This is a genomic window from Segeticoccus rhizosphaerae (assembly GCF_005222685.1).
Classification (GTDB): Bacteria; Actinomycetota; Actinomycetes; order Actinomycetales; family Dermatophilaceae; genus Segeticoccus; species Segeticoccus rhizosphaerae.
Genome location: NZ_SWMA01000011.1, coordinates 57,368 through 105,534 on the forward strand (window position 1 = coordinate 57,368; position 48,167 = coordinate 105,534).

The 48,167-nt window shown below is 71.2% G+C and carries 42 protein-coding genes (1 of these 42 cut by a window edge); 31 read left to right on the forward strand and 11 right to left on the reverse strand.

Going from position 1 to position 48,167, the window contains the following annotated elements:
* On the forward strand, positions 1–126 hold the final stretch of the coding sequence (locus FCN22_RS09970; protein WP_137121392.1) for an acetoin utilization protein AcuC. 1,071 nt of this gene lie to the left of the window's left edge; only the last 126 of its 1,197 coding nucleotides appear in the window; the start codon falls outside the window, past its left edge; it ends in the stop codon at positions 124–126.
* A gap of 225 nt (positions 127–351) precedes the next feature.
* Positions 352–552 carry a helix-turn-helix domain-containing protein gene (locus FCN22_RS09975; RefSeq protein WP_137121393.1) on the forward strand — a complete coding sequence of 67 codons (201 nt, stop codon included), beginning with the start codon at positions 352–354 and terminating at the stop codon, positions 550–552.
* Positions 553–632: 80 nt separating this feature from the next.
* Here the strand turns inward: FCN22_RS09975 and FCN22_RS09980 are convergent, their stop codons facing one another.
* The 3 genes from FCN22_RS09980 to FCN22_RS09990 form a co-directional block, all read right to left on the reverse strand.
* A complete protein-coding gene (locus tag FCN22_RS09980; RefSeq protein ID WP_137121394.1) occupies positions 633–884 on the reverse strand; it encodes an SHOCT domain-containing protein in 252 nt (83 codons plus the stop codon).
* Between the two features lie 127 nt (positions 885–1,011).
* Entirely contained in the window at positions 1,012–1,692 is a 681-nt protein-coding gene (locus FCN22_RS09985; RefSeq protein ID WP_137121395.1) for a response regulator, read from the reverse strand.
* Positions 1,689–2,690: a sensor histidine kinase gene (locus tag FCN22_RS09990; protein WP_137121396.1), complete on the reverse strand. Its 1,002-nt coding sequence runs from the start codon at positions 2,688–2,690 to the stop codon at positions 1,689–1,691. The genes FCN22_RS09985 and FCN22_RS09990 overlap by 4 nt, the downstream gene beginning before the upstream one ends.
* A 221-nt stretch (positions 2,691–2,911) precedes the next feature.
* On the opposite strand from FCN22_RS09990, the gene FCN22_RS09995 reads away from it, so the two are divergent.
* The 4 genes from FCN22_RS09995 to FCN22_RS10010 all read left to right on the forward strand — a co-directional run bounded on the left by FCN22_RS09995 (position 2,912) and on the right by FCN22_RS10010 (position 7,074).
* Positions 2,912–3,010: a 30S ribosomal protein bS22 gene (locus FCN22_RS09995; protein WP_003792170.1), complete on the forward strand. Its 99-nt coding sequence runs from the start codon at positions 2,912–2,914 to the stop codon at positions 3,008–3,010.
* 191 nt (positions 3,011–3,201) lie between these two features.
* On the forward strand, positions 3,202–4,254 hold the full coding sequence (locus FCN22_RS10000; protein WP_238384654.1) for an NAD-dependent epimerase/dehydratase family protein: 1,053 nt from the start codon (positions 3,202–3,204) through the stop codon (positions 4,252–4,254).
* On the forward strand, positions 4,254–5,579 hold the full coding sequence (locus FCN22_RS10005) for a lysophospholipid acyltransferase family protein (RefSeq protein ID WP_137121397.1): 1,326 nt from the start codon (positions 4,254–4,256) through the stop codon (positions 5,577–5,579). Before FCN22_RS10000 ends, FCN22_RS10005 begins: the two co-directional genes overlap by 1 nt.
* Positions 5,580–5,583: 4 nt before the next feature.
* Positions 5,584–7,074 carry a lipase maturation factor family protein gene (locus tag FCN22_RS10010; RefSeq protein ID WP_338016645.1) on the forward strand — a complete coding sequence of 497 codons (1,491 nt, stop codon included), beginning with the start codon at positions 5,584–5,586 and terminating at the stop codon, positions 7,072–7,074.
* A 2-nt stretch (positions 7,075–7,076) separates the two neighbouring features.
* Here FCN22_RS10010 and FCN22_RS10015 read toward each other — a convergent pair whose 3' ends face one another.
* Positions 7,077–7,952, reverse strand: coding sequence for an HAD family hydrolase (locus FCN22_RS10015; RefSeq protein WP_137121398.1), 876 nt, complete (start codon positions 7,950–7,952; stop codon positions 7,077–7,079).
* A gap of 96 nt (positions 7,953–8,048) precedes the next feature.
* Here FCN22_RS10015 and FCN22_RS10020 point away from each other — a divergent pair, with 96 nt between their 5' ends.
* From FCN22_RS10020 to hemB, 6 genes are all read left to right on the forward strand, one after another.
* Positions 8,049–8,297, forward strand: a complete 249-nt coding sequence (locus FCN22_RS10020) for a glutaredoxin family protein (protein ID WP_137121399.1) — start codon at positions 8,049–8,051, stop codon at positions 8,295–8,297.
* Between the two features lie 190 nt (positions 8,298–8,487).
* Complete coding sequence (locus FCN22_RS10025; protein ID WP_238384655.1) at positions 8,488–9,165, forward strand: redox-sensing transcriptional repressor Rex; 678 nt, start codon at positions 8,488–8,490, stop codon at positions 9,163–9,165.
* Complete coding sequence (locus tag FCN22_RS10030; RefSeq protein WP_137121401.1) at positions 9,162–10,469, forward strand: glutamyl-tRNA reductase; 1,308 nt, start codon at positions 9,162–9,164, stop codon at positions 10,467–10,469. The genes FCN22_RS10025 and FCN22_RS10030 overlap by 4 nt, the downstream gene beginning before the upstream one ends.
* The gene (gene hemC / locus FCN22_RS10035) at positions 10,466–11,518 is read left to right on the forward strand and encodes a hydroxymethylbilane synthase (protein WP_137121402.1); all 1,053 of its coding nucleotides are present in this window, start codon (positions 10,466–10,468) and stop codon (positions 11,516–11,518) included. Before FCN22_RS10030 ends, hemC begins: the two co-directional genes overlap by 4 nt.
* Positions 11,519–11,568: 50 nt before the next feature.
* Entirely contained in the window at positions 11,569–13,173 is a 1,605-nt protein-coding gene (locus tag FCN22_RS10040; protein WP_137121440.1) for a bifunctional uroporphyrinogen-III C-methyltransferase/uroporphyrinogen-III synthase, read from the forward strand.
* Complete coding sequence (gene hemB, locus FCN22_RS10045; RefSeq protein WP_274381570.1) at positions 13,170–14,186, forward strand: porphobilinogen synthase; 1,017 nt, start codon at positions 13,170–13,172, stop codon at positions 14,184–14,186. Before FCN22_RS10040 ends, hemB begins: the two co-directional genes overlap by 4 nt.
* Before the next feature lie 42 nt (positions 14,187–14,228).
* On the opposite strand, the gene FCN22_RS21595 is transcribed toward hemB, so the two are convergent.
* On the reverse strand, positions 14,229–14,390 hold the full coding sequence (locus FCN22_RS21595; protein ID WP_162308180.1) for a hypothetical protein: 162 nt from the start codon (positions 14,388–14,390) through the stop codon (positions 14,229–14,231).
* 139 nt (positions 14,391–14,529) lie between these two features.
* Between FCN22_RS21595 and FCN22_RS10050 the strand changes: the two genes are divergently transcribed.
* On the forward strand, positions 14,530–15,078 hold the full coding sequence (locus FCN22_RS10050; RefSeq protein WP_162308181.1) for a DUF2306 domain-containing protein: 549 nt from the start codon (positions 14,530–14,532) through the stop codon (positions 15,076–15,078).
* On the opposite strand, the gene FCN22_RS10055 is transcribed toward FCN22_RS10050, so the two are convergent.
* Positions 15,027–15,890 carry a fructosamine kinase family protein gene (locus FCN22_RS10055; RefSeq protein ID WP_137121404.1) on the reverse strand — a complete coding sequence of 288 codons (864 nt, stop codon included), beginning with the start codon at positions 15,888–15,890 and terminating at the stop codon, positions 15,027–15,029. The genes FCN22_RS10050 and FCN22_RS10055 overlap by 52 nt on opposite strands.
* Before the next feature lie 121 nt (positions 15,891–16,011).
* On the opposite strand from FCN22_RS10055, the gene FCN22_RS10060 reads away from it, so the two are divergent.
* A complete protein-coding gene (locus FCN22_RS10060) occupies positions 16,012–16,764 on the forward strand; it encodes a hypothetical protein (RefSeq protein ID WP_137121405.1) in 753 nt (250 codons plus the stop codon).
* 186 nt (positions 16,765–16,950) lie between these two features.
* Here the strand turns inward: FCN22_RS10060 and FCN22_RS10065 are convergent, their stop codons facing one another.
* Complete coding sequence (locus tag FCN22_RS10065; RefSeq protein WP_137121406.1) at positions 16,951–17,496, reverse strand: YceI family protein; 546 nt, start codon at positions 17,494–17,496, stop codon at positions 16,951–16,953.
* A gap of 229 nt (positions 17,497–17,725) precedes the next feature.
* Between FCN22_RS10065 and FCN22_RS10070 the strand changes: the two genes are divergently transcribed.
* From FCN22_RS10070 to FCN22_RS10105, 8 genes are all read left to right on the forward strand, one after another.
* Positions 17,726–18,229 (forward strand): MarR family winged helix-turn-helix transcriptional regulator, encoded by a 504-nt coding sequence (locus FCN22_RS10070; protein ID WP_137121407.1) that lies wholly within the window; start codon positions 17,726–17,728, stop codon positions 18,227–18,229.
* Between the two features lie 65 nt (positions 18,230–18,294).
* Positions 18,295–19,629: a glutamate-1-semialdehyde 2,1-aminomutase gene (gene hemL / locus FCN22_RS10075; protein ID WP_137121408.1), complete on the forward strand. Its 1,335-nt coding sequence runs from the start codon at positions 18,295–18,297 to the stop codon at positions 19,627–19,629.
* A gap of 67 nt (positions 19,630–19,696) precedes the next feature.
* Positions 19,697–20,362: a histidine phosphatase family protein gene (locus FCN22_RS10080; RefSeq protein WP_137121409.1), complete on the forward strand. Its 666-nt coding sequence runs from the start codon at positions 19,697–19,699 to the stop codon at positions 20,360–20,362.
* Positions 20,363–20,684: 322 nt separating this feature from the next.
* Positions 20,685–21,275, forward strand: coding sequence for a TlpA family protein disulfide reductase (locus FCN22_RS10085; RefSeq protein WP_137121410.1), 591 nt, complete (start codon positions 20,685–20,687; stop codon positions 21,273–21,275).
* Entirely contained in the window at positions 21,262–22,068 is an 807-nt protein-coding gene (locus FCN22_RS10090) for a cytochrome c biogenesis CcdA family protein (RefSeq protein ID WP_338016646.1), read from the forward strand. Before FCN22_RS10085 ends, FCN22_RS10090 begins: the two co-directional genes overlap by 14 nt.
* Positions 22,069–23,745 (forward strand): cytochrome c biogenesis protein ResB, encoded by a 1,677-nt coding sequence (resB, locus tag FCN22_RS10095; protein ID WP_137121411.1) that lies wholly within the window; start codon positions 22,069–22,071, stop codon positions 23,743–23,745.
* Positions 23,742–24,734, forward strand: coding sequence for a c-type cytochrome biogenesis protein CcsB (gene ccsB, locus FCN22_RS10100; RefSeq protein WP_137121412.1), 993 nt, complete (start codon positions 23,742–23,744; stop codon positions 24,732–24,734). Before resB ends, ccsB begins: the two co-directional genes overlap by 4 nt.
* Positions 24,735–24,738: 4 nt before the next feature.
* A complete protein-coding gene (locus FCN22_RS10105; RefSeq protein WP_137121413.1) occupies positions 24,739–25,029 on the forward strand; it encodes a DUF4229 domain-containing protein in 291 nt (96 codons plus the stop codon).
* Between the two features lie 98 nt (positions 25,030–25,127).
* Here the strand turns inward: FCN22_RS10105 and FCN22_RS10110 are convergent, their stop codons facing one another.
* The 3 genes from FCN22_RS10110 to menE all read right to left on the reverse strand — a co-directional run bounded on the left by FCN22_RS10110 (position 25,128) and on the right by menE (position 27,615).
* Positions 25,128–26,006 (reverse strand): 1,4-dihydroxy-2-naphthoate polyprenyltransferase, encoded by an 879-nt coding sequence (locus tag FCN22_RS10110; protein ID WP_137121414.1) that lies wholly within the window; start codon positions 26,004–26,006, stop codon positions 25,128–25,130.
* A gap of 62 nt (positions 26,007–26,068) precedes the next feature.
* Positions 26,069–26,374 (reverse strand): PLD nuclease N-terminal domain-containing protein, encoded by a 306-nt coding sequence (locus tag FCN22_RS10115; RefSeq protein ID WP_137121415.1) that lies wholly within the window; start codon positions 26,372–26,374, stop codon positions 26,069–26,071.
* A 50-nt stretch (positions 26,375–26,424) separates the two neighbouring features.
* Positions 26,425–27,615: an o-succinylbenzoate--CoA ligase gene (gene menE / locus FCN22_RS10120; protein WP_137121416.1), complete on the reverse strand. Its 1,191-nt coding sequence runs from the start codon at positions 27,613–27,615 to the stop codon at positions 26,425–26,427.
* 80 nt (positions 27,616–27,695) lie between these two features.
* On the opposite strand from menE, the gene FCN22_RS10125 reads away from it, so the two are divergent.
* From FCN22_RS10125 to FCN22_RS10135, 3 genes are all read left to right on the forward strand, one after another.
* Complete coding sequence (locus FCN22_RS10125) at positions 27,696–28,673, forward strand: DUF389 domain-containing protein (protein ID WP_137121417.1); 978 nt, start codon at positions 27,696–27,698, stop codon at positions 28,671–28,673.
* A gap of 49 nt (positions 28,674–28,722) precedes the next feature.
* The gene (locus FCN22_RS10130) at positions 28,723–29,478 is read left to right on the forward strand and encodes an SDR family NAD(P)-dependent oxidoreductase (RefSeq protein ID WP_137121418.1); all 756 of its coding nucleotides are present in this window, start codon (positions 28,723–28,725) and stop codon (positions 29,476–29,478) included.
* 71 nt (positions 29,479–29,549) lie between these two features.
* The gene (locus tag FCN22_RS10135) at positions 29,550–30,875 is read left to right on the forward strand and encodes a hypothetical protein (RefSeq protein WP_137121419.1); all 1,326 of its coding nucleotides are present in this window, start codon (positions 29,550–29,552) and stop codon (positions 30,873–30,875) included.
* Here FCN22_RS10135 and FCN22_RS10140 read toward each other — a convergent pair.
* A complete protein-coding gene (locus FCN22_RS10140; protein WP_137121420.1) occupies positions 30,860–31,708 on the reverse strand; it encodes an NAD-dependent epimerase/dehydratase family protein in 849 nt (282 codons plus the stop codon). The two genes, FCN22_RS10135 and FCN22_RS10140, sit on opposite strands and share 16 nt — an antisense overlap.
* Before the next feature lie 826 nt (positions 31,709–32,534).
* On the opposite strand from FCN22_RS10140, the gene FCN22_RS10145 reads away from it, so the two are divergent.
* The 6 genes from FCN22_RS10145 (at position 32,535) to FCN22_RS10170 (ending at position 48,055) form a co-directional block, all read left to right on the forward strand.
* The gene (locus FCN22_RS10145) at positions 32,535–32,945 is read left to right on the forward strand and encodes a hypothetical protein (RefSeq protein WP_137121421.1); all 411 of its coding nucleotides are present in this window, start codon (positions 32,535–32,537) and stop codon (positions 32,943–32,945) included.
* Positions 32,930–39,346, forward strand: a complete 6,417-nt coding sequence (locus FCN22_RS10150) for a DNRLRE domain-containing protein (RefSeq protein ID WP_137121422.1) — start codon at positions 32,930–32,932, stop codon at positions 39,344–39,346. The genes FCN22_RS10145 and FCN22_RS10150 overlap by 16 nt, the downstream gene beginning before the upstream one ends.
* A gap of 578 nt (positions 39,347–39,924) precedes the next feature.
* Entirely contained in the window at positions 39,925–42,045 is a 2,121-nt protein-coding gene (locus tag FCN22_RS10155) for an RHS repeat-associated core domain-containing protein (RefSeq protein WP_137121423.1), read from the forward strand.
* A gap of 1,062 nt (positions 42,046–43,107) precedes the next feature.
* Complete coding sequence (gene mobF, locus FCN22_RS10160) at positions 43,108–46,821, forward strand: MobF family relaxase (RefSeq protein WP_162308182.1); 3,714 nt, start codon at positions 43,108–43,110, stop codon at positions 46,819–46,821.
* Positions 46,822–47,142: 321 nt separating this feature from the next.
* Complete coding sequence (locus FCN22_RS10165; RefSeq protein WP_137121425.1) at positions 47,143–47,394, forward strand: addiction module protein; 252 nt, start codon at positions 47,143–47,145, stop codon at positions 47,392–47,394.
* A 421-nt stretch (positions 47,395–47,815) separates the two neighbouring features.
* A complete protein-coding gene (locus tag FCN22_RS10170; RefSeq protein ID WP_162308183.1) occupies positions 47,816–48,055 on the forward strand; it encodes a ribbon-helix-helix domain-containing protein in 240 nt (79 codons plus the stop codon).
* Positions 48,056–48,167: the final 112 nt, after the last annotated feature.

The window sequence follows — 48,167 nt, forward strand, 5'->3', positions numbered from 1 at the left end:
GACGGCCGGGTCTGGTGGAAGGCGTGGGAGGTCGGCCACGACCCCGCGGACGCAGTGGACCAGGCGGTCATGGCGACCAGACACGCGGTCTTCCCGTTGCACGGACTGGATCTCTGGTTCGACTGAGGTCCACGGCTGACCTCGGTGACTCGTTTGACCTGTTGAACCTGGTTGAACCTGTTTTGACCGTTGCCTGCGGCGTGTCGGCTGGACATTGTCGAAGATTTATCCCCCACCTGCTTTCCCAACGGCCACTTCTGCCTCTATCGTGACCTCACACACCATCAGCGTGCGCAGTCAGTCGGAGGGGAAGCCGTGCTGCCTGCCACGTGGAGAGATCGAGGTAAGGCCATGGCAGACGAGCGCCAGCTCGGCGAGGTCAACTTCCTGACCGTCGCGGAGGTCGCCTCGATGATGCGGGTCTCCAAGATGACCGTCTATCGACTCGTGCACGCCGGTGACCTGCCGGCGATCCGCGTCGGACGGTCGTTCCGGGTTCCCGCAGACGCGGTGCACGACTACCTGCGGACCAGCTACATCGACACGGCCTGAGGTGCACCGGTCGCGGCGAAGCCGCGACCATCTTCGCGCGGGCGGGCGGGCCGAGGAGATCGGCCCGCCCGCCCGCGTGTTCACCGCCCCCTGGTCTCACGCAGGACCGCCAGCCTTGCGCGGTACTCCTGCTCGTCGATCTCGCCGTCCACGTAGCGCTTGCCCAGGGCGTCCTCGGCGGAGGACTGCCAGCGTCCTTGCCCGCGCCACCAGAACCGGCGCGCCACGAACCAGACGAACAGCCAGAACACCACGAACCATGCCAGGGGGATCAACGGGAACCACCAGTGGAACCCGGCGCCGTCGTGCCACATCGTCGTCAACATCGTCATGCCTCTTTCGTCGGTGAGCCGGTCCTTCGCGACCGGACACCTCGACGATGCCGACCCGGTTCCTGCGCCGTCGTCACCCCGCGGGAGGCACTCGTCCTACGTCCTGCACGGTCTGTTCGAGCAGGGCTCAGAGCCAGCCGGGGCGGATCAGGCCGCCCTCGTAGGCGAGCACCACCAGCTGCGCGCGGTCCCGGGCGCCCACCTTCACCATGGCCCGGCTGACATGGGTCTTCGCGGTGGCGGGCGACAGGAACAGCCGCCCGGCGATCTCCTCGTTGGACAACCCCTCGCCGACCAGGGCGACGACCTCGCGCTCGCGCTCGGTCAGCCGTTCCAGTGCGGCGATCCGCTCCGGGTCGGGCCGGGTGCCCGCGCGCTGTCCCACGTGGTTGATCAGCCGCCGCGTCACGCTCGGCGAGAGGGCGGCATCACCTGCGGCCACCGACCGGATGGCGGCGAGGAGGTCGACCGGCTCGGTGTCCTTGACGAGGAACCCACTGGCGCCGATCCGCATCGCCTCGAGAACGTATTCGTCCAGTTCGAAGGTCGTCAGGATGATGACGCGCACGTCGGCCAGCCCCGGGTCGGCGCAGATCTGTTCGGTGGCCTGCAGCCCGTCGGTGCCCGGCATCCGGATGTCCATGAGCACCACGTCGGGCCGCTCCTCGCGCACGAGGCGCACCGCCGCCTCCCCGTCGGACGCCTCGCCCACCACCTCCGTCGCCGGGTCGGAGTCGAGCAGCGCCCGGAGGCCGGCACGCAGCAGGGCCTGGTCGTCGGCGAGGACGACACGGACGGATGGACTCATGGTGCCTCCGAGGTGGTCTGGTCGGTGCTGCGCGGGAAGCGCGCCTCCACGGTGAAGCCGGTGGGGCGCGGCCCGGCGTCGAGCCGCCCGCCCAGGGCAGCCACGCGCTCGCGCATGCCGACGAGGCCCAACCCGATGGCAGCCCCGGGGTCGTCGGGCCGCCTAGCCTCCGGCCGGCCGTTGTCGGTGACGCGGACGCCGACGCCGCCCTCGTCATACGCGATCTCGATGCGGGCGCGCGTGGCGGACGAGTGGCGTCGCACGTTGGTCATGGCCTCCATCACCACCCGGTATGCCGCGGTGTCGACCGCGCTCGTGACGGCACCCCGCGAACCGGTCACCGCGAGGGTCCATGCGACCGGGCCCTGTTCGGTCTGCTCGACCAGGGCCGGCACGTCGAGCAGGGTGGGCGCGGGCGAGCGCGTGGCCGAGCCGGGGTCGCGCAGCGTGTCGAGCACGACGCGCACCTCCTCGAGCGCGTCGTGGCTGACCGACTTGATGGTCTGCAGGGCGGGCCGGGCGTGGTCCGGCTGCTCGTCGAGCAGGTGCAGCGCCACCCCTGCCTGGACGTTGATCAGGCTGAGTGAGTGGCCGATCACGTCGTGCAGGTCGCGGGCGATGGCGACGCGTTCGCGGGCGGCCTCCCGGTCGCGGGCCAGACCGGCCTCTCGCCGGGCAGCCGCCCAGCGCTCACGGCGACTGCGGATCACCTCCACGAGCAGCGCGGCGATCGGCGCGCCGAAGATCGGACCGACCGGCTGGCCCAGCGCGGCGTAGACGACGGCGGCGATGATCGCCACGCCGAGGGCGGCGAACCGCCAGCGGGCCAGCGCCACGATCGCCACCGGCCCGACGAGCAGCAGCGCATAGCCCCAGGGGTCGATGGACCCGCCGTGGAAGCGCGCGGCGCCGGTCGAGCCGCCCACCTGGAGGAAGCCCGCCAGCACGGCGAGCGCCCAGACCGGTGCGGCCGGGAGCGCGCGACGGTGACCTGGCATGGTGCGACGGTAGCCGTGCGGGCGCGTGAGCGGCGACCCTCCGGGGGCGTATGCCGTGTGCCTCCTCCGGGAGTAGCACCGGGTCCCGGCCACCCGCGGTTTGGGTGAGCACGGTCCGGACGGTACGCTGACGCGGAATGTTCGGCGTGGTGCCTCGTGCACGACCACTCGCGTCGGCACGCATCCTCGACACCGCACCACCAACGACAGGCAAGGAACTCATGGGCTCCGTCATCAAGAAGCGCCGCAAGCGCATGGCCAAGAAGAAGCACCGCAAGCTGCTGCGCAAGACGCGCCACCAGCGTCGCAACAAGAAGTAGCATCCGCGGTGTCCTGAGCCAGGCTCGGAGGCCCCACACCAGGTCCTCGTCCCGCGCGGGACGAGGACCTTCGTGTTCCGGGGCGGCTCGCTACGATTGGCGGGCCGGCCGGATCGGCCTGCACACGGCATACCGATCGCACGGCACGCAGGACCACGCAGGAGCACACGCCGACGGAAGCAGGTGAGGAAGTGGCGGGACGCGAACGCTGCATCCTCGTGACCGGTGTGTCCCGCTATCTCGGTGGCCGCTTCGCGCAGCTGCTGACGGTTCAGGCCGAGGTCGACCGGGTCATCGGGGTCGACGTGGTGCCGCCCCCGCACGACATCGGTGGCGCGGAGTTCGTGCGGGCCGACATCCGCAACCCCGTGATCGGCAAGATCATCGGCCAGTCCGAGGTCGACACGGTCGTGCACATGAACGTCATCGCCACGCCTCTCTCCGCCGGCGGCCGCACGTCGCAGAAGGAGATCAACGTCATCGGCACGATGCAGCTGCTCGCGGCGTGCCAGAAGGCCTCGAGCCTGCGCCGGCTCGTCGTGAAGTCGTCTGCCGCGGTCTACGGCTCGTCGCCCCGCGATCCGGCGATGTTCACCGAGGACATGGGCCCGAAGGTGTTGCCACGAGCGGGTTTCGGCAAGGACTCGGTCGAGGTCGAGGGGTATGTGAGGGGCCTGTCCCGACGCCGTCCCGACGTCGAGATCACCATGCTGCGGTTCGCCAACATCATCGGGCCGAAGATCCGCACCGCCCTGACCGACTACTTCTCGATGCCGGTCATCCCCACCCCGCTCGGCTACGACGCCCGCTTCCAGCTCGTCCACGAGGACGACGCGTTGCAGGGGCTGCTGCTGGCGACGCTCGGCCCGGACGCCGGCATCGTCAACGTCGCGGGTGACGGCGCGCTGTCGTTGCGGCAGGCGGCGCGTATGGCGGGTCGCCCCACGGTGCCGGTGCCCACCGTGGTCGGTGGTCCGGTCGGGCAGCTGACCAAGCGTGCCGGCCGCGCGGACTTCTCGTCTGACCAGGTGCAGTTCCTGTCGTTCGGCCGCGGGCTCGACACCACCCGGATGCGCGAGGTCCTGGGACTCGAGCCGGAGCACACCACGCGTTCGGCCTTCCTCGACTTCGTCGCGGGCTCTGGGCGGTCCCCGCTGGCGGCAGCCGGCTCCGCGCTCGAGGGGATCTCGCACGCGGCCGGCGCGGTGTTGTCCCGCGCGCTCGAGCAGGGAGGGCGCACCTGATGTCCGACTCCAACGTCGTCCCGCTCCCGCCGGGGCGGGGGTCCGGCCGGCCCACCGGCACGGGCGGACGGTCCGGTTCGCGGCGGACGCCATCGCCGGCGAAGCGGACCGGCGGGTCGGACGCCCTGGCGGCCGGTGCGGCGCGGGCCAGCAACGAGCGCTCGCGCCGGCGCAGCACGCCGTTGCTGAATCCCGACCGCGACCCGGCTACGGCAGCACGGGGAGACACGACGGGCCGGGCGGGGGAGTCGGGCGCGCGCGGCACTCCCCGCGCGCCTCGCACCCGCCCGAGGCGGCCGGCCCGTCCGGCCCGCACCGTCCTCGCGCGAGACACGTCCCCTCCCGGCCCGGCCCCCACGGCCGAGAAGGGCCACCACGTGGAGGCCACCTCTGCGCCCGGGGCCGCGACATCCACCGTCGAGTCCCTGGTCACCGCCGTTGTCAGGGTGCTGCGGGCGACGGCCAGCGCCTCGGGCCTGTCCGGTGACGAGGTCGAACAGCGGGTTGCCGAGACGCTGGCCTTCCTGCGGCGCCGGCTGACCGGTGACTACGTGGTCGACGAGTTCGGCTTCGACCGGGACCTGACCGACCACGCGTTCCTGCCGCTGCTGCGACCGCTCTACCGCAACTGGTTCCGGGTCGAGGTGCGGGGCATCGAGAACATCCCCGACACCGGCAGCGCCCTGGTGGTGGCCAACCACTCCGGCACCATCGCGCTCGACTCGCTGATGACACAGGTCGCGGTGCACGACGAGCACCCGAACGGTCGCTACCTGCGGATGCTCGGTGCCGATTTGGTCTTCCAGAGCCCCGTGATCGGGGAGGTGGCCCGCAAGAGCGGGTCGACCCTCGCCACGAACGCCGACGCCGAACGCCTGCTCGCGGCCGGCGAGCTGGTCGGTGTCTGGCCGGAAGGGTTCAAGGGCATCGGCAAGCCGTTCAGCGAGCGCTACAAGCTGCAGCGCTTCGGCCGTGGCGGTTTCGTGTCCGCCGCCCTGCGCACCGGGACCCCGATCATCCCGTGCTCGATCGTGGGCGCGGAGGAGATCTATCCGATCCTGGGCAACCTCAAGACCGTCGCCCGGCTGGTGGGCGCGCCCTACGCGCCGATCACGCCGACCTTTCCCTGGTTCGGTCTGCTGGGACTGGTCCCGTTGCCCAGCAAGTGGATCATCGAGTTCGGAGCCCCGCTCGACACCGCGGCTCTGGGGCCGACGGCCGCCGATGACCCGATGCTCGTCTTCGACCTCACCGACCAGGTCCGCGAGACCATCCAGCAGACGCTCTACTCCCTGCTGCTGCAACGCCGGTCGGTCTTCTTCTAGGGCGATGCCCCCGGTGATGGACAGCCTGTCCGCCGTCGAGCCGGGGTGGTTCGTCGGCGAGGGAGGGTGGACCGGGCGGTTCCTCGTCCAACGCGGCCTGGCCGCGATCTACCTCGTCGCCTTCCTGGTTGCGGCACGCCAGTTCCGGGCCCTGCTCGGCGACCGCGGGCTGCTCCCGATCCGCGACTTCCTGCGCGTCGTGCCGTTCCGGCGGGCACCGAGCCTGTTCCACTGGCACTACTCCGACCGGGCCTTCGCCGCGGTTGCCTGGTCGGGAGTGGTGCTGGCGGCGGTCACGGTCGTCGGGCTGACCGAGAGGGCCCCGCTGCCGGTCTGCATGGCGGTCTGGGCCGTTCTGTGGGCGCTCTACCTCTCGATCGTGAACGTGGGCCAGACCTGGTACGGGTTCGGTTGGGAATCCTTGCTGCTCGAGGCCGGCTTCCTCGCGATCTTCCTGGGTGACGCGGCCACGCCGCCACCGGTGCTCGTGCTGTGGCTGCTGCGCTGGGTGCTCTTCCGGCTCGAGTTCGGGGCCGGCCTGATCAAGCTGCGCGGCGACCCGTGCTGGCGGGACCTGACCTGCCTCGACTACCACCACGAGACCCAGCCCATGCCCGGCCCGCTGAGCTGGTGGTTCCACCACCTGCCCCGGCCGATGCACCGGGTCGAGGTCGCGGCCAACCACGTCACCCAGCTCGTGCTGCCCTTCGGGCTGTTCCTGCCCAAGCCCGTGTCGAGTGCGTGCGCCCTCGTCATGATCGTCACCCAGCTGTGGCTGGTGCTGAGCGGCAACTTCTCCTGGCTCAACTGGGTCGCGATCGTGCTGGCCGCCTCGGTCCTCGACGACCGGTTCGTCGGCCGCGCGCTCCATGTGGCGACGCGCGCCCCGGCGCCGAACACGGCATACGTCGTGGTGGTGGTGCTGGTCACCGCCCTGGTGGTGGGGCTCAGCTGGCGACCGGTGCGCAACCTGCTGTCCGGCAGCCAGGTGATGAACGCGAGCTTCGACCGGCTGCACCTGGTCAACACCTACGGCGCGTTCGGCAGCGTCACGCGACGCCGGTTCGAGATCGTCGTCGAGGGCACCGCCGATGCGGGGCCCGCCGAGGACGCCGTGTGGCGGGAGTACGAGTTCAAGGGCAAGCCGGGGGACCCGGGGCGCCTGCCGCGCCAGTTCGCGCCCTACCACCTGCGGCTCGACTGGCTGATGTGGTTCATCCCGCTGTCGCCGCGCTACGCCGACCCGTGGTTCGGCCGGATGCTGCGCAAGCTGCTCGAGGGCGACCGTGAACTACTGAAACTGTTGCGGCACAATCCGTTTCCCGACGAGCCGCCGGTCCGTGTGCGGGCCAGGGTCTATCGCTATCGCTTCACCACACGGCAGGAGCGGCGCGAGACGGGGGACTGGTGGCACCGCACCTATCTGCGCGATCTCGTCCCCCCGACCACCCGGCACGAGACGTGGACGCGTGCGTCGCCGCCGGCATGGTCCTGAGATCAGTGTCGGAGGCGGCGGGCTCCCGCCGAGGCCAGTGCGCCGCCGAGCGCGGTCAGCGCGAGCGCCTGCCCACCGAGCCGGGCGGCCCGGCGGCCGGTGCGGTAGTCGCGGATCCGCCACCCGTGCTTCACGGCGTGCGTCCGGAGGGCCGCGTCGGGGTTGACCGCGCACGGGTGCCCCACGAGCGAGAGCATCGGGATGTCGTTGGCGGAGTCGGAGTATGCCGAGCACTCGGCCAGGTCGAAGCCCTTTTCCGCGGCCAGCGCGGCGACCGCCGTGGCCTTGGCCGGTCCGTGCATCGGGTCGCCGACCAGACGCCCTGTGTAGACGCCGTCCACGCTCTCCGCGACCGTGCCGAGCGCTCCGGTGAGGCCGAGCCGGCGCGCGATGACCGCGGCCACCTCCACCGGCGTCGCGGTGACCAGCCACACCTCCTCGCCGGCGTCGAGGTGCATGGCGGTCAAGGCACGGGTGCCCGGCCAGATCTTGGCGGCCATCACCTCGTCGTAGACCTCCTCGCCGATGCCGGTGATCTCGGAGACCGAGTGCCCGGCGACGAAGGCGAGCGCCTGCTCCCGGATCTGGTGGACGTGCTTGAGGTTCTCCCCGCGCACGATGAAGCTCAGCTGCTTCCACGCCATGGCCCGCACGTCGCGCAGCGTGAAGAACTCGCGCTGCCACAGGCCCTTGGCCAGGAGGTAGATGCTCGCCCCCCGCAGGACCGTGTTGTCCACGTCGAAGAAGGCCGCGGCACGGGGGTTCGGTGGCACCGCCAGGGCGTCGTCCAGCTCCGGCGCCATCGTGGGCGAGACCTCGAGGGCCTCGGCGCCGGGCGCGACGACGCGCTCCCGCTGTTCCTGCGCCTCGCCCTGCATGGGGCTCAGCGTAGGTCAGGGCGAAGGCGTGCGGCCGATCACGGCATACGGGCACGGAGGTGGGCCCGGTGGCCGAGGCGACCTACGCTGAGGACCATGAGTGACGACGAGCCGCGCGTGACCCTCATCGGGAAGCCGGGGTGCCACCTGTGCGACCAGGCGCGGGAGGTGATCGAGCGGGTCGCCGTCGACCTGGGGGTCGGCTGGACCGAGCTGTCGATCCTCGACGACCCGGCGCTGCGGGAGCGCTATGCGGAGCAGATCCCGGTCACCCTGGTCGACGGCCGGCAGCACGACTACTGGCGGGTGGACGAGGACCGGCTGCGGTCGGCGCTGTCCGGCTGACACGCCCGCTCCAGCCGACCCGGGCCGTCGGCGTGTCGTGCGGGGCCCGGAGCCGCACCTATCAGAAGTGCCCGGGTTTGCGCGACTTTGTGCGCACGTTCACAAAGACCTACTCTGGGGGGGACCTCATTCCTCCGGTTCGGGCGTTTGGTATGGCGCCCTAAATCGACAGAGAGGAGCCGGTGCGCCAGTGACCGCCGACCCCGCCGCTCGTCGTGGGATACCCGACGCCACCGTGGCGCGTCTGCCCGAGTATCTCCGGGCGCTCAGCAGCCTCGCCGGGCAGGGTATCGGATCGGTCTCCTCCGAGGAGCTCGCGGCCGCCTCGGGCGTGCGCTCGGCCAAGCTGCGCAAGGACCTGTCCCACCTCGGTTCCTACGGCGTGCGTGGCGTCGGGTATGACGTGGACCTGCTCGCCGCGGAGATCTCCCGTGAGCTGGGGCTCACCCAGGACCGCTCGGTGGCCATCATCGGGATGGGCAACCTGGGCCGCGCCCTCGCGGCCTACTCCGGCTTCGTCACCAAGGGCTTCCGCATCGTGGCGCTCGTCGACGACGACCCCGCCGTGGTGGGGGACACCGTCGCCGGGATCACCGTCCGCGCGCTGGACGACCTCGACCGGCTCGCCGCCGAAGGTCTGTCCATCGGCGTCATCACGACCCCGGCGCACTCTGCGCAGCTGGTCTGTGACCGGCTGGTGACCGCCGGGGTGCACGCCATCCTGAACTTCGCGCCGTGCGTGCTCGCGGTGCCCGACGAGGTCGACGTGCGCAAGGTGGACCTGTCCACCGAGCTGCAGATCCTCGCGTTCCACGAACAGCGCAAGGCCCTCGCCTCTGGCCTCGGCCTGGAGGAGGTTGCCCCGTGAGTCTGCTGGTCCTCGGGCTGTCACACCGGTCGGCGCCCCTCGAGCTGCTCGAGCTGGTCGCGCTGTCGTCCGAGCGAGCCGCGCAACTGGCCGACACCGTGCACCGTGCCGAGAGCGTCGGCGAGGCCGTCGTGGTCGCCACCTGCAACCGGGTCGAGGTCTATGCCGACGCGGTGACCTTCCACGGTGCGGTGAGCGAGATCGGCGAGGCCCTGTCGCGTGCCACGTCGGTGCCGATGGAGCGGCTGCGTGAGCACCTCTACGTGCACTACGAGGACCGCGCGATCGCCCACCTCTTCTCGGTCGCCTGCGGCCTGGACTCGATGGCCGTCGGCGAGGGGCAGATCCTCGGCCAGCTGCGTGAGGCGCTGCGCAGTGCCCAGCGGCAGCAGAGCATCTCCTCCATCCTCGGCGACCTCTTCCAGCACGCCCTGCGGGTGGGCAAGCGCGCCCACGCCGAGACCGAGATCGACCGAGTGAGCGGGTCGCTCATCGAGGCGGGACTGGAGCGGGCGGGGACCACCCTCGGGCCGCTCTCGCAGCAGCGGGTGCTGGTCGTGGGGGCCGGGTCGATGAGCAGCCTGGCCGCGATGACGTTGTCCCGCCGGGGCGCTCGCGAGCTGGTCATCCTCAACCGCACCGCCGCCACCGCCGAGCGCCTCGCGACCGCGACCGGCGGGTCGGCCCGCCCCTGGGGCGCCCTGGCCGAGTCCCTGACCGACGCCGACCTGGTCATCTCGTGCACCGGGGCGGTCGGACACGTCATCGACGCGGCTTCGGTGACCGCGGCGCAGACCGCCCGCTCGGGCCGCCACCAGGTGTATGTCGACCTGGCCCTTCCGCGCGATGTCGACCCCGAGGTGGGTCACCTCGCGGGCATCACCCTCGTGGGCCTCCGCGAGGTCGGGCAGCTGCTCGACGACTCGAGCACCGCTCCCCCCGTGCAGGCCGTCGAGGACCTCGTCGTGGGGGAGGTCGGCGCCTTCCTGGCCGGCCGCCGGGCCAAGTCGGTCGCGCCGACCGTGGCGGCGCTGCGCTCCCGCGCCGCCGACGTCGTGGCCGCAGAGCTCGTCCGCCTCGAGCAGCGCGCACCATCGCTGTCGGAGGAGGAGCGCGCCGAGGTGCAGCTCACCGTGCACCGGGTCGTCGAGAAGTTGCTGCACGCGCCGAGTGTGCGGATGAAGGAGCTGGCCGTGTCCGGGGCCAGCGGCGACTACGCGCAGGCCCTGCGCGACCTGTTCGACCTCGATCCCCACGACGTCGCCACCGTCTCGGTGCCGCCCGAGCAGGGGGGCCTCGCATGACGATCCGGCTCGGCACCCGCCGCAGCGCGCTCGCGACCGCCCAGGCCACCTGGGTGGCCGACCGGCTGCGCCAGCTCGGCCACGACGTCGAGCTCACTCCGATCACCACCTTCGGCGACACCAGCTCCAGGCCGCTGTCCGAGATCGGTGGCACGGGCGTCTTCGCCACCGGCATCCGCCTCGCCCTGCACCGCGGGGAGATCGACGTGGCCGTGCACTCGCTCAAGGACCTGCCGGTGATCCCGGAGCCCGGACTGCACATCGCCGCGATCCCCGTCCGCGAGGACCCGCGTGACGCCCTCGTCGCCCGTGACGGACTCACTCTGGGTGAGCTGCCGTCGGGCTCCGTGGTCGGCACCGGCTCGCCGCGCCGCGCCGCCCAGCTGGCCGCGCTCGGCCTCGGACTGCAGGTGCGGTCGATCCGCGGCAACGTGGGCACCCGACTGGGACTCGTCGCAGACGGCACCTGTGACGCCATCGTGCTGGCCCGCGCGGGTCTCGCCCGGCTCGGGCAGCTCGACGTGGTCACCGAGGTCCTCGACCCGCTGCAGATGCTCAGTGCGCCGGGCCAGGGCGCCCTCGCCGTCGAGGTCCGAGCCGACGACCAGGCGATGGTGTCGGCGGTGGCCGTCCTCGACGACGACGACACGCGTGCCAGCGTGAACGCCGAGCGAGCCGTGCTCGCCGCGCTCGAGGCCAGTTGCACCGCCCCGATCGGGGTCCTCGCCGAGGTCTCCGAAGGGGACGCGGGGCAGACCGAGCTGTGGATCCGTGCCTTCGTCGGCGCGGAGGACGGCTCGGCGTCCCTGCGCCGCTCGACCTCCGGACCGACATCCCGTGCGCACGCCCTCGGCGAGCAACTGGCAGCCCAGCTGCTCGAGGACGGCGCCGACCAGATCACCGCGCTGCACGACGGGCCCCGTCCCGGCGACCCGCCGACCGAGCCACCGGGGGCGGGTGCCCGCAACCGGCCACCCGCCGCCTCCACCCCTGCCAGCCCGGCAACACCGACCCGTCCAGATCAACCTGCTCCGGAGCGTGCCCAGTGAGCCCCATCCGCTCAGCCGCAACAGGCAAGTCCACCGTCCGCAAGTCCAAGATGCCCGCCCGTGTCGCCTTCGTGGGCGCCGGTCCCGGCGACCCGGGCCTGCTCACCCTGCGGGCTGCCGAGTTCCTCGCCGCCGCAGACGTGGTGGTGATCGACCAGGTCAGCCGCGAGGACTTCGTGGCGCGACACGCCCCGGAGGGGGTCGAGGTCGTCGACGCCGGACACGGTGAGCACGGCCAGCCACTGACGCATGCGTCGCGCGCCAAGCTCCTCGTGCGCACGGCCAAGGCCGCCGGCACCAACGACGGCCACAGCGGGCTGGTCGTCCGGCTCATGGACGGCGATCCCGCGACCTTCAACGGCCTGGCCGAGGAGGCCCTCGCCTGCCAGAAGGCAGGGATCTCCTTCGAGGTCGTGCCCGGGGTCAGCGCCATCTCGGCCGTCCCGGCATATGCCGGGGTGCCCCTCACCGCGGCGAGCTCGCCGTCGCTGCACGTGGTGAGCGGCGGGGACACCAAGGTCGACTGGGCCCGGTCCACCGGCTCCAACGTCACGGTGGTGGTCCTCGGCACCCCCGAGAGCCTGGCCAAGGCCCTCGGTGACCTGCTCGATGCGGGTCGCGACGCGGCGACGCCGGTCGCCGTCACCGAGCGCGGCACGACCATCACCCAGGTCACCCACACGACGACGCTCGGCGAGGTCGCCGCGCTGATGAAGTCGGCCAAGGTGCAGTTCCCGTCCCTCGCCGTGGTCGGGTCGACGGTGGACCTGCGCGACCGGCTGTCCTGGTTCGAGACCAAGCCGCTCTTCGGGTGGAACGTGCTGGTGCCACGCACCAAGGACCAGGCCGGCAGCATGACCGCCCGGCTGGCCTCCTACGGCGCCACCAGCGACGTGGTCCCCACGATCAGCGTCGAGCCGCCCCGCACCCCGCAGCAGATGGAACGCGCGATCAAGGGGCTGGTCACCGGTCGCTACGAGTGGATCGGCTTCACCTCGGTCAACGCGGTCCGCGCGATCCGGGAGAAGTTCGTCGAGTTCGGCCTGGACGCACGGGCGTTCGCCGGGCTGAAGATCGCCGCGGTCGGCGGCGTCACGGCGCAGGCGCTGCGCGAGTGGGGCATCGAGCCTGACCTGGTCCCTCAGCACGACCAGTCGGCCAAGGGGCTGCTGGAGGCCTGGGCTCCCTACGACGACGTGCTCGACCCGATCAACCGGGTCTTCCTCCCCCGGGCGGACATCGCCACCGACACCCTGGTGGCGGGTCTGCAGGACATGGGCTGGGAGGTCGACGACGTCACGGCCTACCGGACCGTCCGGGCCGCCCCGCCGCCCGCACCGGTGCGCGAGGCGATCAAGTCCGGCAAGTTCGACGCCGTCTGCTTCACGTCCAGCTCGACCGTGCGCAACCTCGTGGGCATCGCCGGCAAGCCGCACGCCTCGACGGTCGTCGCGTGCATCGGCCCCGCCACGGCCAAGACCGCGGAGGAGCACGGTCTGCGGGTCGACGTCCTCGCCGCCGAGCCGTCCGCTGCGTCGCTCGTCGACGGTCTCGCCGACTACGGCCTTGGGCTCGCTCTTGCCGCGGCCGAGGCCGGCGAGAGCGTGGTGCGGCCGAGCGCTCGCAAGACGTCGTCGCGACGCCGCGCCAAGTGATCGACGACGGCGCCGTCCCCCGGGTCACACCGGCGGGCCTGCTGCACCGCCCGCGCCGGCTGCGCCAGACCGCGGCGATGCGCCGGCTCGTGGCCGAGCACCGCTTGCACCCGGCCGAGCTGGTGCTGCCTATGTTCGTCCGTGAGGGTGCGACCGAGCCGACGCAGATCACCTCCATGCCCGGCGTCGTGCAGCACACCACCGACTCGCTCGTCGCAGCGGCACGTGAGGCCGTCGCGGCGGGCGTGGGCGGGCTGATGCTCTTCGGCGTCCCCACCCACCGCGACGCCATCGGTTCGGGAGCAACCGATCCGGACGGCATACTCAACGTCGCGTTGCGCGCGGTGAGGGACGCCGTCGGTGACGACACGGTGCTCATGGCCGACCTGTGCCTCGACGAGTTCACCGACCACGGGCACTGCGGCGTCCTCGACGCGCAGGGGCGGGTCGACAACGACGCGACCCTGGGTCGGTATGCCGAGATGGCCCTCGCGCAGGTCGGTGCCGGCGCGCACGTGGTCGGCCTGTCGGGGATGATGGACGGTCAGGTCGGGTGGGTCCGGTCGGCTCTGGACGAGGCCGGTCTCACCGACGCCGTGGTGCTGGCCTACGCCGCGAAGTACGCCTCCGGTTTCTACGGCCCCTTCCGGGAGGCCGTCGAGTCGACACTGCAGGGCGATCGCGCGACCTACCAACAGGATCCGGCCAACGCCACCGAGGCGCTGCGCGAGCTGCGCCTCGACCTGGACGAGGGGGCCGACATCGTCATGGTCAAGCCCGGGCTGCCCTACCTGGACGTGCTGGCCGCAGTCGCCGCGGAGTCGGACGTGCCGGTCGCGGCCTACCAGGTCTCCGGCGAATACGCGATGATCGAGGCGGCTGCCGCCCACGGGTGGATCGACCGCGAGCGGGTGATGATGGAGGCGCTGACCTCGCTGCGGCGGGCCGGCGCGCAGATCATCCTGACCTACCACGCCGTCGAGGCGGCCCGCGCGTTGTCCCGGCCTGCCTGATCCGAGAGGACTGGTCGTGAGGTTTGAGCCGGGAAGCCCGCCTCAAACCTCACCACCCTTTCCAGCGGGCGGGCGGTAGGTGCCCCGCAGCCATACGTCGTGCGGCAGGTGCGCCTTGCCGGGCACCGGGAGCCGTTCCTCGACCACGTCCGTGAGCACCGCGGCCGCGCGTGGAGCGGGGTCTCCCAACGGCATACGGCTCATCCCGCGACCCTAGCCGGGCGCCGCCCCGGGCCGCTGCGCCGACGGGACGAGGCATTTGGGTAGTCACGCTATCCAACCACTGATATGTTGGATCTTGTCACTATCCAAACTGGTCGGGAACTTGGCCGAGGAGGTCGCCGTGCGAGATCCAGAACACGCGTGGTCGGTCCTGATCGCACTGCACGCCCTCGCCGCGAGCCTGGCGCTGGTCGTCGGTCCGGTGAACGTGCTGCGCCGTCCGCGGGGCGACCGCGCCCACCGGGTGGTCGGGCGGGTGTGGCTCGTCCTGATGTACTTCACCGCCGGGTCCTCCTACTGGATCCAGCAGCTGCGTCCGGGGAGCTTCAGCTGGATCCATGCGCTGTCCACCTTCACCCTGGTCACCCTGACGCTCGGTCTCTGGAACGCGCGACGGGGCCGCATCCGGGCCCACGCCGGCAACATGATCGGCACCTACCTCGGTCTCGTCGGTGCGCTGATCGGCGTCGTCGCGGTCCCGACCCGGCTGGTGCCGCAGGCCTTCCAGACGAACTGGCTCGCCATGCTGGGCCTCACCGTCGGCGTCGTCGCCGTCGGGCTCGCGGTGGTGGCCCTGATCGTCCGTGGGCTCGGGCGCGACCAGGACGGTCGCTCAGGTCACCCGGCACGCAGGGCCGACTCGGCCGCACGGACCGCCGCTGCGCCGTAGCTCCGGCCGAAGAGGGCGGCGTGCACCAGCAGTGGGTGCACCTGGTGCAGCGGCACCCGATCGCGCCAGCCCTCGGACAGCGGCCAGGCCCGGTCGTAGGCGGCGAGCACCAGCTCGAGGTGCGGGGCGCCGAACAGCTGCAGCATCGCCAGGTCGGTCTCGCGGTGGCCGCCCTGCGCGGCCGGATCGATGAGCAGCGCAGCACCGTCAGCGCCCCAGAGCAGGTTGCCCGTCCACAGGTCGCCGTGGATCCGCGAGGGAGGTTCCGGAGGCCCGGCCAACGTCGGCAGTCGCTGCACGAGCTGCTCGATCGTGGCGGTCTGGGCAGCGTCGAGGGCTCCGCGGTCGCGCGCGAGGCGGGCGAAGGGCTCGATCCGCTGGCTGGCGAAGAACTCCGGCCAGGTCGCGGCGCCGCCGGACGGAAGCGGCAACGTGCCGATGTATGCCGGCGGGTCCACCCCGAAGCGTTCCGCGCCGGCGCGGTGGGTGCGAGCCAGCACGTCGCCGAACCGTTCAGCCGCAACCGGCGTGGGCGATCCGGGCGCGACCCACTCCTCGATCAGGGCGTGCTCGTCGGCTCCCAGCACGCGGGGGACAGGCGCCCCGTGGGCGTCCCGCAACCAGCGCAGGCCGCGCGCCTCGGCCGCGAAGAAGCCAGGTGGAGCGTCGTCGAGCGCTTTCACGAAAACGGTTGTGCCATCGTCCAGTCGGACGCGGTGGGTCGCGCAGATGTCGCCACCTGGCACGCCGGTGACCTCGGCAGCGTCCTGGCCGAGGAGTCGCTCCACGGCGGCACGAGCTGGTGCGGACATGGTCCGACCCTACGGTCGGGCACGGTCCGCGCAGAGCGGGCCGCGGCATACCGGCACGCCCGTCGGAGCACCTCTGCGCGGCGCGTAGTCTGTGCCGGACATCTGCCCGGGAGGGAAACACATGTGGCTCAAGGCGAGCGTGCTGAGCGCTGCGCTGCTGCTGGCGGCGACGGCGTGCGGTTCGTCGAGCCCTGACGCGGCGGACACGCCGGCCCCAGGCAGGTCGAGCGGCGCCGCGACTGGAGAGACGACGACGAGCAGTGCCGGAGCCGAGCCCGACGCACCGAGCAGCGCAGCCGGTTCACCGGGCGCCGCGCCGACCGTCGGTGACCTGCCGCCGGTGTGCAGCCTGCTCACCTCGGCTGACCGCAAGCGCCTGGTCGGCAAGTCCGTCGACCGGGTCATCCCGGTCTCCGGCGTCGGCGAGGGCTACACCTGTCGTTGGGTGGAGGCCGACTCCCTCGCCCCGAGCACCCTGGTGCAGGTGACGGCGATGCCGTCCTCGACCTGGGCGCAGACCCTGCCGTCGGCCCTCGAGCAGATGGAGCAGCACAAGGACCAGTTCAGCGCGGCCGACCGCAAGGAGCTCGTGCAGGCGCAGAAGATGGTTTCCGGCGGGAGGCTCGATGCGAAACAGGCGTGCAGCCTGTTCACGACGCTCTCGGAGATCGGCGGAGCCCCCCAGGGTGCGGACCGGACGGTCAACCTGCTGCCGGTCGGCCAGAGCACCGGCGTCTCGGCCCAGACCTGCACGGCCGGCCGGTTCACCTCGGTGGTCTTCGCCAGGCCGGGGCTGCAACGGAGCGAGCAGCTGACGAACCTGGCCCTCGCGGTGCTGGCCAGGGCCCACCAGCGCTCCCAGCGCCTGCCCTGACCCGGCCGCGCCGGTGCTCGCCCGAGCGCCTTTCTGCGCCCCAAACCGGTTTCGACCGCCCGTTTCGGCCCCGCGAGCGGTCTGACCGACCGAAAGCCCACTGAGCCGGGCGCGGGGCGGATCACAGACAGGTATGCCGGCCGCCCCAGGTGGGCGGCCGGCATACCAGGTCGTGCTGGGTCGGCGTCAGCTGGCGTCGGCCTGCTGCTGCACGAGCTGGATGTCGAGGTTGAGCTTGATCTTCTCGGAGACGAGCATGTTGCCACCGTCGACGGCGACGTTCCAGGTCAGGCCGAAGTCCTTGCGGTTGACCTCGGCGGTCGCCTCGAACGCGGCGCGGGTGCCGCCCCACGGGTCAGGGGTGACGCCGTTGAAGTCGAGGTTGAAGACGACCTGCTGGGTGACGCCCTTGATGGTCAGGTCGCCGACCAGCTTGTCGGAGGACACCTGGGTCGAGGTGAAGGTCATCTCGGGGTTGTTCTCGACGTCGAAGAAGTCGGCCGAGCGCAGGTGGGCGTTGCGGTCGTCGCTGCGGGTGTCGACCGAGGCGAGCTGCACGGTGGCGGTGACCGAGGAGTCTTCGAAGGGCTCGGCGATGACGACGTCGGCGGAGAACTCCTCGAACGTGCCGCGTACCTTGGTGACCATCAGGTGACGGGCGATGAACCCGACCTCGCTGTGGGCGGCGTCGACGGTCCAGGTGCCGGGGGTGAGGTCCTGCAGGGTGCTCATGTGTGCTCCTTGAGTGGTTGTGGTCTGCGTTGTTGGCACCACCATACCGAAGAATGATTGAAAGTTCAACTAGATGTCGGTGGGCTCTCGACCCGAGACCGGTCGGAGGAGCTCACTCGGCCGGCCGCGCCGGGGATGACTCGCCGAAGCGGTGGCGGGTCGAGAGGGGGAAGTGGCAGTTCGTCCGAACCCCCCGGGGCCTCACCGTCCTACCCATAGACTTCCCGACATGCAGGGGACCCCGAGGGCACGATGGCTGGATGCCGAGCAACAACGCGACTGGCGCGCCTACCTGCGCGCCTCCAGGTTGCTCGAGACGGCGCTCGACCGCGACCTGCAGGAGCACGGCGTGCAGCTGTCGGAGTACGAGATCATCTCGATGCTCTCCGAGGCGCCGGGCCGGCACCTGCGGATGTCGGCGCTGGCTGACCTGGTCGTGCAGTCCCGAAGCCGCCTCACCCACACCGCGAACCGGCTCGAGCGGCGCGGCTGGGTGGAGCGACGCCCCTCGGCGGGTGACCGGCGCGGTATCGACCTGGTGCTGACGGCGGAGGGCCGGCGGGCCCTCGAGGGGATGGCGCCGGTGCACGTCGAGAGCGTGCGGCGCAACCTGCTGAACCACCTCAGCGCCGACGAGTTCCACGCCCTCGGCTCGGCCATGCGTTCCATCGCGGACGGCATCAGGTCGCAGGCTCCTGGCCACGACGTGGGCAAGGGGACCGACGCGATCTGACCGTCCCTGGCGGGGGCGCGCTGCCGTGGGGTGGATCACACCCGGCCGGCTGAGACAATGCCGCCATGACGGCAGACCCCTTCGATGCCCCCCAGTCACGTGCCCTGCTCGAGCGCGCCGCCCGGGTCACGCCCGGCGCGGTGAACAGCCCCGTGCGTGCCTTCGGCGCGGTGGGCGGCACGCCCCGCGTCATGGCCAGCGCGCGAGGCCCCTACCTGGTCGACGTGGACGGGCGCGAGTACGTCGACCTGATCGGCTCCTGGGGGCCGATGATCCTCGGGCACACACACCCCGACGTGCTCGCGGCGGTCAGCGAAGCCGCCTCGCGCGGCTTCTCCTTCGGCACGCCGAGCGAGAACGAGATCCTCCTGGCCGAGGAGATCGTGTCGCGCGTCGGCCCGGTGGAGCAGGTCCGGCTCGTGAGCAGCGGCACCGAGGCCACGATGAGCGCCCTCCGGCTGGCGCGCGGTTTCACCGGACGGTCCAAGGTGGTCAAGTTCGCAGGGTGCTACCACGGTCACGTGGATGCCCTGCTGGCCTCGGCCGGCAGCGGGGTAGCGACGTTCGCCCTGCCGGACTCCGCGGGGGTCCCGCCGTCGAGCGCCGGCGAGACGATCGTCCTGCCCTACAACGACCTGGCCGCCGTCGAGGCCGCCTTCGCCGAGCACGGCGACGAGATCGCCGCGGTCATCACGGAGGCCTCCCCCGGGAACATGGGGGTGGTCCCACCGCTGCCCGGCTTCACCGAGGGGCTGCGCCGGATCACCGCCGACCACGGCGCACTGCTCATCTCCGACGAGGTCATGACGGGGTTCCGCTGCAGCGCCGCCGGGTGGTACGGGCTCGAGGGTCCGTATGACGGGGGCGCGCCCGACCTGTTCACCCTCGGCAAGATCATGGGCGGCGGCTTCCCGGCCGCGGCCTTCGGTGGACGGGCCGAGATCATGGCCCGGCTGGCGCCGACCGGGCCGGTCTACCAGGCCGGCACGCTGTCGGGGAACCCCGTTGCCACGGCCGCCGGACTCGCGACCCTGCGCGGTTGCACGCCGGAGGTCTACGACCGGCTCGCCGTGGTCAGCCAGGCCATCGCCGGGGCGACCGGCGACGCCCTGTCCGCGGCCGGCATACCGCACGCGATCCAGTGGGCCGGGAGCATGTTCAGCGTCTTCTTCACCGAGGGCCCGGTGACCGACTACGACGGAGCCAAGGCGCAGAACACCGAGCTGTTCAAGGTCTTCTTCCACTCGATGCTCAGCCAGGGCGTGCACCTGCCGCCGAGCGCTTTCGAGTGCTGGTTCGTCAGCGCCGCGCACGACGACGACGCGGTGGACCGCGTGCTCGCGGCCCTCCCGGCGGCGGTCAGGGACGTCTCAGAGTCGTTTGCGACAATCGCGCTATGACGGCCCCCCACGAAGAGCACCCCACGAAGTCACTCGTGTCTCGCTCGCTACTTCGCGGGGACCCCGAATGACGAGCGCCAGCTGGCCCGCGCCGGCCGAACGGACCGCCGTGCACCTGCTGCGACACGGCGAGGTCGAGAACCCCACTGGTGTGCTCTACGGGCGGCTGCCGGACTTCCACCTGTCGCAGCTGGGACAGGAGATGGCCGAGCGGGTCGGCAAGCACCTGGCCGACCACGACATCACCGTCGTCGTGGCCTCCTCGCTGGAGCGCGCGCAGGAGACGGCGGCGCCGGTGGCGCAGGCGCACGGGATCAGCGTCACCACCGATGACCGGGTGATCGAGGCGGAGAACTACTTCCAGGGCATGACCTTCGGGAGGGGCGACGGGTCACTCTCCCGGCCCCAGCACTGGCGGCGCCTGGTCAACCCGTTCCGCCCCTCGTGGGGTGAGCCGTACGTCCAGCTGGCGCGGCGGATGCTGGCCGCGATCGACGACGTCCGCGAGAGCGCGCGGGGGCACGAGGCGGTGATCGTGTCGCACCAGCTGCCGATCTGGACCCTGCGCTGCCACCTGGAGGGCCGGCGCCTCTGGCACGACCCGCGCCGGCGGCAGTGCTCGCTCGCGTCCCTCACCACGTTGACCTACCGTGGCGACGAGCTCGAGTCGATCGCCTACAGCGAACCGGTGGCCGACCTGCTGCCCCGTGCCCGGAAGACGGCCGGAGCATGACCCACCCCACGAAGTTCTCCGCTTCGCTCCGATACTTCGCGGGGGCCCCGACACGCCACCCCACGAAGTTCTCCGCTTCGCTCCGATACTTCGCGGGGGCCCCGACACGCCACCCCACGAAGTTCTCCGCTTCGCTCCGATACTTCGCGGGGGCCCCGACACGCCACCCCACGAAGTTCTCCGCTTCGCTCCGATACTTCGCGGGGGCCCCGACACGCCACCCCACGAAGTTCTCCGCTTCGCTCCGATACTTCGCGGGGGCCCCGACACGCCACCCCACGAAGTTCTCCGCTTCGCTCCGATACTTCGCGGGGGCCCCAACATGAAGCGTGCTGCTGCTGCGGTGGTCGCGGTGGCGCTGTCACTGGGTCTGTCGGCGTGTTCCTCGGACTCGAACTCGATTGCCGCGCAGGCGAAGTCGGGCAGCGGTAAGAGCTTCATCTCCGGGGACGGCACGATCGAGCAGCTCCCGGTTGCAGACCGGGGCAAGCCGTTGACGCTCTCCGGCACCACGGTCACCGGCAAGAAGTGGTCGCTGTCGCAGGCCGCAGGCAAGGTGGTCGTGCTCAACACGTGGGGATCCTGGTGCCCGCCGTGCGTCGACGAGGCCCCGCACCTGCAGAAGGCGTGGACGAAGCTCTCGAAGCAGGACAAGCCGGTTGCCTTCATGGGGATCAACTACCGCGAGAGCGCGGAGACCGCTGAGGCCTTCCTCCGCTCTCGCAAGATCACCTACCCATCCCTCGCCGACGACGGGGGCCAGACGCTGCTCGCGCTGCGGGGCAAGGCGTCGGTGACGCCGACCACGCTGGTCCTCGACGAGAAGGGCCGCATCGCCGCCCGGGTCTCCGGCCCCGTGTCGACCGCCACGTTGACCGGCCTGGTCAACACCGTCCTGCGTGAGTCTGCGTAGTCACGGCGTGCACAGTTCCCTGCCCTGGTCGGCCTCCGTGCTCACGGATGCCGGTTCGACGGTCATCTCCGGCAGCCTGCCGCTGGCGCTGCTGCTGGCCCTGGCCGCCGGCGCCGTGTCGTTCGCGTCACCGTGCGTGCTGCCGCTCGTGCCGGGCTTCCTCGGCTACGTGACCGGGCTGTCCGGTGAGGGGCTCGAGCGACAGGGGAGAGGGCGGCTGGTCACCGGCGCCCTGCTCTTCGTCGTCGGCTTCAGCGCGGTCTTCATCTCGGTCGCGGTGACCGCCTCGGCGTTCGGGACCCTGCTGGTGGAGCACCGCGGCCTGCTCATGCGGCTCGGCGGCGTCATCGTCATCGTGATGGCGCTGCTGTTCCTCGGCTTCGGGCCCCAGCGCACCTTCTCGCCACGGTGGCGCCCTGCGGCCGGGCTCGCCGGGGCTCCGCTGCTCGGAGTCGTCTTCGGTCTGGGCATGTCGCCCTGTGTGGGACCGGTCTTCGGGGCGATCCTCACGCTGTCCAACACCCTGTCCGCCGACTCCGACCTGATCCGGCGCGGTCTGGTGCTCTCCGGCGCCTACTGCCTGGGGCTCGGCATACCCTTCCTGCTCATCGCCGGGGGGTATGCGCGGGCCGGCCGCGCCTCCCGGTGGCTGCGTGACCACCACCGCCCCGTGCAGGTTGCCGGCGGGGTGCTCCTGATCATCGTCGGGCTGCTCATGGTGACCGGCCTCTGGGAGAGCGTCGTCACCTCGCTCCAGACGCGGCTCGTCGACGGATTCAGGACGGTGCTCTAGATGGCGCGCAGGACCCGAGACGACCTCGTGGAGCGCCCGGGCCACGAGCTGGACACCCAGCCGCAGGAGTCGGAGGTGCTCCAGCCGAAGATCGGCTTCCTCGGGCTGCTGCGGTGGATGTGGCGTCAGCTGACCAGCATGCGCACCGCGCTGTTCCTCCTGCTGCTGCTGGCGATCGGCGCGATCCCCGGTTCGATCTGGCCACAGCGCAACATCGATGCCGGCCGGGTCTCCGACTACCTGTCGCAGCACACCGTGGTGGGTCCGTGGCTCGACCGGCTCGGCTTCTTCGACGTCTACTCCTCACCGTGGTTCGCCGCGATCTACCTGCTGCTGTTCGTCTCGCTCGTCGGCTGCATCATCCCGCGCTCCCGGCTGCACTGGAAGGCGATGAGAGCCCAGCCGCCGAAGGCCCCGCGCCGGCTGGAGCGACTCTCGGCCCACCAGGAGCGGGTCGTGGTGGGCGAGCCCGAGCAGGTCGTGGCGGCCGCGCGAGCGGTGCTGCGCCGCAAGCGTTACCGGCTCCGGCCGGCAGACCCGGTCGATCCCGCCTCGGCGGACACGGTCGCCGCCGAGAGCGGCTACCTGCGCGAGACCGGCAACCTGGTGTTCCACATCGCACTGGTGGTCGTCATCATCGCGGTGGCGCTCGGCCACCTGCTCGGCTGGCGCGGCGACGTGATCGTGCCCGAGGGGCAGACCTTCTCCAACACCGTGTCCTCCTACGACACGATCGACCCCGGCCCGTGGGTCAATCCCGAGTCGCTCAAGCCGTTCTCGGTCCGCGTGCAGAAGCTGGACGTGTCCTTCGAGGACCAGGCCGGCGGGGCGCAGTTCGGCCAGCCGCGCGGCTTCACCGCCCACACCCTGACCCGCGACGAGCCGGGTGCGCCGGTCAAGGAGCAGAAGCTCGAGGTCAACGGACCCCTGTCGCTCGGTGGCGCCTCGGTGTTCCTGCTCGGCAACGGCTACGCCCCGGTCATCACGGTCAGGGACGCCAAGGGGCGGGTCGTCTACAGCCAGGCGACCCCGTTCCTGCCGCAGGACAACAACTACCGGTCGGTCGGGGCGGTCAAGGTGCCCGGCGGCGACCCCGAGCAGCTCGGGTTCTTCGGCTTCTTCCTGCCGACACTGGAGTTCGACAAGGAGCAGGGACCCATCTCGTCCTTCCCCGACCTGGACAACCCGGCCCTGGTCCTCGGCGTCTACAAGGGCGACCTCTACCCCGGCGGACGGCCCCAGTCGGTCTACACGCTCGACACCGACGAGATGACCCAGGTCAAGGGCGCGGACGGGCAGCCGCTGCGACTGCTGATCAAACCGGGCCAGACGATCAAGCTGCCCGACGGGCTCGGCTCGATCACCCTGGACAAGGTGGTGCGCTTCGCGGGCATCTCCATCCGGCACGACCCCGGCAAGATGCTGGCCCTGTGGGGCTCGCTGATCGCGCTGGCCGGGCTGATCGCCTCGCTCACGATCCGCCGGCGGCGGGTCTTCGTCCGCGTCCGTCCCGCCGAGCCGGAGACCGCCGGCGCCGGACCAGATGGCTCGGCCCCGCCGGGGCCACGTACTCTGGTCTCGATCGGCGGCCTCGCCAAGGGCGAGGATCCACGGCTCGCGGACGCGCTCGACCACGTCCTCGACGCCATCGCAGAACGGACAGGCAGCACGTCATGACCAACGAGACCCTCGCGACCTACTCCAACTACGGCCTCTACTCGGCCATCGTCGTGTTCACCCTGGTGATGCTCATGTTCGCGATCGACCTGGCCAAGGCCGCGAGCTGGACCGCCAAGGTGCGGACGGAGGACCACGAACGGGCGCTCGTCGGTGCGCAGGTCTCGGGAGCCGCAGCGCAGCAGGAGCCGGAGACGTCGGAGTCGCCGGAGACGGCGGAGACGACCACAGAGGTCAGCCGTCCCCGACAGTTCGCCGGCATGGGCATGTCGTTGTCCTGGCTCGGCACGCTGCTGCTGATCGTGACCCTGGCGCTGCGCGGCCTCTCGGTCGACCGGCCGCCGCTCGGCAACATGTACGAGTTCGCCCTCGTCGGCACCACCTTCGCCATGCTGGTCTTCCTGGGCCTCAGCCTGCGCCGCGACGTGCGCTGGCTCGGTCTGTTCGTGACCGGCCCGGTGCTGCTCACCCTGGGTCTGGCGCTGACCGTGTTCTACACCCAGGCCAGCCAGCTGCTGCCGTCGCTGCACAGCTTCTGGCTGGTCATCCACGTCACCGTCGCCACCTTGTCAGTGGGCCTGTTCACGGTGGCGTTCAGCGTCACGATCCTGCAGCTGATCAAGTCGCACCGCGAGCAGCACCCGCCGGCCAAACCGACCTTCGTGGAGGCCATGCCGTCGGCAGCCTCCCTGGACCGGACGGCATACGGGCTGCACGTGATCGCCTTCCCGCTGTGGACGTTCACGCTCATCGCGGGCGCGATCTGGGCCGAGCAGGCTTGGGGCCACTATTGGAACTGGGACCCCAAGGAGGTGTGGACCTTCGTGATCTGGATCGTCTACGCCGCCTACCTGCACGCCCGCGCGACCACCGGCTGGTCGGACCGCAAGGCCTCCTTCCTCGCGCTCGCGGGCTACGCCTGCATCCTGGTCAACTACATGGTCGTCAACGTCTACTTCGTCGGCCAGCACTCCTACTCGGGCATGTGAGCTGATGGCTGTGCGATACACCGTCCTTCGGCTGCTGACCTTCTTCGGTTTCCTGGTCGCCCTCTGGCTGCTGCAGCTGCGCGGCATCTGGCTCGTGGTGGCCGCCGGGCTGATGTCGGCGATCACGTCCTACTTCCTGCTCCAGGGCCCCCGGGCCGAGCTCAGCCGCAAGATCGAGGCGCGCGTGGACCGCCGGGTCAAGCGGGTCGACGAGCACCGCACAGCGGAGGAGGAAGAGGACGACGAGGCGTATGACGAGCCGTCCCGTCCCGACGAGGGCGACACCCCCCGCTGACGCTGCCCCCTTCACCCCCCTCTCGTGAGGAATCTTCGTGAGGTCTGGTGCCCTGTGAGGGACCGAAACCTCACGAAGATTCCTCCGGGGGACGGGGGTCAGCGGGTGGCGAGCCAGAGGCCGAGGCCGAGCAGCACGCCGTAGACCAGCTGCAGCCGACCGGTGCCGACGAGCACCTCGACCAGGTCGCGGCCCTGCGCGCCCGAGCGCACGCGGCGCACGGGCGGCACGGCGAGGGCCGCCGCCAGCAGACCGATCCACGCCGTCGGGTGCGCGACCCCCGCGACGATCACGGCGGCGAAGGCGAGGACCAGCAGCACGACATACAGCAGCCGGGTGCGCTGGTCTCCCAGCCGCACGGCCATCGTCCGCTTGCCGGTCTCGCTGTCGCCGGGGATGTCGCGCAGGTTGTTGGCGACCAGCAGCGAGCAGGCGATCAGCCCCACCCCGACGGCGCCGGCCCAGCTGGCGAGGTCGAGCGCGTGGGTCTGGGTCCAGACCGTGCCGAGCACCGCCACGAGCCCGAAGAAGACGAAGACGAAGACCTCGCCGAACCCCGAGTAGCCGTAGGGGCGGGAGCCGCCGGTGTAGTACCACGCGGCCAGGATGGCGGCGCCGCCGACGACCAGCAGCCACCACGACTCGGACAGCGCGACCAGGGTCAGCCCGGCGAGCGCGGCGAAGAAGAACGCGCTGAACGCGGCGATCTTGACGTTGCCGGGGTCGGCGAGGTGCTGGCCGACGAGCCGCACGGGTCCGACGCGCTGCTGGTCGGTGCCGCGGATCCCGTCGGAGTAGTCGTTGGCGTAGTTGACGCCCACCTGCAGCAGCAGCGCCACCAACAGCGCGAGCAGTCCGTAGCCAGGGTTGCCGTGACCGAGGGCGTAGGCGGAGCCGGTACCGATGATGACGGGCGAGACGGCGGCGGGCAGGGTGCGCGGACGGGCGCCTTCGACCCACTGGGACAACGTGGCCATGGACTCAGATCTGGAGGTGGGCGGGCAGGACGGACGGGGGCGTGGACGCGCTCGGCACGAGGTCAGAGGCCGCGCAGGAAGTCGGGGTCGTCATCGGGGCCGCGCGGCGCCGATGGCCGGCCGCGACCGGTGGTGCCCGCTCCGGGACCGCCAGGGCCATGACCGCCGGGTCCGCCGCCGGGCAGGATGCTCTGCGGCCGGCCCGCAATGAGCCACGCGATGGCGCCGACCGGTGGCGCGATGACGATGAGCAGGATCCAGATGAGCTTGTGCAGGTTGCGCACCTGCGACTCCTCGGTCTGGATGCACTCCACGACGGCATAGACCGTCACGAGGATGATGAGGAGAGGAACCAGCAGACGGAGCACGGCGCCTCCTTGGTCTGTTCAACTCGTTCAACGCTGCTTCGTTCAACGCTCTACCCATGATCTTGCCAGTTTGCACCGTCAAACACGAACAGACCTCGGACTGCTGCCCGGTCGGGCTTGCCCGGCCCCCGCAACGGGATCGTGGCGACGGTCACCAGGCGCTGCGGGAGGGCGTGGTCAGGGAGTATGCCGCGCAGCCGGTCGCGCACGTCCCGCACCGTCGGGGCCGGTCCGTCCATGACGATCGCGGCGCTGACCGCCTCACCCCATTCCGGGTCGGGGCTGCCGACGACGACGGCCTCGAGCACGCCGCCCAGGTGGGCGACGAGCGCCTCCTCGACCAGCCGTGGCGCGACCTTGAGCCCGCCGCTGTTGATCAGGTCGTCGACCCGGCCCTCCACGTGCAAGCGCCCGTCGACCCACCGGCCGACGTCGTCGGTGCGGAACCACCGGGTGCCGTCCGCGCCGGTGTGGAAGGCGCGCTCGGTCAGGTCGGGGCGGCCGAGGTAGCACTCGGCGAGGGTGGCCCCGCCGAGGCTGATCCGCCCCTCCTCGTCGATCCGCACCCGGGTCGGTGTCAGAGGCCGCCCGTCGTAGACGCACCCGCCGGCGGTCTCGCTCATCCCGTAGGTGGTGAGCACCCGGACGCCGGCCTCGCCCGCCCGGCGCAGGAGCGCGGGGGGAGCGGCTGCGCCCCCGAGCAGGATGCCGTCGTAGCGGGCCAGCGCCGCCACTCCTGCCGGGTGGGCGAGCAGCCGGCCGAGCTGGGTGGGGACCAGCGCGGTGTAGAGGCGGGACGAGCGGTGGTCGCTGGTCATCGACGCCGTGGCAGCAGCGAATATCTCGGGACGGAAGCCCCCGGTGAGGTCGAGCACGACCGGGGCGGTGTCGGCGACGATCGACCTGATCAGCACCTGCAGTCCCGCGATGTGCTGGGCGGGCATTGCCAGCAGCCACCGGCCGGGACCCCCCAGGCGCTCATGAGTGGCGTCGGCCGACGCCGTGAGCGCGGCGGCAGTGAGCACGGCCCGCTTCGGTGTCCCCGTCGAGCCGGACGTGCCGACCACCAACGCCGTCCCGGGCCGGACGGTCTCCCCCGCGGTCGCCGGGGCGGGTGAGCCGGCGGCATACGGGGCGAGGGCGGGGCCGGTCCCCGCCAGGGCGGCGCGCAGCAGTGGCAGCACCTTCGCGACCGCCGGCCCCGAAGGCACCGCACAGGGCAGCAGGCCGGTCTCGTCCACGCCGTCAGCGTATGCCGTGCCCCGCGGCGTCCCGGGGCAGGTTTCCACCGCCGGTGGGGCTCACCGGCAATGATGGCCGGGTGCTGCACCTTCGACTGCGCGTGCCCGAAGACCTGGTCGACGACGTCGCCGGCCTGCTGGAGGGGGAGGGCGAGACGGCCGTCAACGTGGCCGTCCTGCCGGGCGCCTACCGACGGCCGGACGGCGATCTCGTCATGCTCGACCTGCCGCGAGAGGGCGCCCAGCGGCTGCTCGGCCAGCTGCACGAGATCGGCCTGGTCGAGCGCGGCTCGATCACCATCGTCGACGACGAGGTCGTGCTGAGCGCGGCAGCCTCGGAGGCGGAGCGTTCGACCCCCGGCGCCCCCGAGGACGGGGTGGTGTGGGACGTCGTGGAGGACCACGCGCGAGAGGACATGCGGCTGTCCTTCTCCTACGTCGTCTTCCTGGTGCTCGCGACCCTCATCGCCGGGGTCGGCCGGCTGCAGGACCAGCCGGTCCTCATCGTCGGAGCGATGGTGGTGGGCCCGGAGTTCGCCCCGATGGCGGCGATCTGCCTCGCCGTGGCCCGACCTCGGCTGGGCCTGTTGCCTGGCGCAGCGTTGACCCTGGTCGGCGGCTACGTCATCGCGGTGCTGGTCGGCACCGTGATCTGGTGGGTCGTCTACCTCCTCGGCGGCTTCGACCCCGCTCAGCTCCACCACGGCCCGCAGACCGACTTCATCATCCAGCCGAGCGTGTGGTCGCTGGTGATCGCCGTCCTGGCCGGCACCGCGGGGGTCCTGTCGCTCACGACCGACAAGTCCTCGACGCTCGTCGGCGTCTTCATCTCGGTCACCACGGTCCCGGCGGTGGCCGTGCTGTCGCTCGCCCTCGCCACCGGTGACGGCGGGGACGCCGTCCACGCCCTGGAGCAGCTGGGCATCAACGTGTTCGGCATCCTCGTCGCCGGCACGCTCACACTGCTGCTGCAGCGCGTGATCTGGTCGCACACCGCCGTGCCCACCCCGCGCCGCAGGTCACCGAAGTCGGGCTGGTTCGCCGCACCGCGTCCCTGACCCGAGGAGGTCAGCCGGTCGGTCGGCGGTGGCCCGCGATACTGGTGCCATGACGAGCGCAACGCGACGACTGGCAGTGGTGACCGGGGCGAGCAGCGGCATCGGGGCGGCAACGGCGCGCCGGCTGGCCAAGGACGGTTTCGAGGTGGTGTGCGCCGCGCGGCGGCGTGAGCGCATCGAGGCCCTCGCGCAGGAGGTCTCGGGCCGCGCGGTGGTCTGCGACGTCACCTCCGCGCAGGACGTCGCGGCGCTGGCGGACGCGGTCGGGCCACGGCTGGAGCTGTTGGTCAACAACGCGGGCGGCGCGATCGGTCTCGAGCCGGTGGCCGAGGCCGACCTGGACGACTGGCGCACCATGTTCGAGACCAACGTGCTCGGGGTGGTGGCGGTGACCAAGTCTCTGCTGCCCGCTCTGCTCGCGGCCGACGGGTCCGGACAGGTCGTCGTGCTCGGCTCGACCGCCGGCCAGACGGCATACGAGGGCGGTGGTGGCTACGTCGCGGCGAAGTTTGCCGTGCGGTCGGTCGTGGACATGCTGCGGCTGGAGCTGGTCGACCAACCGGTCCGCATCTGCGAGGTCGCGCCGGGAATGGTGCGTTCGGAGGGTTTCTCGCTCACCCGGTTCCGGGGCGACGAGAAGCGTGCGGAGGCCGTCTATGCCGGCGTGGCCGAACCGTTGACCTCCGAGGACGTCGCCGACTGCATCGCGTGGATCGCCTCTCGCCCGGCGCACGTCAACATCGACCGGCTGACCGTGCGACCGCGTGCCCAGGCAGCCAACCACAAGGTCCACCGGGAGACCTGACGGCCACGGCCCCGTCGGACGGCCGGCCCTGTCGGGTGCCACTGCCGCGGTGGCGTGGCAGCATCGGTGGAATGCACGCCTCGGTCGCCACCGTGCTCGACGAGATCGCCGTCGAACACGGCCGAGAGTATGCCGCGGCAGCCCGCCAGGCATGGGGTGAGCTCACCGACGACGGCGGCCCCGAGGACGTCAGCCAGTACTCGCTGCAGGTCTTCTGCTGGGCGGCGACCGTGCGGCGCCACGAGGATCCCGCCGACCGGGTGCGGTGGGTGCAGGCACTGTCGGAGCTGCTGCGGCGGCTCGGACTGCACCGCTACTCCGAGATCGCGTGGGGGCCGGGCACGCGCGAGCTGCTGGAGGCGGCCCGATCGGATGCCGATGGTGGCCGGTCGACCTACAACCGGCTGATGCGAGAGGCCGGCGTGCTCCCCGCCGACACCGAGATGCTGACGTGGGGCACCGCCCACGGGCCGGTGGAGGGGGGACTGATCCGCCGGGTCGCCGACACCATCGAGCTGGCCTCGGTGACCGGTGCGGTCCAGCCCGGCCGCCGCACCGCCGGACGCGACCGGCGCCAGGTGACGCGAGAGGTGCTGCTCGCGCCGTCCCCGGGCGAGCCGGGCGCCCCAGTCCTCGCCAAGGTGCTGGCCGAGCGCGCCGAGCTGTGGGCGGGGGCGGGGCGCTCGATGGCGCGGTCGTCGCTGCTCGCGCCGCTCATCGACCGGGTCGCCGTGGCTCGGCCGCTGATTGACGGCGTCGACCTGTCCGAGCGGTTGGCCCGGTTGTGGTGGCTGGTCGAACGGTGCAAGGAGCCGGAACCGCTCACCTCGGCGGGATACCTCAAGCCGGCCACGGTGCGTGACTTTGTCGGTGATGTCGGCGAACCGCACGGCTTCGGCCGGGGCAACAGGGAGTCGCAGCGGCCCGACCTGCGCTACACGCGGCAGGTGGCACAGGGCCTGTCCCTGGTGCGTCGGCACGCGGGCGAGTTGAGGACCACCAAGCAGGCGACGAGCACGAGCTCGCCCGCGGAGCTCGCGCCGCTGGTGGCGCGGCGCTGGCTGGACCGTGGGCCGTGGGACGTCGAGCAGCACGCGCGCGAGGCCGTCGTGGCGACGCTGCTGACCGGGCCGAGCACCACCGACGACCTCGTCGCGACCGTCATGGTCGTGCTCGGCGAGATGGGTTGGCGCGGCAGCGACGGGTCTCCGCTCACCGCCGAGGACACCTACTGGTTCGCCCTCGAGCCCTATCGCGAGCTGCACCACGTCGGGCTGCTCGCTGACCACGGCTACTCCGGTCAGGTCTCGCTGGCACCGGGTGCGGCGGAGCTGCTGCTGGAGTCTGTGCGGCAGTTCCTCGCCCACCGAGACCCGCGCGCCTACGCCCTGGCCTGACCCCGTGGCGGTCTCGCGGTAGGCGCGCCCTTCCAGCCGAGCACGCGGTGGGCCCTGGAGCAGTCGAAGCCACCGGCCCGGCCGGTCAGCGGAGCGCGCAGCTCGCTGCTGGGGGAGTGCTCGGCGACCAGCTGCTCGATCGGCCGCTGCGCCCGGATGTCCGGAGCCGTGATCAGCAGGCACTCGAAGGGGTTTCCTTCGCCCTCCCGGGTCAGCGAGAGCAGGCAGGCGCGGGCGGCGTCCTCGAGGTCGACGTAGCCCCACAGGTTGCGCGCGTCCTCGCGCTCCGACGTGGCGCCGTCGAGCGAGCGGAGCTCGTCACGGGTGAGGATCCACTGGAACCGCAGCGCTGTCACGGTCATGCCGCGCCGGGCATACATCTGCCCCATCCGTTCTAGGAAGTCCTTGGTGAGGGCATAGGGATCGACGTACTGCAGCGGGCTGTCCTCGTCGACCGGCAGATAGGGCTGGTCGAAGGGCTGGGTCGACCAGGCGGTGCCGTAGATTGCACCGCTGGAGGCCAGGACGGCCGTGCGGATGCCCGTGTTCCACGACTCCTCGAGGGCGTTGAACGTCGACACGGTGTTGGTCTGGACAAGGTCTGCCGGCTCGATGTCCTCGGGGCTCGGGATGCCGGCGCAGTGGATGATCGCGTCCGCACCGCGCACGGAGCGCGCTACCGCGTGCCGATCGAGCAGGTCGAGGACCTCGCCATCCCGGCCGTCAACGACCGGCCTCACATCCGCCTCGACCACCTCGTGCCCGGCCGCGGCGACCTGGCGGCACACCTCCGCGCCGAGCTTGCCCCGCGCTCCGCTCACCCACACCCGCATGCGCTCAGGCTAGGCGCTGGCCGGAGCGGGAGTGGACCAGCGGGACAGGTCAGAAGTACCAGGGGAACTTTCCCGCAGGGCTTTCGTGGTTGTCAATCATGGTTGACTCTCGATGGAACAGTAGGCCTGACCTGCATAAACGCGGAATCTGCGGGGTTGGACGTTGTCGGCTAGATCGGGTCACCGCCGGACTTCTTGCGGACTTTTTGCGGACTGCGCCGCCCCCACCAGCAGCCCGACGCGTGGGTGCTGTTACTCGTTGCGACGGCGGCGGACGTCGCGGCCTCGGGGCCAGATTGCACTGGGGTCTGCCCCGCAAACCCACCCGGTTCTCGGGAACATCACGCCGGAGGCTCTTCTTCCACGGGAGGAGATCCGCGTTGAGCGACCTAGCGTTGGTAACGATGCGGTGAAGGTACCGGTTTCGTTGGGTTGTGCTCTTGTCGTTGGTGATCGGGGCCGAGTACGTTCTGGCGACCATCGCGAAGCGAGTTTGTTCGGTGAGCGCTCTGGGGCCGCGCCCGGTGTGGGTGGTGGTACTGGGTTGCGCCGCCTTCGGGGGCGGGTGCCGGGGTGTCGAGGGGTCGTCGCGATGGGCGTGTTGTCTGCTGTTTTCGGGGTTCCGCGGTCGTGGCGTCCGGCGACGGGTGTGCTGGCGGGGGTGTTGGCGCTGTCGCTGGGGGTGATGGAGCTGCCGGCGGCGGCCGCGAGCGAACCGGCGGCGGCTTCGTCCGCGACATCCGCGTCGTCGGCTGCGGTGTCGCGGGTGTCGGCGTCTCGGGATGATCAGGGTGATTTGACCGCGCCGGGGGCGGTGGCGGCGAGTGTGAACGCGCGGTTGGCGGGTGAGCGCGTAGAGGACCTGTCGCAGCGGACGGAGACGTCCTCGACGTTCGCGTTGCCGGACGGGACGTGGCAGACGTCGTACGCGACGGGGCCGGTGTGGGTGCGTCGGGGCGGGGATGGCACGTCGCTGCAGGATTGGGCGGCGCAGGACTCGAGTCTGTCGGCGAACGGGGACGGTTCGTACTCCCCGGTGGCGCAGGCCGGTGGGGTGCGCCTGTCGGGCGCCCGGAGGGCTAGCGGCGGGGTGTCGGTGGTGGCTTCGTTGACCGACCCGGCTACCGGGGTGACCTCCCAGGTCACGTTCCCCGGTGACTTGCCCGCGCCGGAGGTGACCGGTTCCCGTGCGACCTACCCGGGCGTGCAGCCGGGGTGGACATGGTGGTGGATGTGACCGGCGCGGGGGTGGAGCAGTACTTCGTGGTCCGGGACCGGCCGGCCGATCCGCGGGGGTTGGACCTGGTGACCGGTTTGCAGGCTGCCGGGTCGAGCGCGCAGGGAGTGAGCGCGACAACCCCGGGGGAGGCGGCCAGGGGCGGTGATGTGGCCCGGCTGGTCACCAAGGATGGCGAGGTGGCGGCGGCGGTGGCGACCCCGTTGGTGTGGGACGCGACCTACGACGCCGCGCTGGCCAACCCGGTCACCGACCCGTTCGACCCGGACACTCAGCCGGGCCTGTGGGCCGGCACCACCGAGGGCGCGAAGGCGCGGGCCGGCACGCCGAGCGAGGCTGCCTCCGCGCCATCCGAGCCGTCCGCCTCGGCGAGCGTGGTCGACGCGCAGGATCTTGGCAATGTCGCGCCGGTGGCCACCGAGGTCACCACTGACGGCGGGTCGGCGGCGGTCGATCTGACCGCTGACGCGTCGACGTCGTCGGGTGCCCCGGCGGATGCGAGGTCGGTGGCGGACTTTCTGTCCGACCCGGCCACGAGGTTCCCGGTGGTGGTGGACCCGTCGGTGTCTTTGTCGTTCACGTTCGATGCGTATGTGCAGACGCGGACGACCACCGACCAGTCGAGCGACACGGAGCTGCGGGTGGGCACCTACGATGGCGGGACGACGCAGGCGCGGTCGTTCTTGACGATCTCGACGCCGCAGGTCAAGGGCAAGAAGGTGTTGTCGGCGACGATGAAGTTGTGGGAGTTCCATTCCTGGTCGTGCGCGGCGCGGGGGTGGGAGGTGTGGTCGCTGACGGCTCTGGCGACCAGCGCGACCCGGTGGTCGAACCAGCCGGGGCTGCGGTCCCGTTATGGCTCGTCGAGCCAGACCAAGGGCTTCTCGGCCGATTGTGCGGCGGGGTGGGTGTCGGTGGACGCGACGGATCTGGCTCAGGCGTTCGCCGACACCACCGCCACCTCGCAGGGGATCGGGATGCGCGCCACCTCGGAGACCGACTCGTACGGGTGGAAGCGGTTCAACTCGGGCAACGCGGCCAGCGGGAAGCCGACGTTCACGGTGACCTACAACTCGTATCCGGCGAAGGCGTCGGGCGGGTCGATCGGCCCGCACGTGTGGTACCCGGACTCCACCGGGGCGCTGATCGTCAAGACCCGCCGGCCGCAGGTGAAGGCGACCGTGTCCGATCCGGATGGTGGCAGCGTGTGGGCGCAGTTCTACCTGGAGGACCAGACCACCGGGAAGGTGGTGTGGAACTGGGTGAGCGGCTCCAAGGTCGCTTCCGGCAGTGTCTCGTCGTACACCCCGACGACCGACCTGCCCGAGGGGCACACCTACGCGTTGCAGGTTCGCGGCTGGGACGGCTCGCTGGCCTCCAAGAGCAGCTACCGGCCGTACGCGGTCGGTGGGGTGTTCACCGTGGATGCCCAGGCCCCTGCCGCCCCGACGGTGACCGCCTCGAGCTTCGCCAAGGGGCAGTGGAAGGACCCGGCCCCGGGCTCGAACACGTTCACGTTCACCGGCACCGACTCCGACGTGGTCTCCTTCCAGTATCTGCAGGACGACGCCACGACCTGGAAGACCGTCACCGTGTCGGGGACCACGCCGAAGGCGACGCTGTCGTGGAACCCGACCGGTTCGCACCAGCTGCAGGTCCGGGCGGTCGACAAGGCCGGCTGGGCCTCGGGCGTGTCGACGTTCACGTTCGGCGCCGGTGGGGCGGCGCTGACCAGCCCGGTGGGTGGGAGCAAGTCCACTGGCAAGTTCATCGCCCGCGCGTCCGGCCCGGCCGACGCGAACGGGCCGGCCACGGTCACCGCCTACTACCGGCTCGCCGGCGGCCCGGCAGCGTCCGGGGATTCGGCGGTGAACGGGTCGACCAGCGGGTGGACCGCGATCGACGGGTCGGCCACCACCGTGGCCCAGGACGCCCCGATCAGCTACGCCCACACCTTCGACGCGGCCGCGATCGCCGCGGCCAACGGCGCGGTCCGGGGCACCCTGCAGCTGCAGGTACAGGTGTGCGCCAAATACTCGACCGGCACGACCCGGTGCACCTGGAACGGTGCCGCCGCGGCGAAGAACAAGCCGACCGTCACCTACCTGCCCTCGGCCTTCGGGGGCGACTTCCCCACCGCCGACGCCGGCCCGGGACAGGTGGCCCTGTGGACCGGCGAGTACTCCCAGTCCGCCACCGACGTGTCGGTGCCCGGCTACGCCGGCGACATGAGCCTCGGACGGACCTACACCTCGCTGGACACCCCGGCCGAGGGGTCGGTGTTCGGACCCGGCTGGGCGGCCTCTTTCGACGGCACCGACCAAGGTGTCGCCGGCTGGGAGGTCGTCGACCACACCCGCATCGACGGCACCCTGGCGCTGTTGTCCGGGGACGGTGAGGTGCTGATCTACCGGCAGGACGCCACCACCCGCACCGCCCAGTGGGTCGGCGCCTACCTGCCGGCCGACCAAGACACCCGGCAGGTCGGCGCCACCGCCAAGGTCGTGGCCGGGTCGCCGAAGACGATGGTGTTCACCGACCCCGACGGGGTGGCCACCACCTTCGCCTACACCAGCGGCCAGTGGCGCGCGACCGCGGTGGCCGACCCGGCCGACCCGGGCGCGACCACCTTCACCCGCGACGCGGGCAGCGGCAACGTCACCCGGATCCTGGCCCCGTCCGCCGCCAGGATCGACTGCACCGGCACCCTGGCCCCGGGATGCCGCGCCCTGAACCTCGCCTACGCCACCGCCACGACGGCGACGAGCACCACGGATGGGGACGTCAAGGGTCAGGTCAAGCAGGTCAGCTACACCGCCTACGACCCGGCCACGGCCGCCATGGCCACGAAGGTGGTGGCCACCTACCGGTACAACGGTGCCGGGCAGCTGACCCAGGTCGTCGATCCCCGTACCGGTCAGACCACCAGCTACGGGTACGCCGGGACCTCCGACTCCGGCCAGCCACTGCTGACCAGCAGCGAAGACAGCGGCCGGGCCGGCTACACCCTGACCTACGGGGCCGTGCGCGGCGCTTCGCCCGATGGCACCGCCTCGGCCGCCACCACGGTCACCAAGGGCCTGCAAACCGTCAAGCAGGACAACGCGGACGGCAGCACGGGAAGCGTGCAGGTGGCCCGGTTCGTCTACTCGATCGACCCCACCAGCTACACCGCGAGCTCCAATCTGCCCGACCTGCGCGCCGCGGACGCCTCCGACCCCGGCGTCGGGGTCGGCCGCTGGGGACAGGCGGTCGCCCCCACCTACGGGGCGGGCGTGTTCGGGATGGACAAGGCCGTGGCCACCTCGACGGCGTCCTCGGTGAGCACCGCGAACTGGCCGTACGCGCACCTGCAGTACACCGGCGCCGACGGCCGGGTCATCGACACCGCGAGCTACGGGGCCGGGGACTGGCAGTACACCGCCACCGAGTACGACCAGAACGGTAACCCGGTCAGGGCTTGGGACGCCCGCGGCATCGCCGCGATCCTCGCGAACGGCGACGCCGCCGGCGCCGACTCCTACGCCACCCTGACCGCCTACAACGACGACCTGACCACCAGCGCCGCCGCCGACGGCCCCGCCGGGACCCAGTCGGTGCCGGCCGGGACCGTGATCGCGCCGGCCGGGACCTGGGTGACCGACACCTGGGGACCGGCCACCGACGCCACCGGTGGCGGTGACCCGGTCCGCGTGCACACCCACACCGACTACGACCAGGGCGCCCCCAACGCTGGCGTCAACCCCAAGACCGGTCTCGCGTTCGGGCTGGCCACCACGACCACCACCAGCCAGGTTCCTGCGCAGGTGTCCACCCCCGGGGCCGGCGAGACCATCCTGTCGCGGACCAGGACCGGGTACGCGCCCCAGGACGGGTCCGGGCTGACGTCGGCGACCTCGGGGTGGACCCTGGGGTCGGCGACCACGACCACGACGGTCACCGACTTCGCCGCCGGGACCGGGCCAACCACGAAGACGGTGTATGACGTGCAGGGCCGGGTGGTCAAGACGGTCGGGCCCAGGTCTGACGGCGCCGACGCAGGCACCCGGCTGACCAGCTACTACACCGTGGCCGCCAACCCCGACGCCCCGGGCTGCGGTGGCGCGGGCGTGGCGGCGTGGGCGGGGTTGGCCTGCCAGACCCGCACCGCCGAGACCACTCCCACGCTCCCGGTCACCACGATCACCGGCTACTCGTTCTACGGGGCGGTCCAGTCCAGCACCGAGACCACGGGCGCGGCGGTGCGCAGCACCCGGTCGTGGTTCGACGAGGCCGGCCGGGTCACCGGCGAGCAGACCACCGCCTCGGGCGTGGCCGGCTCGGCCCCGACCGACGCCACGCTCACCCACTACAACACCCAGGGGCTGGTGGACTACACCGCCGGCATCGACCCGGCCACCATCCCGGCCGGCCAGGCGCCTTCGGCGGGCACCGAGACCGGGCGGGTCTCCACGAGCTACGACGCCTGGGGCAGGGTCACCGGGTACACCGACGCCACCGGCACCCACACCGCCACCGGGTACGTGGCGGCCGGGCTGCCCGGTGCCGGGCAGGTCGCCACCATCAGTGGCCCGCAGTCGACGACCAGTTACAGCTACGACCAGACCACCGACGGCAAGGCCGAGCACCGGGGCCTGGTCACCACCCAGACCGTCACCGGCGCCACCACCAGCGGGCCGTTGACCTACCGCGCGGTCTACGACGCGGCCGGGGACCTGGTCAGCCAGTCCCTGCCGGCCGGGGTCACCCAGACGGCCAGCTACTCCCGGGACGGGCAACAGACCGCGCTGGCCTACGACGGGGTCGCCGCGGACGGGACCACCACTCCGCTGCTGGGCTGGGCCCTGACCGCCGACGCGCTGGGCCGCACCACGAGTGTGTCCACCAACGCCGGCACCGGGGATGCCGCGATCGGGCGCACCCTCGGCTACGGCTACGACCACGCCGGCCGCCTCACGACGGTGACCGACGCCCGCGGCGACGTGTGCCAGGCCCGCACCTATAGCTTCGACGCCGACAGCAACCGCACCGGCCAGACCGCCGCGACCAGCAACACCGGCGACTGCGCCGACACCCCCGACACCACCGTGGCCAAGGTCTGGGCTTACGACGCCGCCGACCGGGTGCAACACGGCGCCACCATCACCACCACGGTCACCGGCACCGACGAGGCCGGCGACCCCGTGACCTCCACCGACACCAGCACCGGCGCCGCCTACGGCTACGACGCCCTGGCCCGGATCACCACCCTGCCCGCCACCGACACCCCGGCCGGAACCAGTTCCCCGGGTGGTGTGGCCGTCGGATACTACGACACCGACGCCGCCCACACCCTCACCCAGGACGGCACCACCACCGCCTACACCCTCGACCCGTCCGGGCGGCGCGCCACCTCCACCCTGACCGGCCCGGACACCGACACGGTCACCACCACCCGGCACTACGGCAACGAGGCGGACAACCCGTCCTTCGCCGATCAGACCACCGGCACCGGCGACCCCGTGGTCAGCATCTACGGCACCTCCATCGGCGGCGACCTGGCCGTCACCATCACCGGCGGGACCGCGTCGCTGGCGCTGGCCGACCCGCACGGCGACACCATCACCACCCTCGACGTGCCCACCGACGGAACCGCCCCCCAGCTGTCCTCACCGGTGCTGTGCTACGACGAATACGGCAACCCCGCCACCGACCTGACCCCCACCGGCCTCGACGCTGACGGCAACCCCATCGACCCCGCCGGCACGGTCAGCCCACCGGCGACCGGCGCCATCGCCTACGGCCACCTCGGCGCCAAACAACGCGCCACCGACCCCACCGGCCTCCAACTCATGGGCGCCCGCCTCTACAACCCCGCCACCGGCCGCTTCACCAGCATCGACCCCATCGAAGGCGGCTCACCCAACCCGTATGCCTACCCGGTAGACCCCAACCAAACCGACCTCAACGGCCAATTCTGGGGATGGGCGAGAAGGACAGCGAGCTGGGTCAGGAGGAACCGTGGTCTGGTCGCAACGGGGATCGCCACCGGGGGCTGCTTGGTTCCCGCCGTTGGATGGGCAGCCTGCGGAGGGCTGCAGACGGCGGCCTGGTCCGTACGGAGCCAACAAACCGTCGCGGCGCGCGGCTGGCGCAGGAGTTGGCGATCGGTGACAGGGGACGCGTTGCTGACTTCCGTTGGCGTCGGCGGAACCAGCACCTACAGGTACCTCCAGTACGGGCGCATGGGACGACCCTGGCGCAGTGGACTCAAAGGGGGACTTAAGAATTCCTCCTATTCTTGGCAGAAGACGTCGCGGTTCTTTAGGGGGCACGCCGCGGCTAGCACGCAGGTGACCTCGATGCATGATGCTTATGTGTATAGCCGCAAGAAGCAGATCAACCGATACCGGCGCTGGTGAGATGGATAGGAAGACCTTTAGATCCAGAACGTGGGGTGTCTACACGACCCTATTGCAACTGGCGTCTGCTTTTGCTTTCGGAATAATGCCACTTGCTCCTGGACCGCTGGGCGAAAATATTGCCTTCACGCTCATCGCCTTGGTGTCGCTCGCTGGAGCAGTTCGTTCGTCACTGATGCGTGTCGTCGTGAGTGGAAACCGGGTGACAATACACGGCTATCTGGGGAATCAACAGTTAGAGATGCTCGCCGTTAGCCCTGAGATCATAGACGACAAGGTGCTGGCATCCGTTTGGGCACCCGTCGTAACTACATCTGAGGGAGAGCAGGAGAGCTTATCTCTCCTCTCAGGGTATGGGCGCTCCCAAACTCCGAACAAACGAGTGGCTCGTGTCTGCGCCGAGATGAACCGGATGGCGCAGGAAGCCCAAAGCCGGTGAACGCTACTCGCTCGGAGCAGAATCGGCATACGATGATCCTCATCGAAGTGGGCAGCGGTGTTGGCGTCGTCGAACGTCGTTCTCACTGCGCCGTGGCAGGCGTCGCAGTAGACGCGCCCGTTCGACTGTCCATCGCGAGATGCGGGCGGCCGAGGGCGTGACCGCCGCCACCGGTAGCGGCGAGCCGGTCCGCGTCCACACCGACTACGACCAGGGAGCCCTGAACGCCGGGGTGAACCCCAAGACCGGGCTGGCGTTCGGGCTGGCCACCACGACCACCACCCAGGTTCCCGCCGAGGTGTCCAGTCCCGGCAGCGGCGAGGGGCTGGTGGACTACACCGCGGCCATCGACCCGGCCACCATCCCGGCCGGCAAGACCCCAGCGGCGGGCAACGAGACCGGCCGCGCCTCGACTAGCTACGACGCCTGGGGCAAGGTCACCGGGTACACCGACGCCACCGGCACCCACACCGCCACCAGCTACGTGGCGGCCGGGCTGCCCGGTGCCGGGCAGGTCGCCACCATCAGCGACCCGCAGTCCACCACCAGCTACAGCTACGACGAAACCTCGGGCGGGAGGGCGGAGCACCGGGGCCTGGTCACCACCCAGACCGTCACCGGCGCCACCACCGGCGGGCCGTTGACCTACCGCGCGAGCTACGACGCGGCCGGGGATCTGGTCAGCCAGGCCCTGCCGGCCGGGATCACCCAGACCATCGCCTACTCCCGCGACGGGCAGCAAACTGCCCTGTCCTACGAGGGGACCGCCGCGGACGGGACCAGCACACCGCTGCTGGGCTGGGGGTTGACCGCCGACGCGCTGGGCCGCACCACCGCGGTGTCCACCAACGCCGGCACCGGCCAGGACGCCATCGGCCGCACCCTCGCCTACGGCTACGACCACGCCAGCCGGCTGACCAGCGTGACCGACGCCCGCGGCGACCTCTGCCAGGCCCACACCTACGTCTTCGACGCCGACAGCAACCGCACCGGCCAGACCACCACGACCAGCCCCACCGGTGACTGCGCCGACAGCCCCGACACCACCCTCGAGAAGACCTGGGCGTATGACGCCGCCGACCGGGTTCAGCACGGCGCCACCAGCACGACCACCACGGTCACTGGCACCGACGAGGCCGGGGACCCCGTGTCGACAACCGACACCAGCGGTGGCGGCGCCTACGGCTACGACGCCCTCGACCGGGTCGCCACCCTGCCCGCCACCGACACCCCCACCAGCACCAGTGCCGGTGCCGGGGGCGGGGGTGACGTGGCGGTGGGGTACTACGACACCGACACCGCCCACACCCTCACCCAGGATGGCACTCGCACTACCTACACCCTCGACCCGGCCGGGCGGCGGAGCGACTCCACCACCACCAAGACCGGCACGAACACCATCGCCACCACCCGCCACTACGGCGACGACACCGACAACCCGTCCTTCGCCACCCAGACCACCGGCACCGGTGGCCCCGTCGTCAGCATCTACGGGACCTCCATCGGCGGCGACCTGGCCGTCACCATCACCGACGGCGTGGCGTCGGTGGCGCTGGCCGACCCGCACGGCGACACCATCACCACCCTCGACCTGCCCACCAACGGCACCGCACCCCAGCTGTCCTCTCCGGTGTTGTGCTTCGACGAATACGGCAACCCCGCCACCGACCTCAACCAGATCCAAGCCGACACCGAGGGCAACCCCATCGACCCCACCGGCCTGCAACTCATGGGCGCCCGCCTCTACAACCCCGCCACCGGCCGCTTCACCAGCATCGACCCCATCGAAGGCGGCTCACCCAACGCCTACGCCTACCCGGTCGACCCCATCAACCAAACCGACCTCAACGGCCAATGGTGGGGATGGCGCAAGACTCTGAAGCGCGTCGCCACGGCTACCGGCGTGCTGGCCGCGGGCGCATGTATCGTCGCCACTGCGGGCGCTTGTATTGCGGCCACTACTTTCGCAATTGGGGCTAGCGGGGCTTGGAACACCTATCGAGCCCGTCACCACGAGATCAGTGCGAAGCGTGCGATAGGGAACGTGCTCGTTGATTCGGCGCCTACCCTGTTCCGCCCAGTGAGATATTTCCGGTATCGCAAGTACGTCCCCCGTCATAGCGCCCAGTATTTCGGTCGCCACAACTCTTATGGTACTCGCTCACTCCGTTGGGTTGCGCGTAATCACCGGCGTCACACTGCCGTCTGGACCGGAGTCAACGCCTACTACGGCTATCGTTCCTACCAAAGTGGTTGGTGAGCTGTAATGCCGGGGCAGGTGCACGTCCTAGATCGATTGCCTTGGCCTCTCATCGTACTCTTGGGCCTTATCGTGGCTGGTTCTATGATCTTGGGGCAACCCCGACACCGACGTAGCTTGAAGTGGTTGCCCACCATGTTTGGAGGTCTGTTTCTCCTATTAGCGGGTGGTCTCACTTTTGGCTCGGCTCTCGTTTCTGGCATCGCCATCGTGGCCCTGGCAGCAATTGAAGTCATGGGATTCGTTTTGCTCAGTCGGCATGAGGGTAGGCTTTGGGTGCGTGGCCGGCACCGAGGCGAGTGACCAAATCCGGGGCCCGAAACAAGGTTGATTGAGCCGTGAACGACATCGCCGCAAAGGCGATCCTCGAGCGGTGAGGTTGGGGACGGCATCTACTGCTCGTCGAGTCCGACCTTGTGGCGCAGGGGCTGCGGACTCGGCCGACACCGTTGAGGTCGCCCTCGAGCAGGCCTGGGGTTACGACACGGCCGAGCAGGGTCCAACACGGGTCACGGCATGCGACCAGGCCGGCGTCGCGGTGTCAACGGCCGATGCCGGTGGTGGCGGCGACTGCGGCGCTACGACGCGCTGGCCCGGGTCACCGCCCTGCGCGTCCTCGACGCCCGAACGGTCACTGGCGCCGGGTGACGTGGCGGTCGAGTACTGCGTCACCGACGCGGTGCATGTCCTCGCCCAGGACGGCACCACCACCACCAGGTACACCCTCGACCCGGCGGCCCCGGACAGTCGTGAATGTCCGAGGAATGAAGGACGCGTGAGCCGGGCTTGTCATCTCCAGCATCATTTCGAGCCCGGCCGAGTGTGTCACCTCGTTGACGTACTCGACCTTGCCGGCGCGCCCTAGAAAGCCCACATTCGTTGGATGTCGTTGAACATCGACGACTACTTCGACACACCTTAAAACCTGCCCTAGGACAGCCTTTTTTAAGCCCCCATCTTTGCGGCACGTATGCTACAAATGTCAGTGGAACGGATCGCCTTCGGGCGGTCCGTGTTCGCGTTTCTAGGGCGTTTGTTGGTTGTCGTTGAATGGTGGCGAGAATGCACGGTGGGATGAAGGTCTACCGCGGTGCCGCTGCTGGGGCGCGTCACTACCTGGAGGCCGACCGGTCCCGGGCCGATGACTACTACCTGGCCGAGGGCACCGGCCTGGCCGAGCGCTACCTGGCCACCCCCGAGGGCGTGCGCGGTGCCGGGACGCTGTCCGGTGAGACCTATGAGGCGTGGGTGGCCGGCCGTGACCCAGTCACCGGGTGCGCGAAGGGTCGGCTGCGCGCCGACGATCACGGCGTGCGGTTCGTGGAGGTGGTGGTCAACGGCCCGAAGACCTGGTCGCTGGCGGCCGCGGTCGACCCGCAGGTCTCGCGGGCTTATGACGGCGCGCAGGACCGGGCCGCGGCCCAGATCATCGGCTGGCTGGCCCAGCATGCGACCACCCGGGTGGGACCGCGGGGCCGGCAGGCCCAGGTGCCGGTGCAGGGGATCGAGGCGGCGGTGGTACGGCACTACACGTCGCGGGCGGGGGATCCGCATCGACATCTGCACCTGCAGGTCAACGCGCGAGTGCTGGCCGCGGGCCGGTGGCGGGGCCTGCACACCGTGGGGGTGCGTGACAGCTTGGAGGCGATCAACGGCATCGGCCACGCCGCCGTGATCACCGATCCCGGCTTCCGCGCTGCGCTGGCCGCCCGTGGATACACCCTCGAACCCGAGTCCGGCGAGATCGCGGAGCTGGCCGGCTACGCGGGCCCGTTCAGCGCCCGCGCGGCGCAGATCGGCAGGAACGTCGACCGCTACGAGGCGCAGTGGCGGACCGGGCATCCCGGCATCGAGCCGGGTCCGGGCCTGCGGCGGTCCTGGGATGCCCGGGCGTGGGCCGAGGCCCGCCCGGACAAGGTGGTCCCGCGCGACGGCACGGAGCTGGCGCAACGGTGGGTCCAGGAACTGACCGGTCTCGGCTTCGTCCCACCGACACCAACACCGGCCGACGACGTTCCGGCAGGCCGTTCCCCCCACGCCAGCGACCCTCCCGGCAAGGACAGCCCGCTGCCGGACACGGTGCCGGCCGGGTATCCGATCGGCGCGCTGGATCGTGCCGCCGCCGTTTCCAGGGTGCTGAGCCGGTTGGGGGCACGGCGGTCGGGGTGGAACGCCGCGGACGTGCGCGGCGAGGTCGAGCAGCTGCTCGCCCGCACCGGCCTCGTCGCCCAGGCCGGGGTCCGGTTGGAGCTCGCCGAAGACCTCACCGCCCGCGCCGTGGGCCGGTGCGTGCCGCTCCTCGACTCGCCGGGCGCGCCCGAGCACATCCGCGCGCTGACCTCCCGCGAGGTCGTGGAGGTCGAGGCCGACCTGACCGCGCGCCTGGTCGCCCGCGCCGACGCCACCAGCTCGGTGGCACGTGACAACGGCGAGGTCGACGAAGTGGCAGCCCAGGCGGTCGGCGGCGGGGTGCGGTTGGACACCGCGCAGCAGGCGGTGGTGACCGCGCTGGCCGGGGACCGGGCCCTGCTGGTGGTCGAGGGCGCTGCGGGGTCGGGCAAGACCACCACCTTGGCCGCGGCCCGCGCCGCGATCCAGCGCGGTGGGCATGACCTGGTGGTGGTAGCCCCGACCCGCAAGGCGGCCGAGGTCGCCACCCGCCAGCTCGGCAGCCGCGCTACCTCGGCAGCCTGGCTGACCCACCAGCACGGCTACCGCCAAAGCACCGACGGCGCCTGGACCCGGCTGCGCGCCGGGCAGGCAGACCCGGCCACCGGCACGTCCTACGACGGCCCCTGCCAGGCGGCGGTCCTGGCCCGCGGTGACGTGCTGCTGGTCGACGAGGCCGGGATGGTGGACCAAGACACCGCCCGCGCGCTGCTGGTCATCGCCGACGAGGCCGGCGCCCGGGTCACGCTGGTCGGAGACCGCCACCAGCTGCCCGCGGTCGGCCGCGGCGGCGTGTTGGACCTGGCCGTCCGCTGGGCCCACCCCGACGACCAGGTGACCCTGCAGGCGGTGCAGCGGTTCACCGACCCCGACTACGCCCGCCTCAGCCTGGCCATGCGCGCCGGCCAGGACTCCGGGGGAGTGTTCGATGCCCTGCTCGCCCGCGGCGACATCGTCCTGCACGCCAGCGAGGCCGAACGCATCCACGCGCTCGCCGGGACCGTCGCCGGCGTCGCCACCGACGCCGATGGAGAGCATCGGCGCGAGAGCCGTGGTGAGGGTGGTGAGGGTGGTCGGGTGCTGGTGGTCGCGGACACCCGCGAGCAGGTCGCGGCACTCAACGCCGCGATCCGGGACCGGCTGGTCGCCGCCGGCCGCGTCGACGACCAGCACGCGGTCACCACCACGGCGGGCGAGCGGGTCGGGGTGGGCGACCAGGTGGCGACCCGCCGCAACGACCGCGGCCTGGACGTCGCCAACCGGGAGACCTGGACCATCACCGGCATCGGCGCCGACGCCACCGTCACGGTGACCGGTCGAGGCGGGCCACGCAGCCTCCCCGCGACCTACGTGCGCGAGAACGTCGAGCTGGCCTATGCCAGCACCGTCTACGGCGCCCAGGGCGAGACCGTGCACCGCGCGCACCTGGTGGTGGGGGAGCACACCGGCGCCGCAGCCGCCTACGTCGCGATGACCCGTGGACGCGCGGCGAACACCGCCCACCTGGTCGCCGAGTCCCTCGAGCAGGCCCGCGAGCAATGGGTCGAGACCTTCGGCCGGGACCGGGCCGACCTCGGACCCGCGCACGCCGCCGCCCTGGCCGCCACCGAGGCGGCCCGGTATGCCCCGGCCCGGCCGCTGCAGCCGGTGCTGGCCGACCTGCACGACGCCTGGACCCGCGAGGCCGACCTGGCCGCCAGACTCACCACCGCCCGCAGCCAGCGTGACCGGCTCACCGTGGTGGTGCCGCTGCGCGCCGAGGCCGACCACCGGCTGGCCGAGTTGCGCCAGGCCGCCCGAGGCGCGGCCGAGCACGCGTCCCGTCTCCGAGCACAGCTGCAGGACACCGAGACAGCCGTCGACGGTGCGGCCGGCAGCATCGGAGGCGACCTGTGGCGGCGTTGGCAGGCCGACTACCCCGCCGCCTCCCAGGCAGCCGGGACCATCCGCACCGGCCCCGGCAGACTCGGTCTGCACCGGGCCGCGGTGCGCCGAGCCCGCGCCGACCTGCACACCTGGACCCAGACCTGGCGGCCGGTCGTGCCGGACCTGCCCGTCGACCTCGACGTGCTGGCCGGACGGTTCCCCCCGCCGGCCGGGGCCCGGCTGCACGACGCCCTCACCGGTTCCGCTCGGCGTCTGGCCGAGGCCGAGCACCCCGAACACGCCGAGCAGTCTGCCGCCGCCACGGCCGCCCAGGCCCGCGCCGACCGCGCCCGGGACGCCTACCAGGACGAAGTGCGCTCGGACCCCCTGGGCCTGGCCCGGTTCGGCCACCTCGCCCACATCCAGGATCCCGCCGACCGGCTCGACCGCACCGCGCACCTGGTCGACCAGCTCACCGCCGACCTGCAGCGAACCCGCACCCGGGTCCACGCCCTGGAATCCGAACCCGCCCTCCGCTGCCAACCCCCCGATCTGCTCCGGACCCAACGCGCGGCGTGGAACAGCCAGCGGGAGCACGACCGCGAGGCCCGGCTGGAACAGGCGCGAGCCCGGGCGGCAGCCCAGGCCCGGCAAGACCGGCGCCGTCCCGCCAGACCGGAGCCTGGTGCACCGCACTGGCCGACGATGCGGCCCGACCCAACGCCCGACCTCTCCCGGTAGCCCTCCTGCCGGTCATCCAGAACACCACGCTCTGGGAGACCACTGGGGCCCACGAAGCCGACGGATCCTGTCAAGCGGAGGCAACGATCAGGGCCACGTTCCGCGCTCAGGCGCCGCGCGGCCGCGTCTGACGCGGCCGCGTCAGACACGGTAGGCAGTGAGTCAGGCACGCCCGTTCAGCGGTGCTGAATCGCCGTCAGTGACCGCGCGGAGAGCGCCCGGAGGAGTCTGGCAAGATCATCGCGCTCCAGACAGTCTTTCGGCCGGCTTGGACAACGCTGATCCGGGCCAGGTAAGAGTACGAGGACGTACACTCGATCTATGGCACCGAATCTGGCGGAGTACGTAAACGCGGGCTATTCACTACCGCCCGCTGAGCGTCTTCAGGCCGCTCGCCTGCTCCGGCTGAGCGTGGACCAGGACCAGGATGCCGACCAGGCGGACATCGATGACGCCTGGAGGGAAGAACTCCGCTCCCGCGTCGAGCAGATCTCGCGCGGCGACGTGGAGTTGGTCGATGCCGACGAGACTTACCGGTTGCTGTCCGCTGAACTTGCGGACAAGCACGCGTGACAGCACTTCAACGGGAACACCCAGAGGCACGCGCCGAATTGCGCGCCGCAGCGAATTGGTACGACGACCCCGCAACTGGCCAGGAGCTGCTGGATGCGACCCACCAGGCGCGGCGCGACATCGGCGCTATGCCTGAGGCTTGGCCGACGGTCCACGGCTGGGAAGACGAGCCCGCCTGCGCAGGAAGAGTGTCAAAGGATTCCCGTACGGCGTGATCTACTTCCGGACCAACGACGAAATCGTGATCGTCGCCTACGCCCACGAAAAGCGGCATCCCGGGTACTGGAGGAACCGCCTTGCCGACCAATGACTGAGGTCGTCAGGCGCGAACGTATGCCGATCGACGACCGGGACGACCGCTGACCTCACCGCGCGAGGAGGTGCATACCAATTGGTTGACGCTGCGGGCTACACTGTAGTCGTGACTACACAGATTGCTATCCGCCTCGACGACGACGAGCTCGCGTCTCTGGACGCTGAGGTCGCCCAAGGCCACGCCGCCAACCGCTCTGAAGCCGTCCGCCACGCTCTTGCGCGCCTCCAGCGTGAACAGCGCTACCAGCGCGAAGAGGCCACCTTGGCCGAACTGGTCAGGCGCGGCGAAGCCGTCTACCCGGACTTCGACAGTCTGCTCGACCCACCCCACCCCGCGTTGGATTGATGCGCACCATTGCGGCGGTCCAGTTGGACAAGCGTCGACCCGCGTTGATCCTGACTCGTCGCTCCAAGCTCCACCTGCTGACCTGGGTCACCGTCGCCCCCATCACCACCAC

Coding starts and splice junctions, on each gene's coding strand:
- hemC (WP_137121402.1), top strand. CDS start 10,466: ATGACGATCCGGCTCGGCACCCGCCGCAGCGCGCTCGCGACCGCCCAG.
- FCN22_RS10040 (WP_137121440.1), top strand. CDS start 11,569: ATGCCCGCCCGTGTCGCCTTCGTGGGCGCCGGTCCCGGCGACCCGGGC.
- FCN22_RS10085 (WP_137121410.1), top strand. CDS start 20,685: ATGAAGCGTGCTGCTGCTGCGGTGGTCGCGGTGGCGCTGTCACTGGGT.
- FCN22_RS10020 (WP_137121399.1), top strand. CDS start 8,049: ATGAGTGACGACGAGCCGCGCGTGACCCTCATCGGGAAGCCGGGGTGC.
- FCN22_RS10140 (WP_137121420.1), bottom strand. CDS start 31,708: ATGCGGGTGTGGGTGAGCGGAGCGCGGGGCAAGCTCGGCGCGGAGGTG.
- mobF (WP_162308182.1), top strand. CDS start 43,108: ATGCACGGTGGGATGAAGGTCTACCGCGGTGCCGCTGCTGGGGCGCGT.
- FCN22_RS10005 (WP_137121397.1), top strand. CDS start 4,254: ATGTCCGACTCCAACGTCGTCCCGCTCCCGCCGGGGCGGGGGTCCGGC.
- FCN22_RS09985 (WP_137121395.1), bottom strand. CDS start 1,692: ATGAGTCCATCCGTCCGTGTCGTCCTCGCCGACGACCAGGCCCTGCTG.
- FCN22_RS10110 (WP_137121414.1), bottom strand. CDS start 26,006: ATGGCCACGTTGTCCCAGTGGGTCGAAGGCGCCCGTCCGCGCACCCTG.
- FCN22_RS10055 (WP_137121404.1), bottom strand. CDS start 15,890: ATGTCCGCACCAGCTCGTGCCGCCGTGGAGCGACTCCTCGGCCAGGAC.
- FCN22_RS09980 (WP_137121394.1), bottom strand. CDS start 884: ATGACGATGTTGACGACGATGTGGCACGACGGCGCCGGGTTCCACTGG.
- FCN22_RS09975 (WP_137121393.1), top strand. CDS start 352: ATGGCAGACGAGCGCCAGCTCGGCGAGGTCAACTTCCTGACCGTCGCG.
- hemL (WP_137121408.1), top strand. CDS start 18,295: ATGACGGCAGACCCCTTCGATGCCCCCCAGTCACGTGCCCTGCTCGAG.
- FCN22_RS21595 (WP_162308180.1), bottom strand. CDS start 14,390: ATGAGCCGTATGCCGTTGGGAGACCCCGCTCCACGCGCGGCCGCGGTG.
- FCN22_RS09990 (WP_137121396.1), bottom strand. CDS start 2,690: ATGCCAGGTCACCGTCGCGCGCTCCCGGCCGCACCGGTCTGGGCGCTC.
- FCN22_RS10060 (WP_137121405.1), top strand. CDS start 16,012: ATGTGGCTCAAGGCGAGCGTGCTGAGCGCTGCGCTGCTGCTGGCGGCG.
- resB (WP_137121411.1), top strand. CDS start 22,069: ATGGCGCGCAGGACCCGAGACGACCTCGTGGAGCGCCCGGGCCACGAG.
- FCN22_RS10105 (WP_137121413.1), top strand. CDS start 24,739: ATGGCTGTGCGATACACCGTCCTTCGGCTGCTGACCTTCTTCGGTTTC.
- FCN22_RS09995 (WP_003792170.1), top strand. CDS start 2,912: ATGGGCTCCGTCATCAAGAAGCGCCGCAAGCGCATGGCCAAGAAGAAG.
- FCN22_RS10080 (WP_137121409.1), top strand. CDS start 19,697: ATGACGAGCGCCAGCTGGCCCGCGCCGGCCGAACGGACCGCCGTGCAC.
- FCN22_RS10130 (WP_137121418.1), top strand. CDS start 28,723: ATGACGAGCGCAACGCGACGACTGGCAGTGGTGACCGGGGCGAGCAGC.
- ccsB (WP_137121412.1), top strand. CDS start 23,742: ATGACCAACGAGACCCTCGCGACCTACTCCAACTACGGCCTCTACTCG.
- FCN22_RS10165 (WP_137121425.1), top strand. CDS start 47,143: ATGGCACCGAATCTGGCGGAGTACGTAAACGCGGGCTATTCACTACCG.
- FCN22_RS10015 (WP_137121398.1), bottom strand. CDS start 7,952: ATGCAGGGCGAGGCGCAGGAACAGCGGGAGCGCGTCGTCGCGCCCGGC.
- FCN22_RS10150 (WP_137121422.1), top strand. CDS start 32,930: ATGGTGGTGGATGTGACCGGCGCGGGGGTGGAGCAGTACTTCGTGGTC.
- FCN22_RS10135 (WP_137121419.1), top strand. CDS start 29,550: ATGCACGCCTCGGTCGCCACCGTGCTCGACGAGATCGCCGTCGAACAC.
- FCN22_RS10010 (WP_338016645.1), top strand. CDS start 5,584: ATGCCCCCGGTGATGGACAGCCTGTCCGCCGTCGAGCCGGGGTGGTTC.
- FCN22_RS10155 (WP_137121423.1), top strand. CDS start 39,925: ATGCGGGCGGCCGAGGGCGTGACCGCCGCCACCGGTAGCGGCGAGCCG.
- FCN22_RS10065 (WP_137121406.1), bottom strand. CDS start 17,496: ATGAGCACCCTGCAGGACCTCACCCCCGGCACCTGGACCGTCGACGCC.
- FCN22_RS10070 (WP_137121407.1), top strand. CDS start 17,726: ATGCAGGGGACCCCGAGGGCACGATGGCTGGATGCCGAGCAACAACGC.